Genomic DNA, 41,202 nt, shown 5'->3' on the forward strand with positions numbered 1-41,202 from the left:
CGGCCGCCGTGTCGCCGGCGCCCGCCAAAGCCGAGTCGGGCGCCGCGGCGCCCGCCTCGCCCACGACGGCGCCCGCGCCCGCTGCGCCGGAAGCCGCCAAGTAAAGTCCGCGCCAGGATACCGGTTTGCTGTAGCGCAAAGGGTGGCGGGTCGCCGGTACACGCCGGCGCCCGCATCCGGCGATAATCCGGGCCATGACTTATCAACTCCTGAAAATGCTCCACGTGGCGGCCGTGGTCGCCTGGCTGGGCGGCTCGCTGTTCGTGTCGCTGTTCCTTCTGTCCTCGCAACCGCAGGACGGCGACGAAGCCCCGAAAGAACGCAAGATGCTGCGCGCCCTGCGCCGATGGACGCTGTTCGTCACCACGCCGGCCATGGTGCTGACCTGGCTCGTGGGCCTGCACCTGGCCATGACGTTCGGCTGGTTCGCCATGAGCTGGATCTGGGTCAAGATCGGCTTCGCGCTGGCTTTGTCGGCGCTGCTCGGCATCCAGAGCGCGGCCCTGCGCCGCATGGCGGACGGCAGCGCCCGCCGTCCGCCGCTGGTCGATCTCTATGCGCCGTTCACCGTCGTGGCCTCCGCCGCGATCGTGACGCTGGTCGTCGTCAAGCCTTTCTGATCCCGCGCGCGAAGCCCGCGCCGCGGGCATATGCCGCGCGGCCATAACCAAACACCCCTGTAATAACGACTCAACGAAGTATTCGTTCGCCCGGAGGGTCCCCGTCCCTAGAATCGTTTCTCTCATAACCGCTTAGCCTGAGAGGCGATTCCAATATGACTCCCCGTTTTTTGAAGAAGCTGCTTGGCGTGGTGCTGGCCTCGGCGGCGATGTTCCATGGACCCGCGTTTTCGGCCGATCCCAAGCCTTTGAAGGTTGGCGTGCGCGGCGGCGTCGACGAGCAGATCTGGGAGGTGGTGGCCCAGGTCGCCAAGAACAACGGCCTGGCCGTGGAGCCGGTGGTCATCACCGGCACCGCCAGCCCCAACGAGGCGCTGAACAACGGCGACCTGGAGGCCAACGCCTTCCAGCACATTCCCTTTCTGAACGATCAGATCAAGCAGCGCGGCTATAAGCTGGTGCCGGTGGCCAATACGCTGATCTCGCCGATCGCGTTCTATTCCCGCAAGTACAAGTCGCTGAAGGATCTGCCGGACGGCGCCCGCGTCGGCATTCCCAATGATCCCAGCAACCAGACGCGCGCGCTGGTCATCCTGCGCGACCAGGGCCTGATCACCCTGAGGGACGGCTTCGATCCGGCCACGGGCACGGCCACGCTGGCGGACGTGACCTCCAATCCGAAGAAGCTCGAGTTCGTCGAGAGCGCGTCCGTCGTGCTGGCGCGCTCGCTGCCCGACGTGGACACCGCCGCCATCGTCAACAGCTTCGCCTATCAGGCCGGGCTGATCGCCACGCGCGACGGCATCGCGGTCGAGAAGAAAGAAAACAACCCCTACGTGAACATCATCGTGGTCCGCGAGCAGGACAAGCATGCGCCGTGGGTGCCCGAGCTGATCAAGGCCTATCACTCGGAAGAAGTGCGCCAGTTCATCCTGAGCAAGTACGAAGGCTCGGTGATCCCGGTTTTCTGAGCCATGATGCAACACGAATTTTCCATTGGGGAGCAGGCCGCCGCGCCGCTGCCCCAGGCGCTTGACGCCCATATCGTGTTCGAAGGGCTGCAAAAGCGCTATGAGGGCGCGCAGGGGCCGGTCGCGGCGCTGTCCGACGTGTCGTTCTCGATCGCCCGCGGCGAGGTGTTCGGCATCATCGGGCGCAGCGGCGCCGGCAAGTCCACGCTGCTGCGCTCCATCAACATGCTGGAGCGGCCCAGCGCAGGCCGCGTGCGGGTCGACGGTGTGGATGTGGGCGGGCTCGACGAGAACGCGCTGGTGGGGCTGCGCCGCCGCATCGGGATGATCTTCCAGCACTTCAACCTGCTGTCCGCCAAGACCGTGGCCGAGAACGTGGCTTTGCCGCTGCGCGTGGCCGGGGTGAAGCCCGCCGCGGCGCGCGCCCGCGTCGAGGCCCTGCTGGACCTGGTGGGGCTGCGCGATAAGGCGGACACGTATCCGGCCAAATTGTCCGGCGGCCAGAAGCAGCGGGTCGGCATCGCGCGGGCGCTGGTGCACGAGCCGGAAATCCTGCTGTGCGACGAAGCCACGTCGGCGCTGGACCCCGAAACCACGCACGCGATCCTGACGCTGCTGCGCGACATCAACCGCAAGCTGGGCCTCACCGTGGTGCTGATCACGCACGACATGGCGGTGATCCGCGAGATCTGCCACAAGGTGTTGGTGCTGGACGGCGGCCGCAAGGTCGAGCAGGGCGAGGTCTGGCGCGTATTCGGCAATCCGCAGGCGGACGCCACGCGCGCCTTGCTGCGGCCCTTGCAGCACGACCTGCCGGCCGACCTGGAGGCCAGGCTGGTGCCGGACCTGCAAGGCCGCGACGGCCTTGCCGTGCTGCGCCTGCGTTTCACGGGGCAGGGACGGCCCGAGGGCGTTTCCCTGCAGGCGCTGGCCGCGCTGGGGCCAGGCGCGACGCTGTTGCATGGCGGGCTGGACCGACTGCGCGGCCACGCGCAGGGCAGCCTGCTGGTGTCGGTGCCCGCCGGCGCATTACAGGAAGAAGCCACGCGCGCCGCGCTGGTGGCCGATCAGATCAAGGTGCTGGGCTATGTCGCTGCCGATGCTTGATAAATACCTGCAGGCGTTCCTGCAGACCCTGGCGATGGTCGGCATTTCGGCCGCCATCGCGATCGTTTCCGGCCTGGCGCTGGCGGTGGTGCTGACCATCACCGCGCCCGGCAATCTGTATCCGCGGCCGCGCTTCAACAAGGCGCTGTCGATCACGGTGAATACGTTCAGGGCCATTCCCTTCATCATCCTGCTGGTGGCCATGCTGCCTTTCACGCGCTTCCTGGTGGGCACCACGCTGGGCACGTGGGCGGCCATCGTGCCGCTGTCGGCCAACCTGGTGCCGTTCTTCGCGCGCATCGCGCAGGTCAGCCTGAACGAGGTGGACCATGGGCTGGTGGAGGCCGCGCGCGCCATGGGATGCCGGCGCTGGCACATCGTGCGCCACGTGCTGCTGCCCGAAGCGCTGCCCGGGATCATCGGGGGCATGACAGTGAGCGTCATCGCCATGATCAACGCCTCGGCCATGGCGGGCGCCGTGGGTGCGGGCGGCCTGGGCGACCTGGCGATCCGCTACGGATACGAGCGCTACGAGACCCGCGTGATGTTCGAGGTGATCGTGATCCTGATCGCCCTGGTGTCGATCGTGCAGTTCACCGGGGAATGGCTGTCGCGCCGCGCCGACCATAAACGTTGATTTCCGCGCAAGGGCGGCATGCCCTTGCCCATCCTGACGATAGGAATCCAGAGATGTCCGATATTCCGCAACACGGCTTCGCCACGCGCGCCATCCACCTGGGCTACGACCCGCTGGACGAGCAGGGCGCGCTGTCGCCGCCGCTCTACCTGACCTCCACGTATACCCAGGACAGTATCGAGGCCTTCGACCAGATCCGCCTGGGAGAACGGCAGGGCTACGTGTACGGCCGCACGCGCAACCCGACGCAGGCGCTGCTCGAAGCGCGGCTCGCGTCGCTGGAAGGCGCGGAGGCCGGCGTGGTGACCGCCTCCGGCATGGCGGCCATTTCGGCGACTTTGTTCTCGCTGCTGCAAAGCGGCGACGAAATCGTGGTCGACCAGATTGTGTACGGCACGGCCTTCACGCTGTTCGCGCAGGGCCTGACGCGCTTCGGCGTGCGCGCGGTGTTCGCCGACTTCACCCGCCCGGAAGCCGTGGCTGCGGCCATCGGCCCCAAGACGCGCGCCGTCTACTTCGAGACCCCGGCCAATCCGAACCTGCGCCTGGTCGACATCGCCGCCGTGTCCGCCATCGCCCGCGGCAAAGGCCTGCTGACCATCGTCGACAACACCTTCGCCACACCGGTGCTGCAGCGTCCGCTCGCGCACGGCGCCGACATCGTGCTGCATTCCGCCACCAAATACCTGGGCGGGCATGGCGACCTGCTGGCCGGCGCGGTACTGGGACGCCAGGAACACATCGACGCGATCCGGTTGCAAGGCCTGCGCTACTTTACCGGCGCAACCCTGTCGCCCTTTACGGCGTTTCTGGTGCTGCGCGGCATCAAGACGCTGGAGCTGCGCGTGCAGCGTCATAGTGAATCGGCCCGGCAGGTCGCGCAGCTGCTGCGCGGGCATGCCGCGGTGGCGGATGTGTTCTATCCGGGCCTGCCCGACACGCCGGGGGCGGACATCGCCCGGCGTCAGTTGTCGGCGGGCGGCGGCCTGGTCGCGTTCGAACTGAAGGGCGGTCTCGCGGCCGGCCGGACGCTGCTCGACAGCCTGAAGCTGGCGCGGATCGCGGTCAGCCTGGGCGATCCCGAAACCTTGATCCAGCATCCCGCGTCCATGACGCACGCAAGCTACTCGGCCGAAGACCGCGAGCGCTACGGCCTGTCGGAGGGCCTGCTGCGCCTGTCCGTGGGCCTGGAAACGCCCGAGGACATCCTGGCGGATCTCAAACAGGGCCTGGACCGGCTGTAGCCGGCGCCGGCTAGGCCGCCTCGCGCCGCCATGCGATCCATTCGCCTTCCTCCCCGAAATTGCGAGGGCCGCGGCTGGCGGCGGACAGCCCCGCGCGCAGCGCGTCCATGTCCAGTCCGGGCAGGTTGCGCAACAGGGCGGAAGGCAGGCGGTCGATATCCAGCACGGTTTGGTCGAATTCCATCGCCATCAGTCCGCCGCCGTCGCTGGGCACCCGGACGAGCCAGAGGCCTTCCATGTAGTCGCCGGACCACGGATCGGGGAACATGGCCTGCGTGTAGCGGAATCCGAACTCATGGATCTCGTCCCAGGGCCAGAACTCCCGCAACCCCATCGCGCGCGCAAGCTCGCCGCTGCGGATGAAGCCGGCGTCGTCGAAACTCACGGTTTCGCGCAGGGGATCCTCGGGCGGCGTGGGGCCGGCGAGGAGCCGCTTGATGAATGACCACATGGTGCGCCACGAAAGAGGAAGTGAGGAAGTCCTTTGCGGACCCGGCCAGGCAAAGATGCTACAACCGATGGTTCACGTCAAACCAGCACCGGCTGCCCTGCGTGGCGTCGGGCGTTCGCCGGCAACGACGCGGGCGGCCGCCCGGCGGCCGCGGGCCCGGTGGCAAGCGCAACAAGGAGAGCCCCCATGACGGACAAGACGCCGGACGCCACCGACAAGGACCTCGCGGCCGCGCCCGAGGACGTGGCCGAACCCGTGCTGGAAGTCCGCAAGCGTATTTCCGCGCGCGTGGCCGCCGCGCGGCAGGAAGCCGTGGCGGTGCTGGCGGACATCGCGAGCCGCCATCACGCCAGCGACCCCGCCCAGGCGCGCGAGGCCCTGCGTTCGGTCATCGAGGAACTGTCGCCGGACGATGCGCACGCCGTCCACCGCGCGCTGCTGGAGGCGGGCGCGGGGACGCCGGACGCGTTACGCAACGCCGACGACGAACTGGTCGCGGATTGGCGCGAAGGCATCTATCCCTATCGCCATCGCATGCTGCGGCGGAACTACGAAAAGCAGAAGTACCGCCTGCAGGTGGAACTGCTGAAGCTGCAGGCCTGGGTCAAGGCCACGGGCCAGCGCGTCGTCATCCTGTTCGAAGGCTGCGACGCGGCGGGCAAGGGCGGCACCATCAAGCGCATGATGGAGCACCTGAACCCTCGCGGCGCGCGCGTGGTCGCCCTGGAAAAGCCGTCCGACACCGAACGCGGCCAGTGGTACTTCCAGCGCTACGTGCAGCATCTGCCCACGGCCGGCGAGATCGTGATGTTCGACCGCTCCTGGTACAACCGCGCCGGCGTCGAGCGCGTCATGGGCTTTTGCACGCACGGCGAATACCAGGATTTCCTGCGCCAGGTGCCGGATTTCGAGCGCCATCTCGTCAGCAGCGGCATCCACCTGATCAAGTTCTGGTTCTCGGTCAGCCGCGAGGAACAGCTCCGCCGGTTCCAGCAGCGCAAGGTCCATCCGCTCAAGCAATGGAAGCTGAGTCCGGTGGACCTGGCGTCGCTGGACAAATGGGACGACTACACGCGTGCCAAGGAAGCGATGTTCGCGCATACCGACACCGCGGACGCGCCGTGGGTGGTGGTCAAGTCCGACTGCAAGAAGCGCGCGCGGCTCAATGCCATGCGCTATGTGCTGAGCCGCCTGCCGTATGAAGGCAAGAGCAGCGATCCGGCGCTGGCGCTGGATTCGCTGATCGTGGGCCGCGCGCTCTGAATCAGGCGCCCAGCGCCAGCAGGTTCAGCACGTGGCTGCGCCCGATCCAGAGGGCGCAGTCGCGGTGGTCGCGCAGGGAATCGCCGGTATTGGGATGCATGAAGACATCCAGGGCGCCGTGGTGCAGCGCGAGCCAGGTCGCGATCTCGGCAAAGTGCAGAGGCGCGAAAGCGATCTGGTAGCTCCATTGGGGATGCGGGCCGACGGGGCGTTCATGGAAACGCCCCAGTTCCATCTTGCCGTCGAATCTTGCGGCGATCCGCTCGCGTAGCGCGAACGCGGCGTCCCTGCTGCCGGCGTCGAAGTACACATGGGCATGCCAGCTGGCGACGCTCGCCATCGATAGATCAGTCATTGTTCGTTCTCCGTTCGCGCTAGCCGCCGGCGCGCTTGGCGCGATGGCCCAGTTTCTGCAAGGCGTCGATGATGCGGTCGCAGTGGTCTCCCTGTACTTCGATCACGCCGTCCTTGACGGTTCCGCCCGTGCCGCAGGCGGTGCGCAATTGCTTGCCCAGCGCGTTCAGCGCGGCGCCGTCCAGGGCCAGGCCCTTGACCACGGTCACGCTTTTGCCGCCGCGGCCCTTGGTTTCGCGGGACACGCGGGCGGTGCCGTCGCCGGCCGGGGGCGCCTTGGCGGCCTGCTTGCACAGACATTGCGCCAGGGGCTTGCGGCACTCGGGGCACATCCGGCCGCCGTCCGTGGAATAGACGAGGCCGCCTGGCGCGCTGCGTTTCATGATGTTCATGCGCGCGCTCATTTGCCGCGCATCTGGTCGATCAGCCGACGGTCCCGTTTGGTTGGCCGGCCCGCTTCTATTTCCAGCGCCGGCTCGGGCGCCAGGCGGCGCATCTCTGCCGCGCGTTCGCGTGCCGCCACGCTGTCGGGGGTTTCTTCGTAGAGCTGCCGCGCCACGGGGGCGGGGCCGCGCACGCCGCTGATGGCCACGACCCGCACGCGCAGCGCCGGGTCTTCCTTGCGGATGGCGATGAGGTCGCCGGGCGCGACTTCGCGCGCGGGTTTGGCGGGCTGGTCGTTCACCAATACCCGGCCTTTGCCGATTTCCTGCACGGCCAGGCTGCGCGTTTTGTAGAAACGCGCAGCCCAAAGCCATTTGTCGAGTCGGATTTTGTCCATGCTGCCTGTCCCTGCCGGATTGCTGTGTCAGGGATGATGATAGCCGGGCCGGCGGGCCCGGCACCACTCAGTCCAGGCTCAGGTTCGCTTCCTTGACCACGCGCTGCCACTTGGCGATTTCGGCGCGGCGGAAGGTGTCCAGTTCGGCGGGCGTCGAGCCGATGGGCTCCGCGCCGATGCCGGCGAGCTGCCCGGCGATGGCGGGATCCTTCAAGACCTTGGCCAGCGCCTGCGACACCTGCTCCACGATCGCGGGCGGGGTGCCAGCCGGGGCGAACACGGCGTTCCATTCATAGGTTTCATAGCCCGGCACGCCGGACTCGGCGATGGTGGGCAGATCGGGCGCGGTCTTGGAGCGCTCCAGGCCGCCGACGGCGACGGCGCGCAGCTTGCCGTTCTTCACGTGCTGCCAGGCCGACCCCATGCTTGCGAACATCACCGGCACCTGGCCCGACATCACGTCGATCATGGCCGGACCGCCGCCTTTGTAGGCCACGTGCTGCAGCTGGGTTTTGGCAAGTAGGTTGAACAGCTCGCCGGCCAGATGCTGCGCCGAGCCCGGGCCCGCCGAGGCGAAATACACGTGGTCCTTCGCGCCGGGCTGCCCCAGCTTGATCAGGTCGGCCACGGTCTTGACTTCATACGACGGCGTGACCACCAGCACGTTCGGAACGCGCAGCAGCAGGGAGACGGGCGCGAACGCCGTCAGCGTGTCGAACTGCATCTTCGAATGCAAGGCGGGATTCTGTGCGTGGTTGGAGGCGTCCAGCATCAGCGTATAGCCGTCGGGCTGGGCCTTGGCCACGACCGCGCCGCCGATCATGCCGCCGGCGCCGCCCCGGTTTTCGATGACGACGGGCTGGCCCAGCTCCGCGGCCAGCTTGGGGCCGATCAGGCGCGCCACCACGTCCACGGTGCCGCCGGGCGGATAGGTGACGACCAGCGTGATGGCGCGTTCGGGATAGGCGGCGGAGGCGGCGCCGGCCGCGCCGGCGAGCAGGCCGGCGGCCGCGAACAGGGCGCTGCGGCGCGCCAGGCGTTGGAACAGGTGGGTCATGGTTTGTCTCCTTGGAATTGGAACAGCTGCAACGGCGTGTCGGCAAGCAGGATGCGCCGGTGCTCGGGGTCGTCGATCCAGGCGTCCAGCCACTGCGTTGCGGCGGGGTAGGACGCCAGATGGCGATGTTCGGTATGGGGCCAGTCGCTGCCCCACATGAGGCGGGCGGGCGTATAGGCGTCGAGCAGTTGCTGCGCGGCGATCCGCCCGGATGCCGCGCAGGCCGGGGTCTGCCAGTTGCGGTAGGGCGCGGACAGCTTGACCCACACGCGGCCGCTGCTGGCCTGGCGCAGCAGGTACTGGAAGCCGGGGTCGGATACGCCCAGCGCGGGATCGGGGCGGCCGAAATGATCCACGACCACGCGGCACGCCGCGGCCAGCAGCGCCGGCAGGATTTCGGGCAGGCGGGCAGCCGGGAGATGGACTTCGACGTGCCAGCCCAGCGCGTTCACGCGGTCCAGCAGCGCGCGCCAGCGGGGCAGGCGCAGGTCGGGAACGGGCAGGCCGATCAGGTTCAGCCGGATGCCCACCACGCCTGCGCGGGCCAGCGCCTGCAATTGCGCGGGATCGATGCCGGGCGCCACCACGGCGACGCCGCGCAGGCGCCCGGGCGCGGCGCGCAGGGCCTCGGCCAGATGGCTGTTGTCGGTGCCCAGGAAGCTGGGCTGCACCAGCACGCCGTGGCTCAGTCCATGCGCGTCCAGCAGCGCCAGGTAGCTGGCCAGCGTGGCGTCGTAGTCCGGGGTGTGGCGGCGCGTCGTGGCCAGCGCCAGTCCCTGGCGGAATACGTGGGCATGGGTGTCGACGGCGGCGCCGGTCGAAAGCGTGGGCAAAGCGGTCTCCTGCGCGGTGCGCGGGCGGGGCCCGGCGCTGTTCTATAAGCCGGGATTCTAAGAAGACGCTGTATAGTTTTCTATTTGGGATAACTGTTTTATATATATCGATTCAATATGGAAACCCGGCACCTGCGTTACTTCCTGGCGGTGGTGGACCATGGCAGCGTCAGCCGCGCATCGGAGTGGCTGGGCATCGCGCAGCCGGCCTTGAGCCAGGCGTTGGGCCGCATGGAGAAAGACCTGGGCGTGCGCCTGTTCGATCGCTCGCGCCGGGGCGCCGCGCCGACGCCCGCGGCGCTGGCTATCCTGGAAGACGTGCGGATCAGCGTGGCGCGCATCGACGCTGCGGCGCACCGGGCGCGCGAGATCGGCCGCGGCAGCGCGGGGCAGTTGACCATCGGCCTGGTGTCGTCCGCCTTGTTCGACACCTTGCCGCGCGCGCTGCGTGAAATGCGCCGGCAGGCGCCGGGTGTGCGCGTGATCCTGCGCGAAATGAGCAACGCCGAGCAGGCCGAAGCCCTGCAGACTGGCGAGATCGATCTGGGCCTGATGCACACGCCGGTCGCCGTGGGCGGCCGCATGCGCGAACGGCTGCTGCTGCGCGACCGGCTGGTGGCGGCGGTGCCGGACGAATTCGACGTGGCGGACGACGCAATGGTCTCGATGGCGCAGATCGCCCAGGCCGGATTGGTGATGTATCCGCAAGCGCAGCTGCCGGCCTTCTACGCCGGCATTCTGGATGCGATGCGCAAGGGCGGCCATGATGCGCAGGTGGCGCAAGAGGCCAACCGCACGCTGACCGTGCTGTCCTGCGTGGCGGGCGGTTGCGGCGTGGCGCTGCTGCCCAGCTGGATCCGCACGATGAACTTCAGGGGCGTGCGCTTTTGCGATGTGCGCGATGGGCAGCGCCTGCCCAGCTTCGACCTGAGCGCGATCTGGCCGGCACGGTCCGTGCCGACGCTGGCCGATCTGTTCGCCAACCTGGACCTGGGCGCGCGCTGAGGCCATTCCTTTCATTGCGCATGCGTCCGCCCTGTCAGAACGCTTAAGCCAGGCTTAAAGCGCGCGTTTCTCCGGAACCTGACGGCAAGGCCCCGTCTAACCAGAAACGGTTGGAGGACTTGCCCATGGATCTGAATTGGCAGCAGCAACTCGCCGAAAGCGCGCTGTGGCTCGCGCAGGCGTTCGGCATTACCGCCGTCGCGCTGGCACTGGCCGCGGCCGTGCTCGCGCGGACCACGGATTGGGGACGGAAGTTCTGGCGGCTGGCGTGGCCTTACCTCAATCCCCGCCGCAGCTGGCGGCCCTTGCTGACGCTGGCGCTGCTGCTGTTCCTGGCGATGTTCGCGGTGCGCATGACCGTGCTGTTTTCATTCTGGTACAACGGCTTCTACAGTGCGCTGCAGGCGCTGGACGAGTCCGCGTTCTGGCGGTTCCTGGGCATATTTTCCGTGCTCGCCTGTGTGCACGTGGCGAGGACCCTGGCGGACAGCTACGCCGGGCAGGCCTTCGACATCCGCTGGCGCGTCTGGCTTAACGAGCGCCTGACGCGCGACTGGCTGGGCGCGGGCGCCTACTATCGCGGCCATTTCCTGGACGCGCCGGTCGACAATCCCGACCAGCGCATCGAGCAGGACATCGCCATGTTCGTCACCGGCTCGCGCACTTTGGCGATCGGCGCGCTGAGCGCGATCGTGTCGCTGGTGGCGTTCACGTCCATTCTTTGGGGGCTGTCGGGCGCGCTGACCGTGGGCGGGGTGGAGATCCCGCGGGCCATGGTGTTCATGGTGTATCTGTACGTGATCGTGGCCACGCTGTTCGCCTTTCGCATCGGGCGGCCGCTGATCCGGCTGAACTTCCTGTCCGAACGCCTCACCGCGAACTTCCGCTATGCGCTGGTGCGCCTGCGCGAGAACGCGGAGAACGTCGCGTTCTACCAGGGCGAAGACGTGGAGCGCGCCACCCTCTGGACCCGTTTCACCGCCTATATCGCGAACCTGTGGGCGCGCGTGTACCGGGGCCTGAAGTTCGACGGCTTCAATCTGTCGGTGAGCCAGGTGGCCGTGGTGTTTCCTTTCATCCTGCAGGCGCCGCGCTTTTTCAGCGGCGCCATCAAGCTGGGCGACGTCATCCAGACCTCGCAGGCATTCGGGCAGGTGCAGGATTCGCTGTCGTTCTTCCGCACGTCATACGACACCTTTGCGCAGTACCGCGCCACGCTGGACCGGCTCAATGGATTCCTGGACGCCAACGAGGCCGCGCGCGCCTTGCCGTCCGTGCAGACGGAGGCGCTGCCCGACGGACTGGACATCGAGGGCGTGCAATTGCGCCGGCCCGACGGCGAGATCCTGCTGCGCGGCCTGGACCTGCGGTTGCGGCCGGGGCAGGCCCTGTTGATCAAAGGGCCGTCAGGCAGCGGCAAGACCACGCTGTTGCGCGCGCTGGCTGGCCTGTGGCCGTATGCCGAGGGCAAGGTAAGGCGCCCGCAGGGCGCGTCCGCGCTGTTCCTGTCGCAGCGGCCCTATCTGCCCCTGGGCGATCTGCGCGGCGCGGTGGCCTACCCGGGCCTGGCGCAGCCCGAGGACGACGCCCGCCTGGCCGACGCGCTGCGGCAGGTGAACCTGGGGCACCTGGCCGGCCGGCTCGATGAGGTGGCGGACTGGGCGCGCATTCTGTCCATCGGCGAGCAGCAGCGCGTGGCGTTCGCGCGCGTGCTGTTCAATCGGCCGGCTATCGTATTCCTGGACGAGGCCACGTCCGCCACCGACGAAGGCCTGGAGCATGCGCTGTACAGCCTGCTGCGCAGCGCGCTGCCGGCGTGCATGCTGGTCAGTGTGGGCCATCGCAGCACGCTGGATGCGTTCCATACCGATCGGCTCGACCTGGACGGCGCGGGCAACTGGAGAACGGGCCGGATGGAAGCGCGGGCCCAGCCGGTGGAACTGCGCCGCGCCGCGGCCTGAGGCGCGATGCGGCCCTGCGCCCGCGCGGCGGGTCAGGTGCCCATGCGCAACGGGCCGGTCAGCTTGCGCAGCGCGGCGACCACGCTTTGCGCGGTGATGCGGCCGGTTTTGGGATTGGCCGAAGGGATGTTCTGGATTTCCATCGAGAACGAAGCGGAATCGGAGGCGACCTCGACGCGGTGGATGTTGCGTTCCAGGGAGGGATCTGCCCAGATTTCCAGCGTGGTGCGGTCCGGCCCGATGCCGGCGAGCGAAACGCTGACCGCCACGTTCAGGTTGGCCGGGAACCCCACCGCGGCTTCGCGCGGCGATCCGCGGAAGATCAGGCGGGGTTCGGTGATGGCGGAGATGTCGATGTCGTGCTCGGCCAGGTAGGGCGCGCCCAGCAGGCCGCGCACCGGCTTGCGGGTGATCATAGTGACGGAATGGATGACGCCTTCCGCAGCGGCGGTGATGGCGTCGAGGCCGAGGATGGCGCCGGACGGCACCACGATCTGGCCTTGATGGGCGCGGGCGAGCTCGATCAGGTCGTCGTGGCGCAGCAGGGCGCCGGAGCTCAGCACGATCAGCTTCTTGCCGGCGCGCAGCACCGGTTCGGCGATGTCGCGGAACACGGCGGCGGGCGCGCATTCGACGACCACGTCGCACTGCTCGTGCAGCGCGCCGATGGTGGTGAAGGCGGGGGCGCCGTTGGCCCATGCGAAGGCCGGCGGGGCCTTGGGGTCGCGCACGGCGACGGCGGCCAGCGCGAGGCCGGGCAGCCCGGCGTCCAGGGATTGCGCCACGGCCTGGCCGATGGCGCCGAAGCCGGCGATGCCGACGCGGTAGCGGTTCATAGGGATCCGGAAGATAGATGCCGCGCGGCGGCGATTGGACGAGCGGCGCCAGGCTGGCGGACCGCAAGGAGTGAGGCCACTGTAGCCAGCGCGCGTGCCAGCGTCAATGCGTGGCGGCCGCGGTCCGCGGGGCTACACTGGCGCCTCGTACCGGCAGGAGCAACGCCATGCGGATTCTTCCAGAAACGCCTCTCGACCGCGAGGCCATTTTCACGCTGACGCAAGACGCGTTCAAAGACCATCCCCATAGCCAGCAGACCGAGGGCCACATCATCGACGCGCTGCGCGAGGCCGGCGCGCTGACGTTGTCGCTGGTCGCCTGGGACGGCGGCAGCCCGGTGGGGCACATTGCATTTTCGCCGGTGACGGTCGGCGATGGTTCGGCGGGCTGGTACGGCCTGGGGCCGCTGGCCGTGCGGCCGGACCGGCAGCGCCGCGGTGTCGGCGCGGCGCTGCTGCGCGAGGGCCTGGCCAGGCTCGAAGCGCTGGGCGCGGCGGGCTGCGTGGTGCTTGGCGACCCGGCCTACTATGGCCGTTTCGGCTTCGCCCGGGATGCGTCACTGACCTGCCCGGGCGTGCCGCCGGAGTACTTCATGGCGCGGGTTTTCACGCGTCCCGCGCGAGGCGAGGTCGCCTACCACGCCGCGTTTTCCGTTTAGCCGCCTTGCTGCGCGCCGGCCATGTAGTCGACCGCCAGATTGGACAGCGCGCGCACGCCGTTGATCAGCCCGGACTCGTCCACGTAGAAGCGCGGCGAATGGTTGGGCGCGGCCTTCTCCACGTCCGTGCCCTTGGGCGTCACTCCCAGGTAGAAGAACATGCCCGGCACCTTCTCCTGGTAGAACGAAAAGTCCTCGGAGGCGGTCGATTTGGGCTGCAAGCCGTAGTTGCCGTCGCCCGCCACGCGGCGCAGGGTCGAACCCATTTTTTCAGTCAGCGCCGGGTTGTTGACGGTGGCGTTATAGAGCTCCACCACGCGCACGTCCGCCTTGGCGCCCGCGCTCTGCGCGATCATGTCGGCGGTGCGCGCGATGCGCTGGTGGATGTCCTTCTTCATGCCTTCGTCGTAGGTGCGTATGGTGCCCGTCATGGCAACGCTGTCCGGCACGATGTTCATGCGGTTGCCGCCGTGGATCGCGCCCACGGTGATGACGGCGGGCTCCAGCATGCTGTTGATCTGGCGGCTGGGAATAGTCTGCAGGCCCAGGATGATCTGCGAGCTGACTACGATGGGGTCGATACCCGACCACGGCCGCGCGCCGTGCGTCTGCTTGCCGGTCACATCGATCCAGAACTGGTCGGCCGCCGCCATGGCGGGGCCGCTGCGCCACGAGAGCTTGCCGGCCGGATAGGCGCTCGACACGTGCAGCCCGAAGATGGCGTCGACCTTGGGATTGTCCAGCACGCCTTCCTGCACCATCATCTTGGCGCCCCAGATCTTCTTGCCGTCGGGTTCGAAATCGGCGGGGCTTTCCTCGGCGGGCTGGAAGATGAATTTGACGCTGCCGGGCAGTTCGTCCTTCATGCCGGCCAGCACTTCCGCGGTGGCCATCAGGATGGCGGTGTGGGCGTCATGGCCGCAGGCATGCATCACATCCACTTCCTTGCCCAGGTACGTGCCTTTCGCCTTGGACGCGAACGGCACGTCGGCCTGTTCCTTGACGGGCAGCGCGTCCATGTCGGCGCGCAGCGCCACCACGGGGCCGGGTTTGCCGCCCTTGAGCACGGCGACGACCCCGGTGCCGGCTACCCCAGTCTTCACGTCCATGCCGAGCGCGCGCAGGTGGTCGGCCACCAGCTTGGACGTACGCGTTTCCTGGTTGCCGAGTTCCGGATGCTGATGGATGTCGCGGCGCCAGGCGATGAGCTTGTCTTCGATGGCTTTGGCGCGCTGGTCGATCTGCGCGGCCAGGGCCGGATCGGGCGCGGGGGCCAGCGGTCCCTGCGTGCCGGGCGCGCTTTGCGCGGCGGCCGGGCCGGACATCAGCAGGTGGGCGGCAAGCGCCAGCGGGGCCAGACGGAACAGGGCGTTCGGTTGCGGCATGTCTCGTTCTCCTCTCGGTTGTTAACCTGTTATCGAGTGAGGATCTTACCCGAGCGTTTTGCCGCCGGCGTGTTTGTTACGGACACTTAAAAACAAGCCGTTTTGATTCCGGCCGGTGGAATTCCGCACGCCGGAAATCGGGCCGTCAGGCCGCGCGCAGGGCGCGCCTTGCGCCGCGCGCGACGATCAGCAGCAACAGGGCCGCCAGCAGCGACGCGGCGCCCGCAGCGAACATCGCGGCGTGAAAACCGCCGGTCAGCGCATCGGCGAACAGCGTGGCCGCATTGGCGGGCCGTCCGGGGATGTCGTGCAGCGTGATCGCGGCGCGCGCCAGGGCAGGCGCGTCGGGCGCGCCCGACCGCGACAGCGACGCCGTCAGCGCGTCGATCGCGCGTCCGCTCATCAACGCGCCCAGCAGCGCGATGCCTATCGTCATGCCGGTCTGGCGCAGCGCATTCATGGTGGCCGACGCCATGCCGGAACGCTCGCGCGGCACCGTGGCCATCACGGCCATGCTGGTCGACGGCACCGCCAGCCCCGTGCCCAGCCCCAGCAATACCAGCAGGGACCCGGACACCGCATAGGGCGTGTGGGCTTCGAAGCTGGTCATGCCCAGCATGGCCGCGCCGATGAGCGTATAGCCGGCGATCATCAGCCGGGGCAGGCCGAAGCGCTGGTTGAGCCGGCCGAACACCACCGAAACCAGTCCGGCCGCGGCGAACTGCGGCGCCAATTGCCAGCCGGCGGCCAGCGGCGACAGGCCCTGCACGTGCTGCAGGTACAGCGAGAAAAAGAACAGGCTGCTGTAGGCGGAAAATCCCAGCACGAAAGACGCGAAGTTGGTAATGGCGAAGCCGGCGTCGCGGAACAGGCTCAGCGGCAGGATGGGCCGCGCCGCGCGGTGCTCGACCCACAGGAAGGCGAGCAGTCCGGCGGCGGCGGTGGCGAGCGCGCCCACGGCCTGCGGCGCGGCCCAGCCATGTTCGCCCGCGGCGATCAGGCCGAAGGTCAGCGCACCCAGCCACAACACGCTCAGCGCCTGGCCCGCCGGGTCGAACGCGGCGTGTTCGGGGTGCGCGCTCTCCGTAATGCTCCAGGCGCCCAGCGCGATGGCCAGCGCGCCCACGGGGAGGTTGATCAGGAAGATGCTCTGCCAGTCGAAGTGCGCGACCAGCACGCCGCCCAGCATCGGGCCCACGATGAGCGAGATCGCGTTGCACGATGCCCAGACGCCGATGGCCTGGGCGCGCTCCTTTGGATCGGGGAACGCCTGTGTCAGCAGGGACAGCGCGCCCGGGACGAGCAGGGCCCCCGCCACGCCCTGCACCGCGCGGCCGATCAGCAGCGCCGTCAGGCCGTCGGCCAGCCCGCACAGGGCCGATCCCGCCGTGAACAGCAGCACGCCCGCCAGCCAAGAGCGCTTGCGGCCGTAGCGGTCGCCCAGCGGGCCTGCGGACAGCATGAAGGCCGAGAGGAACAGGGCGTAGGCGTCCACCACCCATTGCAGCCCGGCCATGTCGATGCGCAGGGCGGCCTGCATGGTGGGCAGCGCCACATTGACGATGCTGATGTCCAGGATGGTGATGAAACTGCCCAGGTTGACGGCCAGGACCAGGGCGCGGCGGCGTGCGGGATGCATAGCGGCGGAAGGAATGGGAGAAGGGGTATTCTATTTATCGACCGACCGTCGGTCAATTGAAAAAAGAATCGTTCTCAAATTTTGATCCCGGGCGAGCGCGTCCTCTACACTGGCGCCTTGCCGTTGAATGGATGCCTAGACAAGATGCCTGCCGCCCCTGATCCGCTCGCCTTGCCTGCAGGCCCGGCGGACGTCCGCAAGCCCCGCACCAAGCCCGCTGCGGTGCGCCTGGACGAGCTCATGGCCGCCGCGGAGGCGCTCTTCGTCGAGAAGGGCGTCGAGGCGGCCACGATCAGCGAGATCGTCGAACGGGCCGGCGTGGCCAAGGGCACGTTCTATCACTACTTCACCTCCAAGAACGACATGCTGGCGGCGCTGCGCGCCAAGTTTTCGCAGGGGTTCCTGGACCACATCGCGCGGGCGGTGGACGCCTGTGCGCCGGACGACGGCGTGGCGCGGCTGCGCGCCTGGACGCGCGCCGGCGTCGAGGCCTACTTCGACGGCTATGCGCTGCATGACGTGGTGTTCCACGACACCCATCATCCCGATCGCGGCGTGGCCGAGAAAAGCGCCGTGCTGAATCAGCTGGAAGGCATTCTGGAGGCCGGCGCCCGCGCCGGCTGCTGGACGCTGGACGACGCGGCGCTGGCCGCCATCGTGCTGTACCACGGCATGCACGGCGCGGTGGACGCCCGCATCGCGCAGGGCCTGCTGGATCCGCAAGACCTGTCCGCGCCGTTGGCAGAGATGTTCCTGCGTACGCTGGGCGTGCGCGCGGACTGAGGCCGCGCGCGGGCGTCCCGGCTACTGCAGCTTGATGCCCAGCTCCTTGATCAGCGGCCCCATGTCCGCGCGGTCCGCTTCGATCGTCGCCGCTAGTTCTTCCGGCGAGCTGCCGATCGGGATCATGCCCAGGGTTTCCATCTGCGCCTTCATCGCGGGTTCTTTCAGGATGTCCGACACGGATTTCTGGATCAGCGCTACACGGTCCCTGGGCGTGCCCGCCGGCGCCATCAGGCCGATCCACGGCTGCGGCGCATAGCCCTTCAAACCCGATTCTTCCAGCGTCGGCGTGCCGGGCAGGCCGCCGAAACGCTCGGGGCTCGTGATGGCCAGCGCGCGCAGGCGGCCGCTGTCGATCAGGCCCTTCGAACTGGACGGCGCGTCCAGGCCGACGTCGAGCTGGCCGCCGATCAGGTCGTTCTGGGTTTTGCCGGATGAGGACGACGGCACGTAAAGGGCCTTGATGCCCGCGCGCCGCGCGGTCTGTTCCCAGACGAGATGGAACGCGGTGCCGATGGAGAACGAGCCCACGCTGAGGTTGCGGGACTGGCTTTCGCGCACGAAGTCTTCCCAGGTCTTGAGCGGGCTGTCCTTGGGCACGATGAAAATGAAGGGCGTGCGCGCTACCAGCGAAATGGGCTGCAGGTCCTTCTGCGGGTCGAACGGCAGGCTGTCCACCGCGAACGGCACGATCGTGACGGACGAGGCCACGACCATGCCCAGCGTGTAGCCGTCGGGCGCGGATTTCACGAGCGCGCCCGTGCTGATGATGCCGGACGCGCCGGGCTTGTTCTCCACCACCACGGGCTGCCCCCAGGCGGCGCCGAGCTTGCTGGCCAGCACGCGCAGCATGACGTCCACGGGCCCGCCGGGCGGGTTGGACACGATGATCTTCACCGGCTTGTCCGGATAGGCGGCGGTGGCCGCCAGCGGCATCAGCAGCGCAAGCGCGAGCGCGGTTTGCTTGAACATGGAATTTCCCTTGAATCGTTGATATGGGGGGGGCGCCGGGCGGCGAGGCCCGGGCGAGGCGCAAAGCAGGCTCAGGCCAGGATCTGCATATGCGGGGCGGCGGGCCAGCCGGGGCCGTCTCCGCGGATGAACGCGATCCATGCCGCTTGCGTGCGGCGCGCCAGTTGCCCGGCCTGGTCGGGCGGCAGGCCGGCCAGCATGGGCGCGCTGGAGAACGCTTGCAGGGTATCGAACACGAAAGGCAGCTCGATGCAGTGGCACGCGCCGAAGCGCGCCGTGGGCGCCACGTCGAAGCGCGCGAGCCAGGCGTCGCGGCCTTGGGCGATGGCGTCCTCGGCCCATTGCCGCGACGGCGCGCCGAAAACGTCCTCGCCCAGTTGTTGGCCGGCGGCGTCCACCGCGTTGCCGGGGAAGGCGGCCATCTCGTCCCGCGTGTAGCACACCAGCACATCGGCGCGCGACGCGGCCCGCTTCAGCGCGGGCGCGATGTCCAGGGGCAGTATCTCGCCGTCCAGCACGGGGCCGAACAGGCTGCGGCTGCTGCCTTCGGCGCGCAGGGCCTCGGCCACTTCGGGGGCCTGCTGCGCGGCCAGCAGCGCGGCGACCGGCAATTCGCGCGCGGCGTCCAGGCTCTCGGCGCCGGCGGCGCGCAGAAAGGCCTGGCCCAGCGCATCGGCCTGCCGCGCGGTGCGGAATCCGCGGCCCAGCGCGGCGCTTTGCAGGATGGCGCGCGAGAACCGCGGCTTGCGGGCCAGCATGGCGCAGATCGACGATGCGCCGGCGGACTGCCCCATGACCGTGATCCGCTCCGGATCGCCGCCCAGGTCCTGGATGTTGTCCAGCACCCAGTCGATCGCGGCTTCCTGGTCCAGCAGGCCCACGTTGGCGGTCTGCCCGGACACGTGCAGCCAGCCCAGTGCGGCCAGCCGGTAATTCACGGCCACGACCACCACGTCGCCGCGCTGCGCCAGGCGCGAGCCGTCGTACCAGTCCAGCGCGCCGGCGCCGCTTTGCCAGGCGCCTCCGTGCAGCCACATCACCACGGGGCGCCGCTGCTCGTCGGCGTCGGGCGTCCAGACGGTCAGGTGCAGGCAGTCTTCGGACTGCGCGGCCTCGAAATCGCCCATTGCGCCGCGCAGCCGCGATGGCAGCTGGGGCGCGACCGCGCCGGGCCGGGTGGCGTCGAGGTCGCCGCGCCACGCCGCGGGCTGTGGCGGCGCGAACCGCAGGCGGCCCACCGGCGCCTGCGCATAAGGAATGGCGCCATAGCGGCAAACGCCGCCTTCGCGCACGCCGGTCAGCGTGCCTGCCCGCAGCGTCGCCTGAACGGTTTGACTCATATCCTGCCCCTTGTGTGCTTGTTGGTCGAACGTCCGCGCCGGATTCCGCGGACGCCGCACTATGGTAGGGAGGAAAAAGCCGCGCCGGCCATGCCGGTTTTGAACGAGGCCATGCGAAACCCGCATGGCCCGGGAGGTAGTCGCTGCCGGCCTACTTCACGATGCGCGCGTCGAGGCTGTTGTCCGCCAGCGCCTGGGCCTGCTCGCGGGTCATCCCCAGGTGCTCGTACAGCGCGTGGAAGTTCTCGTTCACGTAGCCGCCGAAATAGGCGGGATCGTCGGAATTGACGGTCACCTTCACGCCGGCATCCAGCAGCGACAGGATGTTGTGATGGCGCATGTGTTCGAACACGCGCAGGCGGATGTTGGACAGCGGGCACACTGTCAGCGGGATCTGCTCGTCGATCAGGCGGGCGATCAGGCGGGGGTCTTCGGCGGCGCGCACGCCGTGGTCTATGCGCAGCACCTTCAGCAGGTCCAGCGCTTCCCAGATGTATTCCGGCGGCCCTTCCTCGCCCGCGTGGGCCACGGCGGGCAGGCCTTCGGCGCGAGCGCGGTCGAACACGCGCTGGAACAGGCGCGGCGGAAAGCCTTTCTCGCTGCTGTCCAGCCCTACCGCAATGAAGGCGTCGCGGTAGGGCAGCGCGGTCTCCAGCGTGCGCATCGCCTGCGCTTCGGGCAGGTGGCGCAGGAAGCTCAGGATCAGGCCGCTTTCCACGCCCAGCTTCTTGCGGCCGTCCTCCAGCGCCTGGCCGATGCCGTCCAGCACCGCCTCCAGCGGCACGCCGCGGTCGGTATGGGTCTGGGGATCGAAGAAGGGCTCGGTATGGACGACGTTCTGCTCGTGGCATTTCAGCAGATAGGCCCAGGTCAGGTCATAGAAGTCTTGCTCGGTGCGCAGCACGTCGGCGCCCAGATAATAGAGATCCAGGAATTCCTGGAGATTGCCGTAGTCGTACGCGCCGCGCAGGGCGTCGATATCGGGCCAGGGCAGGGCCACGCCGTTGCGCTGCGCCAGCTGGAACAGCAGCTCGGGTTCCAGCGAGCCTTCCAGGTGCAGGTGCAGTTCCGCCTTGGGCAATGCGTTGAGCCAGTCGTACATGGTGTTCGGATCCTGAAGGTGATGCGTGTTCACGCCGCCAGCGCGATGCTGTCGGCCTGGATGGCCAGTTCAAGCTGCGCCGCGAAGGCGCGAGCCTGGCGCGTGCTGGGGCGGTCGCGGCGCCAGATGGCCGCCAGGGGCGATTTGCGCAGCGCGGGCCGGGCCGGCAGCACCGCCAGTTCGCCGCGCGCCTGCTGGACGGCCGCCACGCTGCCCGGCAGCATCCATAGATACTGCCCGTCCAGCAGCATCTCGCGGCCGAACTCCAGCGACAGGACGCCGATCATATCGGGAATCGGCAGGCCGGCCTGGCGCAGGGACATTTCCAGTTCGCCGCGTATGCGGCTGCCGGGCAAGGCGGTGATCCAGGGGTAGGCCACGTAGTCGGCCAGCGTGGTGCCGGGCAGCCCGGCCAGGGGGGTGGCGGGTGGAGCAGGCCAGCACCACGGGGTCGTCGAGCAGGGCGGTCGAGCGGTATATCTGCGGATTGACGGTAGAAGAGAAGCGGCTGATCAGCACGTCTATCGCACCAGCGTCCAGGTCTTCGATGAGCCGCTCGTGCGTGCCGATCTCGATGGTGAGCGTGATGCGCGGACAGGCTTGCCGGAAAGCGCGCGCGGCCTCGGCCACGGGCCAGCCCGCGAACATCGAAAAGCAGCCCACGGTCAGGCTGCCTTTATCGCCGCGCGACACGGCCGCGAGGTCGGTTTCGGCCTTGCGGAATCCGGTGAGCAACTGGCGCGCGTGGCGGCACATCGCAACGCCCAGGGGCGTGCAGCTGGTGCCCTTCGCAGTGCGCTCGAACAGCCGCGCGCCGACCAGCTCCTCGATTTCGGCGATGGCGCGCGAGAGGCCGGATTGCGTGCTGTGCAGTTGCGCCGCCGCTTTGGACAGATTGCCCAACTCGGCGACAGTCAGCACGATTTCCAGGTGCCGGATGCGAAGCTTTCCTCGGAACGGTGTCATGGCGCAGCTTAGTCGATGTGCCGATTATTCTCTGTCGCGGCACGCTTGGCAACGCGCTCGCCGGATCCGGACGGCGTTGCGAGGCGCGCTGGCACCGGACGCCCGTTTCGCGGTGGGCGCGGCCGTTCGATGCCATCGGCCGGATCGCGGTACGATCCCGGCTGACTTCGATTTTTCAGGATTGCCATGCGCCAGCGTTCCATTCGCTTTCGAATCGATACTTTTTCCCGCGTGCTGACGGCCGCGGTGTTCGCGGCCGCCGCCGCGGGGGGCCGCGCATGCGCAAGCGCCGGCATCCGCCACCGGATCGCGCGCCCAGCCGGCCGCCCCGGCCCAGTCGCTGCCCACCTTGACGCCCAAGCGCAGCTTCGACGACGCGCCCGCGGCGCCCGCCGCCGCCCCGACCGCGCCTGCGCCTGCGGCGGCCCCGGCAGCCACAGCCGCGCCAGCCGCCGTTTCTGCGCCGGCCGCTCCCGCCGCCGCGCCCCAGGTCATCATCCCGACCGAACTGGACACCAAGGCCTGCATTGCCAAGCTGCGCAAGGGCGCGGCCGCCAATGGGCTGACCGTGGCCGATTGGGACAAGTACACGGCCAACGCCAAGCTGCTACCCACGACGGTGGCCTCTGCCAAGGGCCAGCCCGAGGGGCGCGAAGCGTGGTGGGACTACATCGCCAAGACGGTGGACGATGAACGCGTGAAGGACGGCAGCGCCGTGCTGGCCAAATATGGCCCGCAGCTCGCCGCCATCAGCCAGCAGTACCAGGTTGACCCGGCCACCCTGGTCGCCATCTTCGGCATCGAAACCAACTACGGCCGCCAGGTCGGCAAGACCGACGTGCTGGATGCCTGGCTGACGCGCGCCTGCACCGAGAACAAGTCGCTGTGGGAAAAGAACGCCTACGCATCGGTGCGGCTGCTGCGCGACGGCACCGTGCCGGCCGACAAGTTCATCGGCTCCTGGAGCGGCGCCTTCGGCATGACGCAGTTCATTCCGACCTCGTTCTATGAGCTGGCCGCCGACGGCGATGGCGATGGCAAGATCGATCTGTACAACTCGCTGCCCGATGCGCTGGCCTCCACGGCCAATCATCTGCGCAAGCGCCGCGCCAAGTGGACGCATGGCCTGCCGGCGGTGGTGGAGGTGCGCGTGCCGGCCGAGCTGGCGGCCGCCATTCCTCCCGAGCCCGACGCCGAATACGTGGGGTCGCAGGACCGCCGCACGATCGCTCAATGGGCGCAGGCCGGCTTGAAGCAGGGCGACGGTTCCGCCCTGAAATTACCGTCGGGCAACGACGAGCAAGCCTATCTGTTCGCGCCCACCGGCGCGAAGGGCCCCGTCTTCCTGGCCACGGTGAACTTCGACGCCATCCTGCACTACAACCAGTCGCGCCGTTATGGCCTGGCTGTGTCGCTGCTGCTCAACCGGCTGCAAGGCGGTCCGGCTCTCGTCACGGCATGGCCCACCAACGACCCGGGCCTGTCGCGCGCGCAGATCAAGGAACTGCAGGAAATGCTATATGGCCTGGGTTACGACGTGGGCGTTGCCGACGGCATTCCGGGCGCCAAGACCCGCGACGCCGTGCGCGAGGAACAGGGCAAGCGCAACCTGCCGCAGGACGGCCGGGTCGGCAAGCTGATCTACGACACGATCAAGGCCACCTGGCCGCCGGCCGCGATCCAAGCCCGTCCGGACGCCAAGTCATGACGGTGGCCTCGGGCACGCAGGGCTACGGCGAGAACGCGGCGGCCCTTGCGGACCAGTACGAGAGCATCGCTTTCGCCGACGTGCATCGCGACGTGATCCACCTGATGCCCGCGGCGCCGGCGCGCGTCGCGGACATCGGCGCGGGATCCGGCCGCGATGCCGCCGCGCTGGCGCGGATGGGCCACGCGGTGGTGGCGGCCGAACCCACCCCGGAGCTGCGCCTCGAAGGCCAGCGGCGCCACACGCTGCCCAACCTGGAATGGGTGGACGACGCCTTGCCCGATCTGTCGGGCCTGCGCGGGCAGGGCCGCGAGTTCGACCTGATCATGCTCACGGCCGTGTGGATGCACCTGGACGCGGACGAGCGCCGGCTGGGCATGGAGGCGCTGGCATCGCTGCTTGCGCCGGGCGGCCAGATCCTCATGTCGCTGCGGCACGGGCCGGTGCCGCCCGGGCGCCGCATGTTCGACGTGTCCGCGCAAGAAACCATTGAATTGGCGGCCGCGCACGGCCTGTCCTCCCATCATCTCGCCGAGCGCGAAGACATGCTGGACCGCGCCGACGTGCGCTGGAGCTTCCTGGGGCTGCGTCGCGGCTGACGCTGCCGGGCTGGCCCACTGCGGGCTGGCCCATCCCGGGTCGGCTCACCCTTTCGAGCCTGGGCGCGAGCGTGGCCTGACGGACGTGGTTCGTCCGATCGGCGCTAACATTCCCCCATGAGCACCCCCAAGAACATTCCGGACGATGATCCGCCGCCCGTTCCGCCCGAGCCGCCCGCACCCGAAGAATGCTGCAACAGCGGCTGTATTCCCTGCGTCTACGATGTCTACAACGAGGCCCTGGACAACTACCGGGCAGCGCTGAAAGCCTGGAAGGCCAGGCACGAGGGAAAATCCGGCTAGCCTCAGCCGGCCAGCTTCATGTGGATGATGGGAAAGGGCCGGCCGGAATCGTCATGGGCCGAACGGCCGACGTCCTCGAAACCGTAGTGCTTGTAGAAGCCGTGCGCCTGCGGATTTTGTTCGTTCACGTCCACCAGCAAAGTGCCGTGCAGCGAGCGCGCGAAATTCAGCAGGCGGCGGCCGGCCCCCTTGCCGCGCTTGTTGGCGTCCACGAACAGCATCTCGACCTTGTTGCCGTTCAGGCCCATGAAGCCGGCGACTTCGCCGGCATCGTCTTCGCATACCCATACCCGCACCGAGGGCAGGTAGGTATTGAGCACCTGCGGGTACATGGCCTGTATTTCTTTTTCCGTCAGGAACGTATGCGTGGCGCGCACCGAACGGAGCCAGATGTCCACCAGGGCCAGATCGTCGCCGTGATTGCGTTCTCGGATGTTCATTTTCTTATTGATTCTAAGGGTCGGATGCCGTCGCGGTCCTTGGCCGAGAGCGGCGTATTGCCGCTAAAGTCCTGAGCGGTAGAGCTCGGTCGCCGCCAGGACGGTTTCCATCTGCACAGTATGCGCGAAAACAAAGCGGTCGCCGTAGACGGTTTCATCCGGAAACTCCGAAATCAGCGCCAGCGGCAACGCTTCGCGGTCGCTCTCGGCAATCTGCACCGGAATGCCGTTGAGCACGTCGAATCCTGTTTCGAGCGCGTGCGCGTGGAATAGTTCAAGCTGCCGGGCATTGAACTCGACCAGGCCGGGCACGTTGTGGGCGAGCCTCGCGGTGACGCCTTCGATCAGGCGGCGGGCGCGTTCGCCCCAGCCCGGATGGTGGCGCAACACCAGGAAGAAGCCCTTGGGGATCGTCCACAGCTCGAAGTGGCGCGGCAGATAGCCGGACAGCGGCCGCGTCCATTCGTGGGCGGGATAGCCGTGCAGATTGATGTGCAGCTGCGCCCCGCTGATGGCGACCGCCTGATGCCGGCCGTCGCGCTCGAAGAACGGGGCGCGTTCGCGGTAGGCGATGTCATCGCCCAGCGCGCTGTAGCGCGAGGCGTGCAGCATGTGGCGCGGGTGATGCTCGCGCAGCCGGTTGAAAAGCGCATAGCCGTCGGGGTTTTCGGCGGCAATGAGGGCGAAGTGGGCGTTGCCGCGCGCGGCCAGCGTCTGCGCGGCGCGCAGGGCGCCGACGACGCCGGAGGTTTCGTTGGCGTGCTGCGCGCCCGAGATGAAAACGGCGGGCCCGGGGCCGCGCAGGTAGGTGCCCAGCACGGGGCGGCCCTGGCGCGAAACGGCCTGGAATGTGTCGCCGCCCAACGCGGCCATGCAGCCGGCGATATGAGCGGCCGAAAGTGGCTCGCGGGTTTGCGCTAGCGGCGCTTCCGGCGCTGCCGCAACGACGGGCGCGAGCGCGGAGAACGGTTCCAGCGAGATCCGCACGCGCGCCGCGCCGTCGTTGCGGCGGATGTCGGGAATGATCTGGCCGGGCTGCAGGCCGCGGTCGCCCGAGGGCCTGCCCGAATGCTGCTGGAAGTGTTCCAGCAGCGAGAAATACACGTCTTCGTGCAGCGCTTCGAAGGTGCTGACGATTTCCTCGTCCAAGGGCAGCGCGAAATCGATGCCCGGCAGGTCCACCCGGATCTCCAGGCACTCGAAATACGGCTCATGGGCGCCCCACGCATGGGCGCGCACCGTATCCATGATGCTGCGGAAGACTTGCTGGTATTCGGTGGTTTGCGCGGCGTCGGTCTGCAGCGCGCCGCTGGCGTCGCGCACGCGCAGCCAACCGGTGGGCGAGAGCTCGGGCGCGCCGTCGCGCGCCTGGCCGAGCTGGTTCGGCGCGTAGACGCGTTCTTCGATCTTGCGGCCGTCGGCGTAGCTCAGGCTGACGTCGTAGTGCAGGTCGCTGGCGCCGGCCTGCATCGTGACGCGCGCGCCTTCGAGCAGGGCGGCCAGCGGATACGCCTCCAGCGTGAAGCGATTGGCCTGCGCGTGCTCGTGCACGGGGTAGCGGACGATGACGGATTCCAGCCCCGCGCGATCGACTTCTTCCAGGAAGAAATGCAGCAGCGGTTTGTAGGCGCTGCGAAAGCGCGCGGTGACTCCCGCCTGAGCCAGGCGGGCCTGCGCCGCGCGCCGTGCTTCCAGCCCTTCGAACAGCCAGCCTTCCACCACCGCGCCGCGCCAGGCGGGCGCCAAGTAGGCGTGCGTCCAGGCATCCAGCGTGCGGTCGAATGTTCTATCCAGCAACGACATCTTCGGCAATCCTTAAAAATCCCTGACTGACGGCGGGCGGCGATACGTGCGTGCCCCATCGGGTCCCGCCGTTCGCGCGATTGGCGAGCCTTTCCCCGCGCGGCAGGGGCTCATCGTAGCGCGCCAGTCCTGCTCGCGCGTTTCACCCGCCACGTGCAAGGTATCGCCGTCCGGCGCGTCTGCATTGTGCGCTCCGTCAGCCAGCCTATGCGCGGCGCCGCCGCGCGCGGTCGGATCATGCAAGCCGGGGAGGGCGCGTAGGGCATCGGGCGGCAGGTGGCCAGACTCGGCCCTGGAAAGCGCCGGTGCGGAATAGGCGGGATGGGGAGGAAACGATGGCGTCCCGGGCAGAGACAGGCATGGGCAAAACAGCAAAGGGACGGATCGGCGGCAAAACGTCGGCGGATTATTGACGATTTGCCGACCTGCGGTCATCCGGGTTAACCCGGTCTGATTTTTCATCCCGTGCCATATCCGTCTTTGCCGGGATGTCGTTCTATTACGGAGCGATAAGTTCCGGCAGGCGGAAATACGCGCAAATGGGCGCCAAGCCTCTTTCATCTTGGGCCAAGTTCAGCAAATTTTCTTGAATGGAGAAGACGCGACACCGCCGCGGCCGTGAGCGTCAGGCCGGTATGGAAGCGATGTGGCGTAGGCGGGCGGCAATGATCATCTGGGCGGCTGTGGGCGTAACCCCGGCGGCGTCGCTTGCACAAGCGGTTCCCGACCTCGCTTCGCGCGCCTCCGAGATCCAGCGCCGCCAGGAACAGGAAATCGACGCGCAGCGCGCCCGCGCGGCGGAGCGCCCCGACGTGCTGTCGCCTGCCGCCGCGCCTCCCGGCGGCCTCAGCTTTCCGGCCGAGGCTCCCTGCTTCACCATCCGCGAACTGCGCTGGGAAGGGGCGGAGCCCTCCCAGGCGCTGGCTCGGGCGGCCGGCGCCGTCCTGGGTCATTGCGTTGGCGCACAGGGCTTGCGCGCATTGCAAGAACACCTGATCGGCCTGCTGATCGATGACGGCCTGGTCACCGCACGCGTCGTCGTGCCAGAGCAGTCGCTGGCGGCCGGCGTCTTGACGCTGCGCTATCTGCCGGGGCGTATCTCGGCGGTGAAAAGCGAGGGCGCCGTCGGCTGGTGGCGCACGGCGCTGCCCTGCGGGCCCGCCAATGAACTGAGCCAACGCGACCTGGACCAGGCCCTGGAAAACATCCGCCGCCTGGGCAGCCAGGCCGATGCCGCCATCGATATCGCGCCTGGCCCGCAACTGGGAGACTCCGACATCCTCGTCCGGCCCGGCACGGGCAAACGCTGGCACGCCTATATCGGCGGCGACAACGGCGGCATGGACTCCATCGGCAAGTACCAGGTGAACGCCGGGCTGACGCTGGATTCTCCGCTGTTCCTGTATGACCAGCTCTCGGTGGCCTGGAACAGCAACGCCCGCTGGCGCGACGCGGAATCGAATACGCGCGCGGCTTCGCTCAACTACAGCATCCCCTTCGGCTACTGGGCCTTCTTCGCCGGCGCCAGCAAGTCGACCTACCGGCAGGCAGTGGCAGGCTTCGACGAGCCCATCATCTACGGCGGCAGTACCAAGCAGATCCAGGCGGGTGTTTCGCTGGTGCCCTATCGCGGCACGGCCTACAAGGGTAACGTTTCTTTCACGGTATTGCGCAAGCGCACCGACAGCACGCTGAACGACGTGCTCATCGAGGTGCAGCGCCGCGACGTCACCGGCTACGAGCTCAACTACGGGCACCGTCATTACCTGGGCCAGGCCGTGCTGGACGTGGGCGCCGGCCTGCGCGGCACCTGGCCGCAGTACTCCGACGAGCCGGGCTACGTCTACGGCGATCCCGACTGGAACGGCCGCAGCACCATACTCGCGGCCAACGCGGGCCTCTACGCGCCCTTCAAGCTGGCGGGCCAGTCTTTCGCCTATCAGGCCAACTGGCAGATCCAGCACGCCAAGACGGCCATCGTGCCGGCCGACTACTTCACCATCGGCAACCGCTACGCCGTGCGTGGCTTCGACGGGCAGATGACCCTGGCCGCCGAAGACGGCTGGACGCTGCGCAACGACCTGTCGCTGAACCTGGACGCGCTTGCCGGGGTGCCAGGGCAGCAACTCTACGGCGGCCTGGACGTCGGCCGCGTCGGCGGGCCGTCGGCGGCGTTCCTCTCCGGGCGCACGCTGGTGGGCGCCGTCGCGGGGCTGCGCGGCCGGATCTCGATGCCCTACGTGAACGCCAGCTACGACCTGTCCGCGGGCTGGCCGCTGAAAAAGCCCGAATCCCTGAAAACCGCATCCGCCGTCTTCGCGATGGCCGTGATGTTCGAATTCTGATCCCGTTAGCCAGGTACGCATGATGTCCAAACTCCACTCCTTCATCGTCTGGTCCGTCATCGGCACGCAAATGTGGTCGCCCGTGCTGGCGCAGACCCTGCCGATCTCGGTAGACAAAAGCGTGGCGGGGCAGAAGCCGGTGGTGGGCGTCAGCAACGGCGTGCCCGTCATCAACATCGCGCCGCCGTCGGCGGGCGGGGTATCGAACAACCGCTATACCCAGTTCAACGTGGGGCCGGCGGGCGTGGTACTCAACAACAGCGGCGGCGCAAGCCAGACCCAGCTTGCCGGGCAGGTCGCCGGCAACGTCATGCTGGGCAACCAGCGCGCCGCCACCATCCTGAACCAGGTCACGGCGCCGAACCCGTCGCAACTGATGGGCACGTTGGAGGTCGCTGGCAACCGGGCCAACGTTATCGTCGCCAATCCGGCAGGCATCACCTGCAACGGCTGCGGCTTCCTGAACGCGGACCGCGCCACCCTGACTACCGGCAGGCCGCAGATCGGCCCGGACGGCAGCGTTGCGCTGGACGTGGCGGCCGGTAAGATCCGGGTCGAAGGCGAAGGCGTCTATGGGGCCAATCTCAGTCAGGTCGACCTGATCGCCCGGTCGCTGGAAATCAATGCCGGCGTCTGGGCTGACCGCCTTAACGTGACGGCTGGCGCCGCGCGTGTCGATTACGCCTCTGGCGCCGCATCGGCCCTGGCGGGCGATGGCGCGGCGCCAACTGTCGCGCTGGACACCGCCGCCTTGGGCGGCATGTACGCCAACAGCATCCGCCTGATCGGAACCGAGGCCGGCGTGGGCGTGAACGTGGGCGGCAACCTGGTGGCCCTGACGGGCGACTTGCAAGTCAGCGCGGCGGGAGACGTGCGCATCGCGCCCAGCGCAACCGTGCAGGCGGCGCGGGATCTGCGGCTGGCGGCCGGCCGCGACCTGGCGCTGGATGGCGTGGCGCAGGCGGCGGGCGCCGTCGCGCTTGCGGCGGGCCGCAATGCCGACGTCCAGGGCGCGGTCGGCGCAGGCGGATCGCTGGATGTGAGCGCCGCGCAAGACGTGACCATCGCCGCGCAGGCCGGGCTGCAAACCCAGGACGCGCTGCGCATCGTGGCCGTGCAGGATTTGTCGCTGGCGGGTTCCATGTTGATGGGCGGCCAGGACCTGCGCGCGGAGTCCGGGCGTAACCTGCAGATCGGCCCTGCGGCCGCCACGTTCGGCGGCGCGCCGCCGGCCACGGGGGGCGCGGGTCAGGAGTCTGCGGCGGGCGGCGGTTCGGACGCCGGCGGCTCCGGTTCGAACGGCGGGGCCTCGAACGCATCCGGCGGCCAGGTAACGGCCGCGGGCGCGATCGCGCTGCAGGCCGGCCGCGACATGACGCTGCCCGGGCGGATCACCGCCGCGGGCGCGCTGCAGGCGCGGGCCGGGGCGGATCTGGCCGCGGGCGCAAGCGCCCAGTTGCAGTCCGGCGCGGCCACGGTCCTGCGCGCGGGCGCGGACCTGCGCCTGGGCGGCCTGGTCGGCGCGCGCGGCGATGTGTCGCTGATGACGGGGCGCGATGCGCTGATGTCGGGCAAGGGCGCGGGCGCCGGCCACGTCGCCATGGCCGCTGGGCGCGACCTGCGCTTGGATGCCCAGGCGCAATGGGATGCCGAAGGCGCCATAGCGGCCAAGGCGGGCGGCAACATGGCGCTGGCCGGCACGCTGCGCGCCAACGCCGGCACGGATATCGCGGCGGATGACGCGCTGGCCATCGACGGCGCGCTGTCGGCCGCATCCGGCGGCTTGAGCGCAACCGCGGGCGGCGACGTATCCGTGGGCGCGCAAGCGCAAGTGGCGGCGGCCGGCCCCATCGGCCTGACGGCCGGCGGGGATCTGCGCAGCCTCGGCAAGCTCACCTCGCAGAAGGATCTGTCGCTGCGGGCGGCGCGCAACCTGGCGCTGGACGGCCAGGCGCTCGCCACCGGCGATCTGCGGCTGGATGCGGGCGAAGTCCTGGCGGCGTCGTCCGCCTCGCGTCTGCAGGCCGACGGCTCGGTCAAGGCAGACGCCAACCAGGCCTCGCTGGCCGGTGTGCTCATCGCCGGCCACGCCGCGCAAGTCGCCATCCGCGGCAACCTGCGCGTGGACGGCACGCTGCTGGCCGATGCCGGCACGCTCAAGGCGATCAGCGGCGGCGACCTGACGCTGGGCAACGCCAGCGTGTTGCAGTCCGGGCGTCAGCTGGGCGCGCGGGCCGGCGGAAAGTTGCTCGCGGACGGCACCATTTCAGGTGAAACGGACATCCTGCTGTCGGCCGGAACCGATGCCGAGCTGAACGGCAAGACGGTCGCCAACGGCACCCTGCGCACCGAAGCCGGCGCGGACCTGTCCGTCGGCCGGGCGGGCCTGGCGCAAGGCAGCAGCAAGCTGTTCCTGGGTGCGGGCCGGGACTTGCACGTCGCCGGCACGGCCGGCACCGCCGATACGGCGGACGCGGACGGCCTGCTGCAAGTGCAGGCTGCCAGAGACCTCTTCGTGACCGGCGTCGTCACGGCGGGCACGCCCGCCAGCCTGTCCGCGGCGCGTCACATGGACATCGACGGCACGGTGGCCGCGCTGGCAGGCAACCTGACCGCCGACGCCGGCGGCCGGCTGCGTGTGAGCGCAGCCGGCCGCATGCAGGCCTCGCGCGACCTGGCCGCGCAATCGGGCAGCGACCTGGACTCCGACGGCGTCATCGTCGCGGGCGGCGGCCTGACGCTGGCGGCGACGGGCGGCGCCCGTCTGGGCGGCACGGCCGCCGCGCTGGGCAACACGTCCGCCGGCAATGTGGAGCTGCGCGCGCGCGACCTGACCGTGAAGCAGGGCGGGCAGGTGCAGGCCGCGGGAACGCTGACGGCGCAGGCCCTCCGGGACCTGACCGCCGCCGGCGCGCTGGCTTCGTTGCAAGACATGGCGCTGGACGCGGCGCGCGATGCGCGCGTGGACGGCACAGCGGCCACCGACGCAAACCTCACGCTGACGGGTCGCAACGTGGCCGTGGGCGCGGCGGGGCTGGCGCAAGCCGCCGGCACGCTCACCGCGGGCGCGCAAGGCACGCTGCTGGCCCAGGGCCGCATGCTGGCGGGCGCCTCACAGGCGCTGAGCGCCGGCGACGGCATGGCCGTGGACGGCACCGTGGCCGCCTTGCAGGGCGACCTGACGCTGGACACGCTGCGCGGCAATCTGGTGCTGGGCGTCGCATCCAGCCAGCAGGCGGGCGGAACGCTCGCCGCCACCGCGGGCGCCGCGCTGCAAGCCATGGGCTCGGCGGCCGCGGGGCAGGGCATGACGCTGCGCGCGGGCACGGACGCCACGCTGGGCGGCATTGCCGCCACCCAGGCGGGCAACCTCGTCGTCAACGCCAACCGCAACCTCACGGCCACGGCGGACGGCCGCCTCCAGGCCGCGGCGGCCCTCGACCTCCAGGCGGGCGCCGCCTTGCGGAACGCGGGCATCCTGTCCGCGGCGGGCGTCGCCAACTTGCGGGCGGGATCCACGCTGGACAACACGGGCTCGGTGCTGGCGGGCGGCGACCTGAACGCCGCAGCGCTCGGCGCGCTCGGCAACGCCGGCCGCTTCATCGCCGGCGTCGGCGATGACGGCACCCTCAGCCTGCCGGGCAGCGTCAAACTCGCCGCGGCCCTCATTACGCACCCTGGCATCAGCGCGGCCGGCAAGGACTTGTCGCTTGCCGCCGCCGGCATGGACCTGTCCGGCGGCAACCTGTCCTCCGTCGGCAAGCTTGCGCTCGCCTCGCCAGGCGACATCGCCACGCGCAATGCCGTCGTACACGGCGGCGCCCTGGACATCGCCGCCGCCAGCCTGCGCAACCAGGGCGGCAAGCTCACCTCGGCCGGCGACTCCGCGCTGAAGTTGGGCGGTGAGCTCGACAACGCCGCTGGGCTGATCGCCGCCGCCCGCGGCCTGCGGATCGAAGCGGCGCGGGTCGGCAACGCCGCCGGCACGCTGGCGGGCGGAGACCTGACCGTCGCCGCAACCGGCGCGGTCGACAACCGGGGCGGCCTGATCCAGGCCGACGAATCCCTCGCCCTCAACGCTGCCGCCCTGGACAACAGCGCCACGCTGGCAGCCCCCGGAACGCCCGCGAAGGGCGTGCTGGGCAAGTTCGTCGCCATCTTGGCCGACCGGGTGAACAACCAGGGCGGCTCCGTCGGCGCCGGCCAGGACCTGACCCTTACCACCGGGGAACTGGACAACACCGGCGGAGAAATTGCCGCCCAGCGCAACGCCACGGTGCGGGCCGCTCTGCTGAAGAACGCCCAGGGCCTGCTGCTGGCGGGCGAACGCCTCGCCGTCAACATCGATGCCCTGCAAGGCCTGGGCACGCTGCAATCCGCGCAGGACCTGTCCTTCACCTACGCGGGCTCGCTCAACCAGACCGGCAACATCGCCGCCGGCCGCGACCTGACCCTGTCCGTGGGCGGCGCCATGGACAACGGCGCCAGCGTCAGCGCAGGGCGCGACCTGAGCGTCACGGCGGACTCGCTGAACAACCGCGCCACCGGCGAACTGCTGGCCGGCCGCAACAACACCATCAACGTCACCCGCGGGCTGACCAACGCCGGCCTGATCGACGGCGCCTCGACCGACATCAACGCCGGCCGCCTCGACAACTTCGGCCGCATCTACGGCAACGGCATCTCGATTCGCGCCGGGGAAATAGTGAACGGCGCGGGCGCCGGCGGCGGCGCCGTCATCGCGTCCCGCGGCGATCTGGACCTGGGCGCGGGCTCGCTCGTGAACCGCGAGCACGCGCTGATCTACGCCGGCACCGACCTGCGCATAGGGGGCGCCCTGGACGCCAACCGCAAGGCCATCGGCCAGGCCGTGTCGCTGCTGAACGCTTCGGCCGCCATCGAGGCCGCGGGCAACGCAGCCATTTCGGCCGCCACGCTCCAGAACGTCAACACCAACTTTGTCAGCCAGGTCGTGCCCGTGCAGACGGTCCCCAAGCTGTACGTGACGCCAGCGGGTTCGACGGATGTGTACGACATGGAGACGAACTGGTTCTGCGACCAGGTCACGCCGATGTGCGGCAAGGAGCCCGCCTGGCTGGATGACGATCCAGAGCGCCGGTTCTTGTTGCCCTCCAGCAAGTATCCCGCCTCGCGGTACGGACCGCCGTTCGATTATGTGCCTAACAAAAAAGGCCGAGCGGGCAAAACCGCGCCGATTCCCGTCACGTACTCCCCAGAAATAATGGTGTGCACGGGCGGCGAGGGCGGCGCCGATTGCAAGACGCGCCCGGAGACGTTTTTTTACCCCTACGATTCCCGCATATGGGCTGTCTTCGGCCTGACGCCGCCGCCTGGCCCCATGCCGGTCTGGACGCCCCCGCAACACGAGTGTTTTAGCAGAGAGACGTGTTCGGCCGAAGCCGCGCGCCGCCAGGCGTTCGAGGAAGCCTATGCGGCGTACAAGGCGCTGCACTTGGAGCTGGATGCGCGCGTCCGCGAGTTCAACGCCGACTTCGACAGTCGCCTGGTCGGCACCTTCACCTACTACCAGGTCGAAGAGACCGTCACCGAAACCCGCACCGTCTCGTCCGACCCCGGCAAGATCCTCTCCGGCGGCGCCATGACGCTGACCGGCACGGCCACCAACGACAAGAGCCAGATCGCCGCGGGCGGCGCGCTGAACGTAGCCGGCCCCGCCATCCACAACATCGGCGCCGGCGGCGAGCGCGTCGTCACGCGCGGGGGAACTGCTACCTACACCCAGGCGCGCTCACGCGACCGCAAGGAAACCTCCGTCCCGTACGCCGCCACGCTCGCCGCGCAGCCCATCGAGCTTCCGGTGGGCACGTCCGGCGGCTATGCGTCCGTCTCGCTCAGCGGCGGCGCTCCCGGCGCCAGCGGCGGCAGCGCGCTTGGCGCTGTCCTCGTCGCAAGCATCGGCCTGCCCGGCGGTAGCGCGGTCCGCACCGTATCCAACCCGGCCGCCATCCCGGACAGCCAGCTTTTCGCCGTCAACGGCCGGCCCGATGCGCCATACATCGTCGCCACCGACCCGCGTTTCGTCGGCAATCGCCCAAGCGTCTCCAGCGACTACCTGTTCGATCAGCTGCGCCATCCCGGCGCGCCCGTCGGCGATGCCGGCGCTTCCGGCTCCGTCAACGCGGGCCTGGGCAAGCAACCTGGCGGCCTGAACGCCCTGATCCCCGTCGGCGCAAGATTCCTCACGCCGGCCGGCCAGCCCAAGCGGCTGGGCGACGGCTTCTACGAACAGAAGCTCGTCGCCGACCAGATCCTGGCCACCTCCGGCCAGCGCTTCCTGGACGGCTACGCCGACAACGACAGCCAGTACAAAGCCCTGCTCGCGGCCGGCGCGCAGTTCGCGCGCAACAACGGCATCCAGCTTGGCGTCGCGCTGACCGAGGCGCAGCAGCGCCTGCTCGACACCGACCTGGTCTGGCTGGTGGAGCAGACCGTCACGCTGCCCGACGGCACCACCGAGACCGTGCTGGCGCCGCAGGTCTACCTGCTGGTGCGCGAAGGCGACCTGAAGGGCGACGGCGCCTTGATGGCGGGGCGTAGCGTCAAGCTCGCCGCCGAAGGCGACATCGCCAACAGCGGAACCATCGGCGCGCGCGACGCCACCGTCATGTCCGCCGCCAACATCGTCAACCAGGCGGGCAGCCTGATCCAGGGCGCCACCATCGATCTCGCAGCGCGCCAGGACCTGGCCAACCTGGTGTCTTTGATCAAGGGAGGCAACGTCTCCCTGTCGGCCGGCCGCGACATCGCGCTGGCCTCCTCCTCGGCTTCCGAGAACCACGGCGCGACCTGGGGTTCGTACGTTTCCGGCGTGTCCCGCGTGGATGCCGGCAGCCTCAGCATGCAGGCCGGACGCGACCTGACCCTGACCGCGGCGCAAGTCACCGTCAAGGACGATGCGCGCCTGCGGGCCGGCCGCGATATCACCCTGGCCACGCTTACCGAAAGCCATGGCGAATCCATCGTCCGCAACAAGAACAACCGGCACGATCTGAGCACCGGCACGGAAATCGGCTCGCAGATCGCGGCGGGCGGAAACCTCACGCTGATCGCCGGCCAGGACGTCAACGCGCGCGCCGCCGATGTCACTGCAGGCAAGCAGCTGGCGGTGGGGGCGAGGCGCGACATCAACCTGACCGCCGGCGTGGAAACGGGATCCGCCTACGACGAAACCCGCTACAAGAAGAAGGGGTTCCTCTCGTCGAAGACGACGCACACCATTACTTCCAGCGATTGGGAACAGTCTCTCGCCACGACCTTCACCGGCGACACGGCCGTGCTGATGGCCGGACGCGACCTGACCGTGGCGGGCTCCAACGTCGGCGCCCAGCGCGACCTGGTGATGTCCGCCGACCGCGATGTCGACACCCTCCCCGGCCAGAACGCCGAAGACAGCTATGACTACAAGATGGTCAAGAAGTCGGGATTCGGCGCGATGGGCGGGTTTAGCTACGGCAGCAGCAAGCAGACGGATTCGCTCGAAGGCAAGAAGGCCTATCACAACGCCAGCACGGTCGGCAGCGTGGAAGGCGACGTGCTGATCAATGCTGGAAACGCCCTGAACATCATGGGCAGCAACATCATCGCGCGCCAGGACGACATTACGTTGATCGGCAAGGAAGTCAATATCGGCGCGGCGCTGGATACCACGCAAGAGAAGGAGTTCCACGAGATCAAGCAGACGGGTGTGAGCATCAATGCAAGCACACCTATCGTTAGCGCCATGCAGACCGCGGGAAGGATGGGTAATGCCGCGAGCAAGACCGACAACAAGGTCATGCAGGGCTTGGCGCTGGCCACGACCGGCTTGGCGGCCATGAACGCCGCTGATGCAGTGGCCGCCGATCCCAAGAGCGCGGGCGGTGTGAGCCTGAACATCAGCTTTGGCGTCGGCAAGAGCCTAAGCACTACGGATCGGTCCTCTTCCGCCGTTGCGGGCTCCACGGTCGCAGCGGGCAACGATCTCACCATCGTGGCCCGAGGCGCGGGAGCGGATTCGGACGTTACCGTAACGGGCTCGCGGCTCTCGGCGGGGAACAACTCCCTCATCAAGGCGGAAGGCGACATCCTGCTGCAAGCTGCGCAGAATACGTTCGAGCAACATACGAAGAGCAAGAGTGCTAGCGCGAGCATAGGCATCGGCGTGACGGCCAGCTCTGAGAACGGCGTCGGCGTGATGCTCAATATCGGCGCTGGCGGCGCCCGCGGCCGCGCGGATGGCAAGGACACTGGTTGGGCCTACACCGACGTGACGGCGGGCAACGTGCTCGCGCTGCAGTCGGGCGGCGATGCCTCCCTGCTCGGTGCGGTGGGTCAGGCCAACCAGATCATTGCATCGGTTGGAAGAGATCTGCGCATCGAGACCCTTCAAAACACGAGTACCTACGACTCCAAGCAGCAGAGCGCGGGGATCCAGGCGAGCATTTGCATATACGGCTACTGCAAGAGTTCGGTGTCGGGCAACGTGTCGCAAGGGCGGATGAACAGCGACTTCAAGTCCGCCACGGAACAGGCGGGATTGAAGGCCGGCGACGGCGGCTTCCTGGTCGACGTGAACAGGAACACCGCATTGATTGGAGCCGTGATCTCCAGCAGCGATCAGGCCGTGGTCGACGGTCTGAATCGCTTCGGCACGGGAACGCTCGTCGTCCAGGACCTGAAGAACACCGCGCGGTACAAGGCGGATCAAATTGCGTTGAGCGGTGGCTATAGCTGGGGCGGCAGCGGAGGCGCGGAGAGCAAGAGCGGTGACGTAGGCACGAATTCTAAGGGCCAGGCGGCGGGCGGGTCGGAGAAGGTTCCGGGCACCAGCCTGCCAACTAGCAGTAACGGCACGTCCGTCGGCATGTCCGCCATTGCCGCCGCCTCGGGCAATGCCAATTCGATCACCCATAGCGGCGTAAGCGGCGGCTCCATCGTCATTCGCGATGAGGCGGGCCAGTTGGCGCTGACAGGCAAGACGGCAGCAGAGACCATCGCGTCGCTGAGTCGGGGCACCTCGGATACGCTGAATGCGCTGAAGCCGATCTTTGACAAGGAAAAGATCGAGGCGGGGTTCGAGATCGCTTCGGAATTTCAGTTGCAAGCGGGCCAATTCTTGGCGAATCGGGCGAAAGAGGCGAAGGCGCTTGAGCAAGCACTGGAGAATGAACCCGAAGGTCCGCGCCGAGACCAATTGCAGCTGGCGTTCGAGGAAGCGAAAGTCTGGCAACCGGGCGGAGAGATGCGCCGGTGGCTGACGGCCATATCCGCTGCGATAACCGGCAATGTGACCGGCGCCATGGGCGACATGGTTCAAGCCGCCGCCATCAACTACCTGCAAGGACTGGCGGCATCGGAGGTTAAGCGCATCACCACGAATCTCGGAGATGGCGCCGAAGCCGAGGCAGCGCGAGCCGCCATGCATGCAATCGTGGGTTGCGCAGGCGCGGCGGGCAAAGGAGGGAGTTGTTCAGCCGGTGCTTTAGGCGCCGGTGCCGGTTCGGTAATCAATGCCTTGCTGAGCGGTGATCAAGCGAAGTTGAATCCGGAGGAGAAGGAGGCTCGTCGTAATCTCGTGGAGTCTCTGGTGGCGGGTATTGCGCTCGCTGCCGGCACGAGCGTTATGGATGCCACGTTTGCGGCTGTCAATGAGACGGAAAACAACGCCTTGAGCGTACCGGAACATCAGGCGCGAATTCAGGAAAAAACACAGTGCAATCGTGACAAGGTATGCGAACAGGAAGTTGCGAAAAAATACAAGGAGATCGACGATCAGAAGCGGCTGGCGCTGACCGAATGTGCGAGCCCTGACGCATGTCGTGAAAAAATCGAGGAAGCAACGATGCTACTCGATGAGTACTCGAGCCGCGTTGCGGATTTGGAAGAAAAGCTGCGAGTCGAGGGTAGTCTCAGTGCCTCTGAGCAGGAGGAGTGGGCGCTTCTAAAGATCCACGCATCGGTGCTGCTTGAAGCGGATCGCAACGCTGCGATCAAGAACGCCATTGTGATGGGAGGTGTTGCGACCAAGCAGCTTGTGTGGGATGAGATAGCGAAGGTCGGGGAGGCAGGGGCGGCTGCGGCGATAGGGGCGGTAGGATCGATTCGTTCAGGTAAAGGTAAGGTGTATGAAGGGGCTTCCGGTCAGGGTGCAAAAGAAGCAGTAAGAGTATTTCGGGTTGAGGGTGCGCCTAACACGCGCATTTTGCTTGGAGAAGGTGGGACGGTTGGTGTCCTCGAAAACGGCTCGACACTTTGGCTGAACTTTGGAAGTAGGGCTCGTGCAGAGGAATATCTTGGTCAAAAGGTTGTAAAGGGCCTTCCAGAGGCAACTGTAAAATCTTTTGAAGTTCCAAAGTCGTTGCTAGATGACATTCGTGCATCAGCGGTTCCGGAAAGCATGGCAAAACAATTTCCGGATCGTCCAATTATTTCTCGTGATCCGGCTCCAGATCAGTTTGGATTGCGGCAAGATCAGATTAAAGAACTGCTAGAGAAGGTCATTCAAGGTACAGGAAGGGAGGGGTTCTAATGATCGATACGCTCGATTGCATAGAAGAAATTCGGCGTCTAGCTGAAGGGCCGAAAGAGAACGAGCCTGTCCCTGGGGTAGGGCTAGTTCAGTTCGTAGTTATTTGCAATGGAAATTCCTTGAAAGTGCTAGAAACCGTAGTGGCTGTAATGACAGCGATTTGTTTAAAGTGCTCTCAAGGATATCCAGATTACATCGACTGGCGTACGGTACTGCCGGAGCGCTTTGTCCAAGCTTGCGCCAAAGAAATGTCGCCTGAGGAATCTGAAAGATGGCTACAACGATGGCAGACGCTAAGTGACAAGGAGCGCGAAGAGGACGAACGCAATCGCACTTGGTCCGTTGACAATTGGATGTATTGGATGGGCCCTCATGAGCGTGCTTGGCAGTGGTGGGACGCAAGAGTTGTAAGTTCCGAACGAATCAACGTGAGCTTGGCAGTTGATAGCTGGCCATTTGGATGGGGATCTGTCGCTTGGTTATTCCGTGGTTCTGGAGCGAGCGATGCGGTGCCGGTGGCACAAGCTACTGGCACATAAATCAAAATTAAATAAGGAGCATAAATAAGGTGTCAGACTGGAGTTACCAGGGTTCAGTGGACAGGAGTAGCATCTGAACCGATTGGAGATGATCTATGTCTGGGAACAAGACACCAAGCAGAGTAAGGCGAGCCTATAGATTCATCGAAGCGCACAGCGACGACCACAGCATTTCAGTTATGTGCCGGGTTCTTGGCGTCGCGCGTGCTGGCTACTACGCTTGGCTAAGTGGTCCAGTATCTAAAGGCAGTGGCACGGCTAACCCCAACTTCTCTGTTGGTCGGGGCACTGCTGCTGAAGCAGATCAGTTAGGGAAGATTTGGGTTGGAGATGGGGCTAAGAAAACTGCTGATGGCACTGGTTGGATCAGTGCTGATGGTACGCGCGTCTATAGGGCGCCGACTGTTAAATCATCGCCGTATGCTACTACTGGCGTGCAGGCAAATTTTGAAACCTATTCGATCAATCCAGTGACTGGGCAGAAAATTAAAGTCAGTAACGGGCATCTAGATGTCACTGACTAAGAGGTGTTCGATGCGTGCGGAACTAAAGGGTGTTTCAGCTGACGAGGTGGATATCCACTCGTATGTGCCAGAGGATCCAGAGTGTTTTTTTATAACACTAAGGCTCCGCATTGGGCCGGAAGGGGCTGGTGGTGGGGACGATTTCGAGATATTCGTTTGCACTCCGACATGGCTGAAAAACAATCTATGGGAGCCCATGTGGGGTAGGCACTTTTTGATAGTCAAGGAATTTCACTATCAGTTGATTGTCGACACGATAAATAAGGGTATATCGCAATATGAAGGGGTGAGTTGGTCTGAGATTGCGTGCAAATTGGCAAGGTTTTACGCTTGGGAGTTTGAAGACTACTGACCTGCCCCCAGACTTAGTACGGCACCGACATAGAGTCCAGGGTTAAAAACCGTTGTTGCCGATGCGCCTGAGCA

General features: G+C 67.6%; 32 protein-coding genes and 1 pseudogene. 18 read left to right on the plus strand and 15 right to left on the minus strand.

The genetic code is table 11. The features are described from left to right. Window positions 1-194 precede the first annotated feature (194 nt). The 5 genes from AGI3411_RS28595 to AGI3411_RS28615 all read left to right on the plus strand — a co-directional run bounded on the left by AGI3411_RS28595 (window position 195) and on the right by AGI3411_RS28615 (window position 4,579). Window positions 195-620, plus strand: a complete 426-nt coding sequence (locus AGI3411_RS28595; protein ID WP_129530689.1) for a CopD family protein — start codon at window positions 195-197, stop codon at window positions 618-620. A 155-nt stretch (window positions 621-775) separates the two neighbouring features. Beyond that, window positions 776-1,591 carry a MetQ/NlpA family ABC transporter substrate-binding protein gene (locus AGI3411_RS28600; RefSeq protein ID WP_129530690.1) on the plus strand — a complete coding sequence of 272 codons (816 nt, stop codon included), beginning with the start codon at window positions 776-778 and terminating at the stop codon, window positions 1,589-1,591. Between the two features lie 3 nt (window positions 1,592-1,594). Beyond that, complete coding sequence (locus tag AGI3411_RS28605; RefSeq protein ID WP_129530691.1) at window positions 1,595-2,698, plus strand: methionine ABC transporter ATP-binding protein; 1,104 nt, start codon at window positions 1,595-1,597, stop codon at window positions 2,696-2,698. Next, on the plus strand, window positions 2,679-3,335 hold the full coding sequence (locus AGI3411_RS28610) for a methionine ABC transporter permease (RefSeq protein ID WP_129530692.1): 657 nt from the start codon (window positions 2,679-2,681) through the stop codon (window positions 3,333-3,335). Before AGI3411_RS28605 ends, AGI3411_RS28610 begins: the two co-directional genes overlap by 20 nt. Window positions 3,336-3,388: 53 nt before the next feature. Then, window positions 3,389-4,579: a trans-sulfuration enzyme family protein gene (locus tag AGI3411_RS28615; protein WP_129530693.1), complete on the plus strand. Its 1,191-nt coding sequence runs from the start codon at window positions 3,389-3,391 to the stop codon at window positions 4,577-4,579. Window positions 4,580-4,589: 10 nt separating this feature from the next. Here the strand turns inward: AGI3411_RS28615 and AGI3411_RS28620 are convergent, their stop codons facing one another. Continuing rightward, complete coding sequence (locus AGI3411_RS28620; protein ID WP_129530694.1) at window positions 4,590-5,030, minus strand: hypothetical protein; 441 nt, start codon at window positions 5,028-5,030, stop codon at window positions 4,590-4,592. A 186-nt stretch (window positions 5,031-5,216) separates the two neighbouring features. Between AGI3411_RS28620 and ppk2 the strand changes: the two genes are divergently transcribed. Then, window positions 5,217-6,293 (plus strand): polyphosphate kinase 2, encoded by a 1,077-nt coding sequence (gene ppk2, locus AGI3411_RS28625; RefSeq protein ID WP_129530695.1) that lies wholly within the window; start codon window positions 5,217-5,219, stop codon window positions 6,291-6,293. Window position 6,294: 1 nt separating this feature from the next. Here ppk2 and AGI3411_RS28630 read toward each other — a convergent pair whose 3' ends face one another. The 5 genes from AGI3411_RS28630 to AGI3411_RS28650 form a co-directional block, all read right to left on the minus strand. Further along, window positions 6,295-6,648, minus strand: a complete 354-nt coding sequence (locus AGI3411_RS28630) for a DOPA 4,5-dioxygenase family protein (protein WP_129530696.1) — start codon at window positions 6,646-6,648, stop codon at window positions 6,295-6,297. Window positions 6,649-6,667: 19 nt separating this feature from the next. Continuing rightward, window positions 6,668-7,030 carry a translation initiation factor Sui1 gene (locus tag AGI3411_RS28635; protein WP_129530715.1) on the minus strand — a complete coding sequence of 121 codons (363 nt, stop codon included), beginning with the start codon at window positions 7,028-7,030 and terminating at the stop codon, window positions 6,668-6,670. 17 nt (window positions 7,031-7,047) lie between these two features. After that, window positions 7,048-7,428: an RNA-binding S4 domain-containing protein gene (locus tag AGI3411_RS28640; protein ID WP_129530697.1), complete on the minus strand. Its 381-nt coding sequence runs from the start codon at window positions 7,426-7,428 to the stop codon at window positions 7,048-7,050. A 67-nt stretch (window positions 7,429-7,495) separates the two neighbouring features. Further along, entirely contained in the window at window positions 7,496-8,485 is a 990-nt protein-coding gene (locus AGI3411_RS28645) for a tripartite tricarboxylate transporter substrate binding protein (RefSeq protein ID WP_129530698.1), read from the minus strand. Beyond that, the gene (locus AGI3411_RS28650; protein WP_129530699.1) at window positions 8,482-9,318 is read right to left on the minus strand and encodes an amidohydrolase family protein; all 837 of its coding nucleotides are present in this window, start codon (window positions 9,316-9,318) and stop codon (window positions 8,482-8,484) included. The genes AGI3411_RS28645 and AGI3411_RS28650 overlap by 4 nt, the downstream gene beginning before the upstream one ends. Before the next feature lie 117 nt (window positions 9,319-9,435). On the opposite strand from AGI3411_RS28650, the gene AGI3411_RS28655 reads away from it, so the two are divergent. Next, on the plus strand, window positions 9,436-10,323 hold the full coding sequence (locus AGI3411_RS28655) for a LysR family transcriptional regulator (RefSeq protein WP_129530700.1): 888 nt from the start codon (window positions 9,436-9,438) through the stop codon (window positions 10,321-10,323). A 125-nt stretch (window positions 10,324-10,448) separates the two neighbouring features. Continuing rightward, the gene (locus AGI3411_RS28660) at window positions 10,449-12,284 is read left to right on the plus strand and encodes an ABC transporter ATP-binding protein/permease (protein WP_129530701.1); all 1,836 of its coding nucleotides are present in this window, start codon (window positions 10,449-10,451) and stop codon (window positions 12,282-12,284) included. A gap of 32 nt (window positions 12,285-12,316) precedes the next feature. Here AGI3411_RS28660 and AGI3411_RS28665 read toward each other — a convergent pair whose 3' ends face one another. Then, the gene (locus AGI3411_RS28665) at window positions 12,317-13,120 is read right to left on the minus strand and encodes an aspartate dehydrogenase (RefSeq protein ID WP_129530702.1); all 804 of its coding nucleotides are present in this window, start codon (window positions 13,118-13,120) and stop codon (window positions 12,317-12,319) included. Between the two features lie 167 nt (window positions 13,121-13,287). Between AGI3411_RS28665 and AGI3411_RS28670 the strand changes: the two genes are divergently transcribed. After that, window positions 13,288-13,779, plus strand: coding sequence for a GNAT family N-acetyltransferase (locus AGI3411_RS28670; protein ID WP_129530703.1), 492 nt, complete (start codon window positions 13,288-13,290; stop codon window positions 13,777-13,779). On the opposite strand, the gene AGI3411_RS28675 is transcribed toward AGI3411_RS28670, so the two are convergent. After that, complete coding sequence (locus AGI3411_RS28675) at window positions 13,776-15,164, minus strand: amidohydrolase (protein WP_129530704.1); 1,389 nt, start codon at window positions 15,162-15,164, stop codon at window positions 13,776-13,778. The two genes, AGI3411_RS28670 and AGI3411_RS28675, sit on opposite strands and share 4 nt — an antisense overlap. A 145-nt stretch (window positions 15,165-15,309) precedes the next feature. Then, the gene (locus tag AGI3411_RS28680) at window positions 15,310-16,803 is read right to left on the minus strand and encodes an MFS transporter (protein ID WP_129530705.1); all 1,494 of its coding nucleotides are present in this window, start codon (window positions 16,801-16,803) and stop codon (window positions 15,310-15,312) included. Between the two features lie 144 nt (window positions 16,804-16,947). Between AGI3411_RS28680 and AGI3411_RS28685 the strand changes: the two genes are divergently transcribed. Beyond that, window positions 16,948-17,586: a TetR/AcrR family transcriptional regulator gene (locus tag AGI3411_RS28685; protein ID WP_129530706.1), complete on the plus strand. Its 639-nt coding sequence runs from the start codon at window positions 16,948-16,950 to the stop codon at window positions 17,584-17,586. A gap of 21 nt (window positions 17,587-17,607) precedes the next feature. Here AGI3411_RS28685 and AGI3411_RS28690 read toward each other — a convergent pair whose 3' ends face one another. The 4 genes and pseudogenes from AGI3411_RS28690 to AGI3411_RS30645 all read right to left on the minus strand — a co-directional run bounded on the left by AGI3411_RS28690 (window position 17,608) and on the right by AGI3411_RS30645 (window position 21,966). After that, window positions 17,608-18,558, minus strand: coding sequence for a Bug family tripartite tricarboxylate transporter substrate binding protein (locus AGI3411_RS28690; RefSeq protein ID WP_129530707.1), 951 nt, complete (start codon window positions 18,556-18,558; stop codon window positions 17,608-17,610). A gap of 71 nt (window positions 18,559-18,629) precedes the next feature. Further along, a complete protein-coding gene (locus AGI3411_RS28695; protein ID WP_129530708.1) occupies window positions 18,630-19,898 on the minus strand; it encodes a carboxylesterase family protein in 1,269 nt (422 codons plus the stop codon). A 151-nt stretch (window positions 19,899-20,049) separates the two neighbouring features. Continuing rightward, on the minus strand, window positions 20,050-21,000 hold the full coding sequence (locus tag AGI3411_RS28700; RefSeq protein WP_129530716.1) for an adenosine deaminase: 951 nt from the start codon (window positions 20,998-21,000) through the stop codon (window positions 20,050-20,052). Between the two features lie 29 nt (window positions 21,001-21,029). Continuing rightward, window positions 21,030-21,966: pseudogene (locus AGI3411_RS30645) on the minus strand (LysR family transcriptional regulator). A gap of 349 nt (window positions 21,967-22,315) precedes the next feature. On the opposite strand from AGI3411_RS30645, the gene AGI3411_RS28710 reads away from it, so the two are divergent. The 3 genes from AGI3411_RS28710 to AGI3411_RS28720 all read left to right on the plus strand — a co-directional run bounded on the left by AGI3411_RS28710 (window position 22,316) and on the right by AGI3411_RS28720 (window position 24,576). Then, window positions 22,316-23,674 carry a lytic murein transglycosylase gene (locus tag AGI3411_RS28710; protein WP_244240474.1) on the plus strand — a complete coding sequence of 453 codons (1,359 nt, stop codon included), beginning with the start codon at window positions 22,316-22,318 and terminating at the stop codon, window positions 23,672-23,674. Continuing rightward, entirely contained in the window at window positions 23,671-24,273 is a 603-nt protein-coding gene (locus tag AGI3411_RS28715; RefSeq protein ID WP_129530709.1) for a class I SAM-dependent methyltransferase, read from the plus strand. Before AGI3411_RS28710 ends, AGI3411_RS28715 begins: the two co-directional genes overlap by 4 nt. 117 nt (window positions 24,274-24,390) lie before the next feature. Next, window positions 24,391-24,576, plus strand: a complete 186-nt coding sequence (locus tag AGI3411_RS28720) for an oxidoreductase-like domain-containing protein (RefSeq protein WP_129530710.1) — start codon at window positions 24,391-24,393, stop codon at window positions 24,574-24,576. 2 nt (window positions 24,577-24,578) lie between these two features. Here AGI3411_RS28720 and AGI3411_RS28725 read toward each other — a convergent pair whose 3' ends face one another. Together AGI3411_RS28725 and AGI3411_RS28730 are read right to left on the minus strand one after the other, a co-directional pair. Next, window positions 24,579-25,016 (minus strand): acetyltransferase, encoded by a 438-nt coding sequence (locus tag AGI3411_RS28725; RefSeq protein ID WP_043542334.1) that lies wholly within the window; start codon window positions 25,014-25,016, stop codon window positions 24,579-24,581. A gap of 63 nt (window positions 25,017-25,079) precedes the next feature. Further along, window positions 25,080-26,819, minus strand: a complete 1,740-nt coding sequence (locus AGI3411_RS28730; RefSeq protein ID WP_129530711.1) for a M14 family metallopeptidase — start codon at window positions 26,817-26,819, stop codon at window positions 25,080-25,082. Between the two features lie 665 nt (window positions 26,820-27,484). Here AGI3411_RS28730 and AGI3411_RS28735 point away from each other — a divergent pair. The 5 genes from AGI3411_RS28735 (at window position 27,485) to AGI3411_RS28755 (ending at window position 41,128) form a co-directional block, all read left to right on the plus strand. Beyond that, on the plus strand, window positions 27,485-29,164 hold the full coding sequence (locus AGI3411_RS28735; protein WP_244240475.1) for a ShlB/FhaC/HecB family hemolysin secretion/activation protein: 1,680 nt from the start codon (window positions 27,485-27,487) through the stop codon (window positions 29,162-29,164). Window positions 29,165-29,186: 22 nt separating this feature from the next. After that, on the plus strand, window positions 29,187-39,713 hold the full coding sequence (locus AGI3411_RS28740; protein ID WP_165359304.1) for a two-partner secretion domain-containing protein: 10,527 nt from the start codon (window positions 29,187-29,189) through the stop codon (window positions 39,711-39,713). Next, window positions 39,713-40,252: a hypothetical protein gene (locus AGI3411_RS28745; protein ID WP_129530713.1), complete on the plus strand. Its 540-nt coding sequence runs from the start codon at window positions 39,713-39,715 to the stop codon at window positions 40,250-40,252. Before AGI3411_RS28740 ends, AGI3411_RS28745 begins: the two co-directional genes overlap by 1 nt. Before the next feature lie 95 nt (window positions 40,253-40,347). After that, a complete protein-coding gene (locus tag AGI3411_RS30650; RefSeq protein ID WP_208748201.1) occupies window positions 40,348-40,776 on the plus strand; it encodes a hypothetical protein in 429 nt (142 codons plus the stop codon). A gap of 10 nt (window positions 40,777-40,786) precedes the next feature. Continuing rightward, the gene (locus tag AGI3411_RS28755; RefSeq protein ID WP_165359305.1) at window positions 40,787-41,128 is read left to right on the plus strand and encodes an immunity 8 family protein; all 342 of its coding nucleotides are present in this window, start codon (window positions 40,787-40,789) and stop codon (window positions 41,126-41,128) included. Window positions 41,129-41,202 lie beyond the last annotated feature (74 nt).

It is taken from the genome of Achromobacter agilis, from assembly GCF_900496965.1.
GTDB classification, from domain to species: Bacteria; Pseudomonadota; Gammaproteobacteria; order Burkholderiales; family Burkholderiaceae_B; genus Achromobacter; species Achromobacter agilis.

What these genes read in the sequence shown, in the direction of transcription:
- AGI3411_RS28595 (WP_129530689.1), top strand. Translation starts at nt 195, where the DNA reads ATGACTTATCAACTCCTGAAAATGCTCCACGTGGCGGCCGTGGTCGCC.
- AGI3411_RS28600 (WP_129530690.1), top strand. Translation starts at nt 776, where the DNA reads ATGACTCCCCGTTTTTTGAAGAAGCTGCTTGGCGTGGTGCTGGCCTCG.
- AGI3411_RS28605 (WP_129530691.1), top strand. Translation starts at nt 1,595, where the DNA reads ATGATGCAACACGAATTTTCCATTGGGGAGCAGGCCGCCGCGCCGCTG.
- AGI3411_RS28610 (WP_129530692.1), top strand. Translation starts at nt 2,679, where the DNA reads ATGTCGCTGCCGATGCTTGATAAATACCTGCAGGCGTTCCTGCAGACC.
- AGI3411_RS28615 (WP_129530693.1), top strand. Translation starts at nt 3,389, where the DNA reads ATGTCCGATATTCCGCAACACGGCTTCGCCACGCGCGCCATCCACCTG.
- AGI3411_RS28620 (WP_129530694.1), bottom strand. Translation starts at nt 5,030, where the DNA reads ATGTGGTCATTCATCAAGCGGCTCCTCGCCGGCCCCACGCCGCCCGAG.
- ppk2 (WP_129530695.1), top strand. Translation starts at nt 5,217, where the DNA reads ATGACGGACAAGACGCCGGACGCCACCGACAAGGACCTCGCGGCCGCG.
- AGI3411_RS28630 (WP_129530696.1), bottom strand. Translation starts at nt 6,648, where the DNA reads ATGACTGATCTATCGATGGCGAGCGTCGCCAGCTGGCATGCCCATGTG.
- AGI3411_RS28635 (WP_129530715.1), bottom strand. Translation starts at nt 7,030, where the DNA reads ATGAAACGCAGCGCGCCAGGCGGCCTCGTCTATTCCACGGACGGCGGC.
- AGI3411_RS28640 (WP_129530697.1), bottom strand. Translation starts at nt 7,428, where the DNA reads ATGGACAAAATCCGACTCGACAAATGGCTTTGGGCTGCGCGTTTCTAC.
- AGI3411_RS28645 (WP_129530698.1), bottom strand. Translation starts at nt 8,485, where the DNA reads ATGACCCACCTGTTCCAACGCCTGGCGCGCCGCAGCGCCCTGTTCGCG.
- AGI3411_RS28655 (WP_129530700.1), top strand. Translation starts at nt 9,436, where the DNA reads ATGGAAACCCGGCACCTGCGTTACTTCCTGGCGGTGGTGGACCATGGC.
- AGI3411_RS28660 (WP_129530701.1), top strand. Translation starts at nt 10,449, where the DNA reads ATGGATCTGAATTGGCAGCAGCAACTCGCCGAAAGCGCGCTGTGGCTC.
- AGI3411_RS28665 (WP_129530702.1), bottom strand. Translation starts at nt 13,120, where the DNA reads ATGAACCGCTACCGCGTCGGCATCGCCGGCTTCGGCGCCATCGGCCAG.
- AGI3411_RS28670 (WP_129530703.1), top strand. Translation starts at nt 13,288, where the DNA reads ATGCGGATTCTTCCAGAAACGCCTCTCGACCGCGAGGCCATTTTCACG.
- AGI3411_RS28675 (WP_129530704.1), bottom strand. Translation starts at nt 15,164, where the DNA reads ATGCCGCAACCGAACGCCCTGTTCCGTCTGGCCCCGCTGGCGCTTGCC.
- AGI3411_RS28680 (WP_129530705.1), bottom strand. Translation starts at nt 16,803, where the DNA reads ATGCATCCCGCACGCCGCCGCGCCCTGGTCCTGGCCGTCAACCTGGGC.
- AGI3411_RS28685 (WP_129530706.1), top strand. Translation starts at nt 16,948, where the DNA reads ATGCCTGCCGCCCCTGATCCGCTCGCCTTGCCTGCAGGCCCGGCGGAC.
- AGI3411_RS28690 (WP_129530707.1), bottom strand. Translation starts at nt 18,558, where the DNA reads ATGTTCAAGCAAACCGCGCTCGCGCTTGCGCTGCTGATGCCGCTGGCG.
- AGI3411_RS28695 (WP_129530708.1), bottom strand. Translation starts at nt 19,898, where the DNA reads ATGAGTCAAACCGTTCAGGCGACGCTGCGGGCAGGCACGCTGACCGGC.
- AGI3411_RS28700 (WP_129530716.1), bottom strand. Translation starts at nt 21,000, where the DNA reads ATGTACGACTGGCTCAACGCATTGCCCAAGGCGGAACTGCACCTGCAC.
- AGI3411_RS28715 (WP_129530709.1), top strand. Translation starts at nt 23,671, where the DNA reads ATGACGGTGGCCTCGGGCACGCAGGGCTACGGCGAGAACGCGGCGGCC.
- AGI3411_RS28720 (WP_129530710.1), top strand. Translation starts at nt 24,391, where the DNA reads ATGAGCACCCCCAAGAACATTCCGGACGATGATCCGCCGCCCGTTCCG.
- AGI3411_RS28725 (WP_043542334.1), bottom strand. Translation starts at nt 25,016, where the DNA reads ATGAACATCCGAGAACGCAATCACGGCGACGATCTGGCCCTGGTGGAC.
- AGI3411_RS28730 (WP_129530711.1), bottom strand. Translation starts at nt 26,819, where the DNA reads ATGTCGTTGCTGGATAGAACATTCGACCGCACGCTGGATGCCTGGACG.
- AGI3411_RS28735 (WP_244240475.1), top strand. Translation starts at nt 27,485, where the DNA reads ATGATCATCTGGGCGGCTGTGGGCGTAACCCCGGCGGCGTCGCTTGCA.
- AGI3411_RS28740 (WP_165359304.1), top strand. Translation starts at nt 29,187, where the DNA reads ATGTCCAAACTCCACTCCTTCATCGTCTGGTCCGTCATCGGCACGCAA.
- AGI3411_RS28745 (WP_129530713.1), top strand. Translation starts at nt 39,713, where the DNA reads ATGATCGATACGCTCGATTGCATAGAAGAAATTCGGCGTCTAGCTGAA.
- AGI3411_RS30650 (WP_208748201.1), top strand. Translation starts at nt 40,348, where the DNA reads ATGTCTGGGAACAAGACACCAAGCAGAGTAAGGCGAGCCTATAGATTC.
- AGI3411_RS28755 (WP_165359305.1), top strand. Translation starts at nt 40,787, where the DNA reads ATGCGTGCGGAACTAAAGGGTGTTTCAGCTGACGAGGTGGATATCCAC.